Here is a 57,230-nt window from a genome sequence, read left to right on the forward strand (position 1 = left end):
GGGAGATAGGGGGTGGCTGTGCGGACGCCTTCGCGGGCAAGCCCGCTCCCACGTTCGACCGCATTCCAAAGGTGAAACTTGATCAATTGCGGGAGATAGGGGATGGCTGTGCGGACGCCTTCGCGGGCAAGCCCGCTCCCACGTTCGACCGCATTCCAAAGGTAAAACTTGATCAATTGCGGGAGATAGGGGGTGGCTGTGCGGACGCCTTCGCGGGCAAGCCCGCTCCCACGTTCGACCGCATTCCAAAGGTGAAACTCGATCAATTGCGGGAGCGGGCTTGCCCGCGATGAGGCCCTGTCAGGCGCCGACAACCCCACCGTCATCCCGCCGAATCGCCATCACTGACGAGCGCGGTTTACCGTTGGGCAGATGCTGTGGCCAGGTCGAACCACCGGTTTCCCCAGGGTGCTGAATCCCCACGAACAGCGTCTTCTGATCCGGCGAAAAGCTGATCCCCGTGACCTCACACGCCACCGGCCCGACCATGAAACGGCGAATTTCGCCGGTCGTCGGGTCGGCACACAGCATCTGGTTATTGCCCATGCCGGCGAAGTCGCCCGCGTTGCTGTAGTCGCCGTCGGTCAGAATCCACAGGCGCCCGGCCTTGTCGAAACCCAGGCCATCGGGGCTGTTGAACATGTTTTGCGGGTTGATGTTGGCAGAGCCGCCTTTGGGTGTGCCGGCATGCACACCCGGGTTACCGGCCACCACAAACAGGTCCCAGGTAAAGGTCGGGGCGCCGTGGTTATCGGAATCGGCTTTCCAGCGCAGGATCTGGCCGTAGACATTTTTCTCGCGCGGGTTGGGCCCGCCCACGGGCTGGCCGTCTTCGCCGCGCTTGGCGTTGTTGGTGAGCGTGCAGTAGACCTGGCCATCGGTGGGGCTGACCACGATCCATTCCGGGCGGTCCATGCGGGTGGCTTTCACCACACTGGCGGCCAGGCGTGCATGGATCAGCACTTCGGCCTGGCTGGCGAAACCGCTGCTGGCGTCGATGCCGTTTTTGCCGTGGGTCAGCTCGACCCATTCGCCTTTGCCCTTGGGATGATCGGCATTGCCGTCGCCAGCGTCGAAAATGGCCACGTATAACGTGCCGTGGTCGAGCAGGTCCTTGTTGGCTTTCGGGTTGTGATGATTGATCGGATCGCGGCTGACAAATTTGTAGATGAACTCACCGCGTTCGTCGTCGCCCATGTACACCACGGCACGCCCGTCGCGGGTTTCTGCCAGCGCGGCGTTTTCGTGCTTGAAGCGACCAAGGGCGGTGCGCTTGACCGGCGTGGACTTCGGGTCGAACGGGTCAATCTCCACCACCCAACCATGCCGGTTGAGTTCATTGGGGTTCTTGGCCATGTCAAAACGCGGGTCGTGCGGGTGCCAATTGATCTCTTTGCTGGTGGCCACCACGCCGTAGCGCTTTTGCCCCGCGTCAAAGGTTTGTTGAGGGTTGCTGCTGCCGAAGCAGTCGGTGAAGTTCTCTTCACACGTCAGATAAGTGCCCCACGGCGTCTTGCCGTTGGCGCAGTTCTGGAAGGTGCCGAGCACGTTTTTGCCGGTTTTGTCGGCGCTGGTTTTCAGCCATTCATGCCCTGCGGCCGGGCCGCTCAGGCGAATGGGCGAGTTGCCGTGGATGCGTCGGTTGTAGCGCGAGTCCTGGACGAACTGCCAAGTGTCGCCCTTGCGCCGCACCTCGATGACCGACACGCCTTCGCTGGCCTGCGCCTTGCGCACGTCTTCGGCAGACTGCGGCGCACCGCCGTGGGCGTAGAGGTAACGGTAGTTGGTGTATTCGTTGTTGATCGCCATCAGTGCGCGGTTGTCGTCGCCAGGGAAGGCGAACAGGCTCATGCCGTCGTTGTTGTCACCGAATTGCTGCTCCTGGGCCTTGGCGCTGCCGTTGCCGGATGGGTCAAAGGCCGGGCCATTCTTGTGCAGCGGCTGGCCCCAACTGATCAACACCGAGGCGGTGTAGCCGGGCGGCAAGGTGATGGCGTCGCTGGTGGCGGCGGCGATGCTGGTAAAGCCCAACAATGGGCTGGCGGTCGCGGCATTCACGGCCAATGCGCTGCGGGTCAGCAGGTTGCCACCCAGGAACATCGCGGCACCGCACAGGGCGCCGGCGCCGATAAAACGACGGCGGGTGAGGCCGACCATCTGTTCGAGGTCAGTGGCTTGGTTTTCTTCTAATAGGCTCATTTCAGGCTCCCTGCGGTTTTTGCAGACACCTTAAGGAGCCGTCGTGACGAAATTGTTGCAGTTTGAAGGCGAGCGCAGCACGCCCGCCCGTTACACCGGCGTGCCGAGCAACACGTTGCTGGGCGAGAACTGCACCTGGATCGGTTGGCCTTCGGCGGCGCTCAATCCCCTGAGCGCGGCCGGCTGCGCCAGGGCGCACAAAACCTGGCCATTGGGCAGGGCGATACGCACCTCACTGGGGCCGTCATCGGCGTCGAAAACCGTCTCGATGACACCGCTCATGCAATTGTGTCCAGGTGTTGCAGTTTGCTCGGTGGCGAGCAATTCCAGCCAACCGGCCTTGATCAAGGCCACCACTTCTGTGCCGATTTCAAGTTCCAGCCGCTGCGTGCTGTCGTGGGTGATCTGCGCCTTCAGGCTCAGGCCGCCGGACAGTTGCAGGCGGATCACGTCGTTGCGGCCGTGGCTCTCAATGCTGCTGACCTGGCCGTGCAGTTGGTTGCGCGCGCTGGTGCGCAGCATCAAGCGGCCCAGCAGGTTGAAGTCGCTGGCATCTTCGTCCGAACCGAGCACCTGCGCCTGCAGCACTTGCAGGCGCTGATAGAGGCGCAACACGCGCTCACCTTCGGCCGTCAGCTTGGCGCCGCCGCCGCCCTTGCCGCCGACGCTGCGTTCGACCAGTGGTTTTTGCGCCAGGTTATTCAGTTCATCGATGGCGTCCCAGGCGGCCTTGTAGCTCAAACCGGCGCTTTTGGCCGCGCGGGTGATCGAACCCTGCTCGGCGATGTGCGCCAGCAGGGCGATACGCTGGGGACGGCGGATGATGTGTTGGCTGAGGGAGGTCGGCAGAGACATGTGCGCACGCTTGGATAAGGTCAGCGGACGTTGCAGGCGTGGCGCACGGGAGTCAAGTCATGTGCCGGGTTTTGGCGTGCGTGCCAGGCAGTAGATGTCGACCTGGCGCGCACCGGCTTCCATCAACAGCCGGGCCACGCTGTGGGCCGTAGCGCCGGTGGTGAGTACGTCGTCCACCAGCGCCAGGTGGCGGCCTTGCACGTGGGCGCCAGGTGCCAGTGAAAACGCCGTGAGCAGGTTGCGTTTACGGGTCCTGGCGTCCAGGGCTTGTTGCGCGACGGTTTCATGGGGGCGTAACAACACCTGCTCATCGTGGGGGAGGTCGAGGTCTTCGCTGAGCCAGCGGGCCAGCATCAACGCCTGGTTAAAACCCCGTTGGCGCAGGCGTTTGCGCGCCATGGGCACCGCCAGCAGGCAGTCGGGCCGGGCGAGTTCGGCGTTGTCGAAGCGGTGTTGCAGGTGGTGCCCCAATAAACGCGCGAGCAGATGGCCGAGCGGCCAGCGCGACTGGTGTTTGAAGCGGCTGATGAGTGTGTCGACAGGGAAACTGTAGGTCCAGGGCGCAATCACCCGTTTAAAGGCCGGTGGTTGCTTCTGACATTGGCCGCACACCAATCCATCCATCGGCAGCGGCAGCGCACACACTTCGCAGTGCTCCATTAGCCATGGCAGTTCGATTTCGCAGACGTTGCACACGCAATCGCTGGATTCTGTGGCTTCATCGCAGATTAAACAGTGCTGGTTGTTTTTTAACCAGATGTAAACCTTGTGTTTGTGTTCGGGTTGACAGTGCATGAATCTTCCTTAAATATGCCGAGCATCCGTGTCGTGCCTGTGGGTATTGCCCTTCCCACAGCGAAAGCCCAAGCATAATCAAGGAATCGCCCATGAGCGCCAGCACCACTGCCACCCTGCGTCACGATTGGTCCTTAGCCGAAGTCAAAGCGCTGTTTGTACAGCCCTTCAATGACCTGTTGTTCCAGGCGCAGACCGTGCACCGCGCGCATTTCGACGCCAACCGTGTGCAGGTGTCGACCTTGCTGTCGATCAAAACCGGCGCCTGCCCGGAAGATTGCAAATATTGTCCGCAGTCGGGCCACTACAACACCGGCCTGGAAAAAGAAAAGCTGATGGAGGTGCAGAAGGTCCTCGAAGAGGCCGCTCGCGCCAAGGCCATCGGTTCGACCCGCTTCTGCATGGGCGCCGCCTGGAAACACCCGTCGGCCAAAGACATGCCGTACGTGCTTGAAATGGTCAAAGGCGTGAAGGCCATGGGCCTGGAAACCTGCATGACCCTCGGTCGTCTCGACCAGGACCAGACTGAAGCCCTGGCCCAGGCCGGCCTCGACTACTACAACCACAACCTCGATACCTCGCCCGAGTTCTACGGCAGCATCATCACCACCCGCACCTACGGCGAGCGCCTGCAAACCCTGGCTTATGTGCGCGATTCCGGGATGAAAATCTGCTCGGGCGGCATCCTCGGCATGGGCGAGTCCCTCGACGACCGCGCCAACCTGCTGATCCAGTTGGCCAACCTGCCGGAGCATCCGGAGTCGGTGCCGATCAATATGCTGGTGAAGGTGGCCGGTACGCCGCTGGAAAACGCCGAAGATATTGACCCGTTCGACTTCATCCGCATGCTGGCGGTGGCGCGCATCCTGATGCCGCAATCCCATGTACGCCTGTCGGCCGGTCGTGAGGCGATGAACGAGCAGATGCAGGCCCTGGCGTTTTTCGCCGGTGCCAATTCGATCTTCTACGGCGACAAGTTGCTGACCACCGCCAACCCGCAGGCAGACAAGGACATGCAACTGTTCGCGCGCCTGGGCATCCTGCCGGAAGCGCGTGAAGAGCACGCGGATGAAGTGCATCAGGCGGCGATTGAGCAGGCGTTGGTTGAGCAAAAGAGCAGCGAGCAGTTTTATAACGCTGTTGTTTGATTGAAATGCACTCCAAATGTGGGAGCGGGCTTGCTCGCGAAGGCGATCGGTCAGTTGATAGATGCAGTGACTGATACACCGCCTTCGCGAGCAAGCCCGCTCCCACATTTTTGACCGAGTTCCACCTGATCTACCGAGGCCTGCATGTCTTTTGATCTCGCCGCGCGTCTCGCTGCCCGCCGTGCCGAACACCTGTACCGTCAACGTCCCTTGCTGGACAGCCCGCAAGGCCCGCAAGTGGTGGTGGACGGCCAACCGCTGTTGGCGTTCTGCAATAACGATTACCTGGGCCTGGCCAATCACCCGCAAGTGATCGAAGCCTGGCGCGCCGGTGCGTCCCGTTGGGGCGTGGGCGGTGGCGCTTCGCACTTGGTGGTGGGCCATGCCACGCCGCACCATGAACTGGAGGAAGCCTTGGCCGACCTGACCGGTCGCCCGCGTGCACTGCTGTTTACCACTGGCTACATGGCCAACCTCGGTGCGGTCACTGCGTTGGTGGGGCAGGGCGATACGGTGCTGGAGGACCGGCTCAACCACGCGTCGCTGCTGGATGCAGGTTTGTTGTCCGGGGCGCGATTCAACCGCTATCTGCATAACGACGCCGACAGCCTGGCCAAACGGCTGGAGAAGGCGACCGGCAATACGCTGGTGGTCACCGATGGGGTATTCAGCATGGACGGCGACCTGGCTGACCTGCCAGCGTTGGTCCGTGAAACCAAGGCCAAAGGCGCCTGGTTGATGGTGGACGACGCCCATGGTTTTGGCCCGTTGGGCGCAAAGGGTGGCGGGATCGTCGAGCATTTCGGCCTGAGCCAGGAGGACGTGCCGGTACTGGTCGGCACCCTGGGCAAAGCGTTTGGCACCGCCGGGGCGTTTGTGGCGGGCAGCGAAGAACTGATCGAGAGCCTGATCCAGTTCGCCCGGCCTTATATCTACACCACCAGCCAACCGCCGGCATTGGCCTGCGCAACCTTGAAGAGCCTCGAGCTGCTGCGCACCGAACAGTGGCGACGCGAGCACCTCAATAACCTGATCCGCCAGTTCCGCCGGGGCGCCGAGCAGATCGGCCTGGCATTGATGGACAGCTTTACGCCGATCCAGCCGATCATGATCGGCGACAGCGCCAAGGCCATGCGCCTGTCACAGATGTTGCGCGAGCGCGGCCTGATGGTGACTGCTATTCGCCCGCCTACCGTGCCAGCCGGCAGTGCCCGACTGCGCGTGACATTGACGGCGGCCCACAGCGAGGCGCAGGTGCAGCTATTGTTAAGCGGATTGGAAGAGTGTTTCCGTTTGTTAAGCATCACGGAGCCCGACCATGCGTGATCGGCTGATATTGCTGCCTGGCTGGGGCCTCGGCGTTTCACCGCTGGAGCCTTTGGCCGCCGCCTTGCGCGGCCTCGACGAACACCTGCACGTGCACATTGAGCCATTGCCGACGCTGGCTTCGAGTGATCTGGATGAATGGCTCGACGAACTCGACGCCACGCTGCCGGACAACGCCTGGCTGGGCGGCTGGTCCCTGGGCGGCATGCTCGCCTCCGAGTTGGCGGCGCGGCGTGGCGAGCGTTGCTGCGGCCTGCTGACGTTGGCGAGCAACCCGAGTTTTGTCGCTCATGAAAGCTGGCCCAACGCGATGCCCGCCGAAACCTTCGATGCGTTCCTCGCCGGTTGCCACGCCGATTCCCAGGTCACCCTCAAACGCTTCGGCCTGCTGTGCGCCAAGGGTGCCGAAGACCCCCGCGGGCTATCGCGCTTGTTGGTCAGCGGGGCACCGAATACGCCTTCCAATGTGCTGATGCCGGGCCTGGAACTGCTCGCCCAACTGGATACCCGTGCGGCCTTGCAGGCCTATCGCGGCCCGCAACTGCACCTGTTTGGCGGCCTGGATGGCCTGGTGCCCGCCGAAGCCGCCAGCGATCTGCTGGCCCTGCTGCCTGATGTTGAAATCGGCCTGATTGAACAGGCCGGTCACGCTTTTCTTCTGGAGGACCCTCACGGTGTAGCGGGGGCCATTCAGGCTTTTTTGCATGAGTGCGTTGATGACTGATTTATCCCACCCCTCACTGCCGGGTGCCTTGCCGGACAAGCGCCAGGTGGCGGCGTCGTTTTCCCGTGCGGCGGCCAGCTATGACAGCGTGGCCGAGTTGCAGCGCGCGGTGGGGACTGAACTGCTGGCTCGCTTGCCGGCGGGCAGCGCGCCGCAACGCTGGCTGGACCTGGGCTGTGGCACAGGGTTTTTCAGCCGCGTGTTGGGCGAACGATTGCCTGGCAGCCAGGGTGTCGCGCTGGATATTGCCGAGGGCATGCTCAACCACGCGCGGCCATTGGGCGGTGCCGAGCATTTCATCGCCGGGGACGCCGAACGCCTGCCTTTGCAGGCGGACAGTTGCGGGTTGATCTTCTCCAGCCTGGCGGTGCAATGGTGTGCGAATTTCGACGCTGTGCTCAGCGAGGCCCGCCGCGTGCTGCACCCTGGTGGCGTGCTGGCATTCGCGAGCCTGTGCGTGGGCACCCTGGATGAGTTGCGCGAAAGCTGGCGTGCGGCGGATGGGTGGGTGCACGTCAACCGCTTCCGCACCTTCGAGGCTTATCAACAGTTGTGCGCCGCCAGCGGCTTGCGGATGGTGAGCCTGGAGCGCCGGCCCCATGTGTTGCACTACCCGGATGTGCGCAGCCTCACCCACGAACTCAAAGCGTTGGGCGCGCATAACCTCAACCCGGGTCGTCCGGGAGGCTTGACGGGGCGCGCGCGGATTGTTGCACTGGTGGACGCTTACGAGCAGTTCCGTCAGGCCCAGGGCCTGCCCGCCACGTATCAAGTGGTGTATGCCGTACTGGAGAAACCTCTATGAGCGCCGCTTACTTCATCACCGGCACCGACACTGATGTCGGCAAGACCACCATCGCCGCCGGCCTGCTGCATGCCGCACGGCTCGCGGGCAAAAGTACCGCTGCCGGAAAACCGGTGGCCTCTGGCTGTCAGGTGACGCCCAAAGGTCTGCGCAATGCCGACGCTTTGGCGCTGCTGGCTGAGTGTTCGTTGCCGCTGAGCTATGCCGAAGTTAACCCGGTAGCGTTCGAGCCGGCCATCGCGCCTCACCTGGCGGCGCGCGAAGCGGGCGTTGCCTTGACGGTGCAGTCGCTCTTGAAGCCGATGCAGCAAATACTGGCGCGGCAGGCAGATTTCACCCTGATTGAAGGTGCGGGCGGCTGGCGCGTGCCGCTGGCCGATCAGGACAACCTGTCGGACCTGGCCATGGCGCTCAAGTTACCGGTGATCCTGGTGGTGGGCGTGCGCCTGGGCTGTATCAGCCATGCCTTGCTGACCGCTGAAGCCATCGCGCGGGACGGTTTGCCGTTGGCTGGCTGGGTGGCGAATATCATCGACCCCAAGACCTCTCGTCTGGAAGAGAACCTCGCTACCCTGGCTGAACGATTGCCCGCGCCATGCCTGGGCCGCGTGCCGAAACTCAAGCAGGCCAGCGCCGAAGCTGTGGCCGAGTACCTGGAATTGGACCTGCTTGACTGATTTTGGCTATCGCTAAGGCATTATGCCATTAGTGTTTTTGACGGGCGTTTTGCCAGGATGTCTGCTTCAATTCAGGTTCACGATTCTCTAAAGGCAGGCTTACGCCATGGAAATCTCTGGAAGCAGCGCGTTTTATTCGGGGCTGAGCACTATTCAGGCCGGGCAGAACCGCGTCGACCAGGCCGCCGGCAACATTGCCAGCGCCGCGACGACCCAGCCCTCCGACGCCCAAAGCGACCGTTTGCAAGCCAACGATCGCGCCCAGCCGTCCAACTCGGCGAGCAATATGGTCGAAATGGCCCAGGGCAAGTTTCAAGTGGAGCTGGGCGCCAAAGTTGCCAAGGCTTCGAATGAAATGCTCGGCACCTTGATCGACACCTACGCTTAACGCCCTCATACGCGGGCTCTCGCTTTCTGTGGGAGCCGGCTTGCCTGCAATGGCAGCTACTCGGTTTGCCTGATACAGCGCGGCGCCTGTATCGCAGGCAAGCCAGCTCCCACCGTTGTCCTGTTTAGCTCTCTGGAATTTCTACAGTCCTTTTTGATGTGGCGTACCGCCGCAGGCCTTGCTGTGCGCGCCGTTGATCCGGGTCATGACAAATGGCGCCTGGACGATGCTTGACAACCCCAGGTCGTAAACGTATGTTTCAAACACCTGTTTGACCGCCATAACAAATCCACGCGGTTGTTCATCCCAGATACATCAGCAGAGGTTTATCGCTATGCCTGACTACAAGGCCCCCTTGCGTGATATTCGCTTCGTTCGTGACGAACTGCTCGGCTATGAAGCGCACTATCAGAGCCTGCCGGCTTGCCAGGACGCTACCCCGGACATGGTTGACGCCATTCTCGAGGAAGGCGCCAAGTTTTGTGAGCAAGTGCTGGCACCGTTGAACCGCGTGGGTGACATCGAAGGGTGCACCTGGAGCGAGTCAGGCGTTAAGACCCCTGCTGGTTTCAAAGAAGCCTACAAACAATTCGTCGAAGGCGGCTGGCCAAGCCTGGCCCACGACGTGGAGCACGGCGGCCAAGGCTTGCCGGAGTCCCTGGGCCTGGCCGTCAGCGAAATGGTCGGTGAAGCCAACTGGTCGTGGGGCATGTACCCTGGCCTGTCCCACGGTGCAATGAACACCATCTCCGAGCACGGCACCCCGGAACAGCAGGACGCTTACCTGACCAAACTGGTCTCGGGTGAGTGGACCGGCACCATGTGCCTGACCGAACCCCACTGCGGTACCGACCTGGGCATGCTGCGCACCAAGGCCGAGCCTCAGGCGGACGGTTCCTACAAAGTCTCCGGCACCAAGATCTTCATCTCGGCCGGTGAGCACGACATGGCCGACAACATCGTCCACATCGTGCTGGCTCGCCTGCCGGACGCACCGGCCGGCACCAAAGGCATCTCGCTGTTTATCGTGCCTAAATTCCTGCCGAACGCAGATGGCTCGATCGGTGCGCGCAACGCGGTGACCTGTGGCTCCCTGGAGCACAAAATGGGCATCCACGGTAACGCCACGTGCGTGATGAACTTTGACGCGGCCACCGGTTTCCTGATCGGCCCGGCGAACAAAGGCCTGAACTGCATGTTCACCTTTATGAACACCGCTCGCCTGGGCACTGCACTGCAAGGCCTGGCCCACGCTGAAATCGGCTTCCAGGGCGGCCTGAAATACGCTCGCGATCGTCTGCAAATGCGCTCCCTGACTGGCCCGAAAGCGCCGGACAAAGCGGCTGACCCGATCATCGTGCACCCTGACGTGCGCCGTATGCTGCTGACCATGAAAGCCTTCGCCGAAGGCAACCGTGCGATGGTGTACTTCACCGCCAAGCAAGTGGACATCGTCAAGTACGGCACCGACGACGAAGCCAAGAAACAGGCCGACGGCCTGCTGGCATTCATGACGCCGATCGCCAAGGCATTCATGACCGAAGTCGGTTTTGAATCCGCCAACCACGGCGTTCAGATCTACGGCGGCCACGGCTTTATCGCCGAGTGGGGCATGGAGCAGAACGTTCGCGACAGCCGCATTTCGATGCTGTACGAAGGCACCACCGGCATTCAGGCGCTGGACCTGCTCGGCCGTAAAGTGCTGATGACTCAAGGCGAAGCGCTCAAGGGCTTCACCAAGATCGTGCACAAGTTCTGCCAGGCCAACGAAGGCGTTGAAGCCGTCAAAGAGTTCGTTACACCGCTGGCTGCACTGAACAAGGAGTGGGGCGAGTTGACCATGAAGGTCGGCATGGCCGCGATGAAAGACCGTGAAGAAGTCGGCGCCGCTTCGGTGGATTACCTGATGTACTCCGGCTACGCGTGCCTGGCTTACTTCTGGGCCGACATGGCGCGCCTGGCTGCCGAGAAACTGGCTGCCGGCACCACTGAAGAGGCGTTCTACACCGCCAAGCTGCAGACGGCGCGCTTCTACTTCCAGCGCATTCTGCCGCGTACCCGCACCCACGTTGCAACCATGCTGTCGGGCGCCAGCAACCTGATGGACATGAAAGAAGAAGACTTCGGCCTGGCTTACTAAGCCTTTCCGGATCTTTTGAAAGCCGCCGCTCCCTTGGGAGCGGCGGTTTTTTATTGGCTGATAAAAAACACAGCGCCGCACTCAGGGATTGCAGTTGGCTGCCGTTACAGTGATGGCAATGTGATACAGGTCACAGTGAATGTGCTTAACTGTGTGCAGTGAAGGCACTGTGCCATCTTTTTTTGAGCGGGTCGGAGCTTTACCCTTGTTGCGCGTGTCCGCTGTACGTTTCAGTCATTTCCTTCCTTCATTACTGCTGTTACTGGCCGGGCTCTCGGCTGCGTACGTCAAAGATCTCAACGTCTTCTTCACCTCGCTGTTCAACGTGTTGCCTACCCTTGTGCTGTTGCTCGGCGGTTCGTACTGCGCGGTGTATCGGCGCCAGCGTGAGCTGTTCCTGATGATCACGGTGTATGTGGTTTACTTCCTGTTGGACGCCCAGACCGATTACTACCGCGACAACGGCCGTGTCCGTGAAGACGCGGCGGTGGTCTTTCATCTGTGTTGCCTGTTGCTGCCGCTGCTGTTCAGCATCTACGCGGTGTGGCAGGAGAAAACCCACCTGTTCCGCGACTTCGTTGCCCGCTGCGCTGTGCTGCTTGCCATCGGCAGCGTGGCACTGGCGCTTGAGCAAAGTTTCCCCCAGCCCCTGCTGAACTGGCTGGCGGAGATTCGTTGGCCGGCGTTGCACGGCAGTTGGATGAGCCTGATCCAATTGTCGTACCCCATGTTCCTGATTGGTTTTGTCACCCTGGCGGCGCAGTACTGGTACCAGCCGCGGCCTCTGCACGCCGCGCAGCTGGTCGGTTTGCTGGGGTTGTTCTGGATGTTGCCGCAAACCTTCATCCTGCCGTTTACCCTGAACATCATGTGCAGCCAGGTGATGCTGATGATCGCGGCCGGTGTGGCGCATGAGGCCTATCAAATGGCCTTTCGTGATGAGCTGACCGGCTTGCCGGGCCGCCGGGCGCTCAACGAGCGTATGCAGCGGCTGGGGCGCAATTATGTGTTGGCGATGAGTGACGTCGATCACTTCAAACGGTTCAACGACACTCACGGTCATGACGTCGGCGACCAGGTATTGCGCCTGGTGGCCAGCAAGCTGTCCAAGGTCAATGGTGGTGGGCGGGCCTATCGGTATGGCGGTGAAGAGTTTGCCGTGGTCTTTGCAGGCAAGACCCTGGATGAATGCATGCCGCACCTGGAGGAGATCCGCGAGATCATCGCCAACTACGACATCAAGCTGCGCAACCCGGACCGTCCCCATGACGACCTGCAGGGCCGCCAGCGCCGTGCAGGCAGCGGCGCGTCGAGTGTGTCGGTGACGGTCAGCATCGGTGTGGCCGAACGCCAGGCTGAACAGCGCAGCCCTGAGGAAGTGCTCAAGTCCGCCGACCAGGCGCTGTACGCCGCCAAGGGCGCCGGGCGCAACTGTGTGGTCGCGGCCGGGCAAACCCGTCGTGGCGCGGTGCGCATGGAAAACGCTGCCGGTTGAGTGATGGTGGTGTATTCAGCGGTTCTACAGTGATTGTTTGCGGTCGTGGCCGGCAGTAGGTTGAAACCATCTGCTGCCGGAGACATCGCCATGCCTGAGTACAAAGCTCCCCTGCGCGACATGCGCTTTCTGATCGACAACGTGTTTGATTTCCACGGCCATTACGCTGCCTTGGGCGCTACCGACGCCAGCCCGGACATGGTCAGTGCGATCCTCGAGGAAGGCGCCAAGTTCTGCGAGAACGTGCTCGCCCCGCTCAATCGCAGTGGTGATGAAGAGGGCTGCCATTTCGATAATGGCGTGGTCACCACGCCCAAGGGCTTCAAGCAAGCCTTCGCCCAGTACGTGGAAGGCGGCTGGCACGGCGTGGCGGCGGACCCGGCCTACGGCGGCCAGGGCTTGCCGCATTCGTTGGGCCTGGTGCTGAGCGAAATGATCGGCTCCAGCAACACCTCCTGGGGCATGTACCCGGGGCTCACGCACGGTGCGATGTCGGCGATCCACGCCCACGGCACCGAGGAACAGAAAGCCACCTTCCTGAACAAACTCACCGCCGGCGAATGGACCGGCACCATGTGCCTGACCGAAGCCCACTGCGGCACTGACCTGGGGCTGATCAAGACCCGCGCCGTGCCCCAGGCGGATGGCAGTTACGCCGTCACCGGCAGCAAGATCTTCATCTCGGCCGGCGAGCATGACCTGAGCGCCAACATCATCCACCTGGTACTGGCCAAGTTGCCGGATGCGCCGGCAGGCACCAAGGGCATCTCCTTGTTTATCGTGCCCAAGTTCCACGCGGATTCGGGGGAGCGCAACGCGGTGCACTGCGGCTCAATCGAGCACAAGATGGGCATCAAGGCCTCGGCGACGTGTGTGCTGAACTTCGACGGTGCCAAAGGCTTCCTGATCGGCGAGGCGAACAAAGGCCTCAACTGCATGTTCACCATGATGAACCACGCACGCCTGGGCACTGGCATGCAGGGCCTGTGTAATGGCGAGACAAGCTTCCAGGGCGCGATCAAGTACGCCAACGATCGCCTGCAAATGCGTTCACTGACCGGCGCCAAAGCCCCGGACAAAGCCGCCGACCCGATCATCGTGCACGCCGATGTGCGCCGCATGTTGCTGACCATGAAAGCCTTCAATGAGGGCAACCGCGCGCTGACGTATTTCACCGCGCAACTTCTCGACACCGCGCACCTGAGCAGTGACGCCACGCAACGTCAGGAAGCTGAAGACCTGCTGGCGTTCCTCACGCCGATCTGCAAAGCCTTTATGACCGAAACCGGGCTGGAAGTGACCAACCACGGCATGCAGGTATTCGGCGGCCATGGCTACATTCGCGAATGGGGCATGGAGCAGTTGGTGCGCGATTGCCGGATTGCGTCGATCTATGAAGGCACCAACGGCATCCAGGCCCTCGACCTGCTGGGGCGCAAGGTGCTGGGTAGCCAGGGCAAGTTGTTGCGCGGGTTTACCAAGATCGTGCATAAGTTCTGTGCGGCGAATGCCGAGCATCCGCAGCTCAAGGCCCATGTGGAGCAGCTCAATCAACTGAATCAGCAGTGGGGTGAGTTGACCGTCAAGGTGGGGATGGCGGCGATGAAAAATCCGGATGAAGTGGGCGCGGCGGCGATGGATTACTTGATGTACAGCGGTTACATCATCCTCGGTTACCTGTGGTTGCGTATGGCGATCACCGCCCAGGCACTCGACGACACCGAGTTTGCCAAAGCCAAGCTGGCGACGTGCGACTTCTACTTCAAGCGCTTGCTGCCGCGCACGGCAACACACCGAGCTGCTGTGGAGGCGGGCAGTGAGTGCTTGATGAGTCTGCCGGCGGAGGCGTTTGGCTTGTCGTGACCAAAAAATACCAATCAGTCACAAGTGGACCCTATGTGTCTGAAAAGTTGTTCGGGTACACTCGGAGTCTGTAAAACCGATCCTATCGAATCACTTTTCATGTTCTCACGAGGTTTGCCATGGCTGATTACAAAGCGCCGTTGCGTGATATGCGCTTCGTCCTCAACGAAGTGTTTGAGGTCGCTAATACTTGGGCCCAATTGCCAGCATTGGCAGACACCGTGGATGCCGAAACCGTTGAGGCGATCCTTGAGGAAGCTGGCAAGGTCACCGCTAAATCCATCGCACCGCTAAGCCGCAACGGCGATGAGCAAGGCTGCCGCTGGGCCGACACCGTGGTCAGCACGCCGGAGGGTTTCCCTGCGGCTTACAAAACCTACGCAGAAGGCGGCTGGGTGGGTGTAGGCGGTGATCCGGTATTTGGCGGTATGGGCATGCCCAAAGCCGTCTCGGCCCAGGTTGAAGAGATGATCAACTCGTCGAGCCTGGCGTTTGGCCTGTACCCGATGCTGACGTCCGGTGCCTGCGTGTCGATCAACACTCACGCCAGCGAAGCGCTCAAGGCGACCTACCTGCCGAAGATGTACTCGGGTGAGTGGGCCGGTTCCATGTGCCTGACGGAAGCGCATGCCGGGACTGACCTGGGGATGATCCGCACCAAAGCTGAGCCTCAGACGGACGGTTCCTACAAGATCAGCGGCACCAAGATCTTTATCACCGGCGGCGAACACGACCTTACCGAAAATATTATCCACCTGGTGTTGGCCAAGCTGCCGGATGCGCCGGCGGGCCCCAAGGGTATCTCGCTGTTCCTGGTGCCGAAGTTCATGGTCAGTGCCGACGGCAGCCTGGGCGCGCGGAACCCGGTAACCTGCGGCTCCATCGAACACAAAATGGGTATTCAGGCGTCCGCCACCTGCGTGATGAACTTCGACGAAGCGGTGGGTTACCTGGTGGGTGAGCCCAACCGTGGGTTGGCGGCGATGTTCACCATGATGAACTACGAGCGTTTGGGGGTGGGTATCCAAGGCTTGGCGTCCGGCGAACGTTCCTACCAGAACGCGATTGAATATGCGCGCGACCGCCTGCAAAGCCGTTCGCCGACCGGCGCCAAGGCCAAGGATAAGGTGGCTGATCCGATCATCGTGCACCCGGACGTGCGCCGTATGCTGCTGACCATGAAGGCTTCGAACGAAGGCGGTCGTGCGTTCTCCACCTATGTGGCCACACAGTTGGACATCGCCAAGTTCAGCGAAGATGCCGCCGCCCGCGAGCGCGCCGACAACCTGGTGGCGTTGCTGACGCCAGTCGCCAAGGCCTTCCTCAGCGACTTGGGCCTGGAAACGACCGTGCTCGGCCAGCAAGTGTTTGGTGGCCACGGCTACATTCGCGAGTGGGGCCAGGAGCAACTGGTGCGGGACGTACGCATCACCCAGATCTACGAAGGCACCAACGGCATCCAGGCGCTGGACTTGATGGGCCGCAAGATTGTCGGCAGTGGCGGTGCGTTTTATACCCTGTTCGCCGACGAAATCCGTCAGTTCATCACCACGGCTGGCCCCGAGTTGGGCGAATTCACCCGTCCGCTCAGCGCGGCAGTGGATAACCTGGATGAATTGACTGCCTGGGTGCTGGACCGCGCCAAGGCCAACCCGAATGAAATCGGCGCGGCTTCGGTGGAGTACTTGCACGCCTTTGGCTACATGGCTTACGCCTACATGTGGGCGCGCATGGCCAAGGCGGCGTGGGGCAAGGAGTCTGAAGAAGACTTCTACGCCAGCAAGCTGGGCACCGCACGCTTCTACTTCGCCCGCCTGCTGCCACGTATTCATTCGCTGAGTGCGTCGGTAAAAGCCGGCAGTGAATCACTGTTTTTGCTGGATGAAGCACTGTTTTAAGGGCTTGGAGGGCGTGTAAGCATTCTCTTACATGACGTGCTGCTATTCGTCCTCTATCGCCAAATTGGATCCACGGATAATCTACTTCACATGGACGTCGCGCAGGAAGCGCAAAGCAACAACACGGACACGTAGGATTCTGCCAGGACGGCGGAGTGAAATGGATGTCAGGGAAACAGTCTGCAAAGCCCCGCTTCGGCGGGGTTTTCTTTTGCCCGCGAAAAAGTCAGGCCGACGCCTGAGGGGCATTCATCACGTCCTCCAGCAACGTGCGCAACAACGCCACGGTCGCTTGCTGGCGCTGTACGTCGCGGCACACCAACCCCACTTTGAGCGGCACCCTCGGTTCACTCAAGGGTTTCCACAGCAGTGCTTTGCTGTTGTGTTCATCCTGGGAGCGCCCCGGCAATACGGTGGCAAGTTTGGTATGGGGCAGGCTGTCGAGAATCCCCACCATGGTATTCAATTCCGCTTGCACCTGCGGTCGCCGCCCGAGGTTGGACAGCTGGCCTTGCCAGATCTGCCGCACCTGAAACTCTTCCCCCAGCAGCAACATCGGCAACTCGGCCGCCTGTTTCAGCGAGACTTTTTTGAATGCCCGCAGAGGATGGTCTTCGGGGATGACCACCTTCAACTCATCTTCATACAACAGCACGCCATGCAGCCCTGGCTGGCGCGGCGGCAAGTAGCTGATGCCGATGTCCAGCGAGCCGTTAAGCAACCGGCGTTCGATCTCCAGCCCGGTCAATTCGTAAATCTGTACCACCAAATGCGGCTGGGCCTTGCGCACGCGCTCCAGCATTTGCGGGACCAGGCTGGTGTGCACGGTTTGCAGTACGCCAATGGCCAAGGTGCGCATCGCCTGGCCCTTGAAGTTGCGCAGGGCTTCGACGGCCTGCTGCATGCCATCAATCAAAGGCAACGCGTGGTTGTACAACGTATGCGCAGCCAGCGTGGGTAACAGGCGCTTGCTGCTGCGCTCGAACAGGCTCACATCCAGGTTCTGCTCCAGTTGGCGAATCTGTTGCGACAGCGCCGGCTGAGAGATCGAAAGTCGCTCCGCGGCACGGCCCACGTGGCCTTCCTCATACACCGCGACGAAATAACGCAGTTGCTTGAAATCCATAAGACTTACTTATCGAAAAAGCTGGAAAATCGAAATGGCCGCTGGCCCCTGAGACGCCTAGTCTAGCGCCTATTCGCAGGGCTTACAGGGCCGGATCGGGCAATGAATAACGTTTATCTTGATAGCGTTTACATAGGCAAGGCAAAAAACCTTCAGGCAGTGTCTGCACGGGACGCCGACCAAGGTCGGGTTGCCATGGAGGGTGAGCTATGAATCTGTTTCGTCGCCCTGCGCCGAGCCTGGACGATTTGATCCTGGACGCGCCGCATGAATTGCCCAGTGAATCCCTGATGCCGACGGTGGCCAGGCCTGCGCAGGTCTTCGTGCGCGGCCAGGGCTCCTGGCTCTGGGACAGCGAAGACCGAGCCTATCTGGATTTCAGCCAGGGCAGCGCCGCCAACAGCCTCGGCCACAGCCCACAGGTATTGATCAACGCCCTGGCCGGTCAGTCTCAAGCGCTGATCAACCCAGGTAGCGGCCTGCACAACCGCGCCCAATTGAACCTCGTCGACCGGCTGTGCCAGCACACCGGCAGCGATCAGGGTTACCTGCTCAACAGTGGTGCGGAAGCCTGCGAAGCCGCGATCAAGCTGGCGCGCAAATGGGGGCAACTGCATCGCGGCGGCGCTTATCGCATCATCAGCGCCAGCACGGGTTGCCATGGCCGCAGTTTTGCGGCGATGGCGGCCTCGGCCGGCGCTGGCGCAAGCCGTTTTGAACCGCTGTTGCCGGGCTTCAGCCATGTGCCCTTTAACGACTTGCCTGCCCTGCATGCGGCGGTGGATGCGCAGACTGTCGCCATCATGCTGGAGCCGATCCAGAGCGAAGCCGGTGTAATCCCTGCCACCGAACACTACCTCAAGGGTGTTGAACGCCTGTGCCGCGAGTTGGGAATCCTGCTGGTCCTCGACGAGGTGCAAACCGGTATTGGGCGTTGCGGCACCTTGCTTGCCGAACAACAGTACGGCGTGCGCGCCGACATCGTGACCTTGGGCAAAGGCCTGGGCGGCGGCGTGCCGTTGGCAGCACTGCTGGCACGTGGCAAGGCGTGTTGCTTCGAAGCGGGCGAGTTGGCAGGCACCCATCACGGCAATGCGTTGATGGCCGTGGCCGGGGTGGCGGTACTCGATACGGTATTGGCGAACGGCTTTCTCCAACACGTCCGAGAGTCCGGCCTTTACCTCGGCGAAGGCCTCGCCCGGTTGGCCTATCGATACGACCACGGCCAATTACGCGGCCATGGCCTGATGTGGGGCCTGACGTTATCGGATGATTGCGCTGATGCCGTGGTAAAAGCCGCTTTGCACGAAGGCCTGATCCTTAATGCCCCGCAACCTGACTGCCTGCGCTTTACTCCGGCCCTCACGGTCAGCAAAAGCAACATCGACGAAATGCTCGTACGCCTGGCCCGCGCCTTCGCGCGCGTGCGCACCGCGCAACTGCAATGCCGCAAGGGCATCGCCGTTTAACCCCCTATTCCAGAACCGTCTCGCGGCATACGCGGCGCCTCCAGCCTGATTCTTTTGGCTGGGGGCGTTTTTTTGCCTGCTCACTTCAGGATGGCCCAGTGCCAGATTCCACTGAACCCTCACGAACGGCCAAGGTCGATTAGCTACACGGCTCACACGAGCCGACTTTTTGGAGCTGACCCATGGACATCATTCGTATCATCATCGCCATTCTGCTGCCGCCACTGGGTGTGTTCCTGCAAGTGGGTTTCGCCGGCGCGTTCTGGCTGAACATCCTGCTGACCCTGTGCGGTTATTTCCCGGGCATCATTCACGCCGTGTACATCATCGCCAAACGCTAAAGCCGTCAGCCTTTTGCGATGAGCCGTGAGTTGCGCTCATTGCGAAAGGCCAGTTGCTCAATGGTCTGGGTGGCATGTTCGGCCTCTTCCCGCGCTTGCAGGATGATGCCGTGCTGCTCGGACTTGCTGCACACCGGGTCGGCATTGCTCGCGTCGCCCGTGAGCATGAACGCCTGGCAACGGCAGCCGCCAAAGTCCTTTTCTTTTTCATCGCATGAACGGCAAGGCTCGGGCATCCAGTCGTAGCCGCGAAAGCGGTTGAAGCCAAACGAGTCGTACCAGATGTGCTGCATGCTGTGGTCACGCACATTGGGAAATTGCACCGGCATCTGTCGGGCACCGTGGCAGGGCAGGGCAGTGCCGTCCGGCGTTACCGTCAGAAAAATGCTGCCCCAGCCATTCATGCAGGCTTTCGGGCGTTCCTCGTAATAATCCGGTGTGACGAAAATCAGCTTGCACGGGTGGCCTTCGGCCTCCAGCTTGGCGCGGTACTCGTTGGTGATACGTTCGGCGCGCACCAGCTGTTCTTTAGTCGGCAGCAACCCCACACGATTGAGCTGCGCCCAGCCATAGAACTGGCAGGTGGCGAGCTCGACGAAGTCTGCTTCCAGTGCGATGCACAGCTCGATGATGCGGTCGATTTTATCGATATTGTGCCGATGGGTGACGAAGTTCAGCACCATCGGATAGCCATGCGCTTTCACTGCGCGGGCCATTTCGAGTTTTTGCGCGAAGGCTTTTTTCGAGCCTGCCAGCAAGTTGTTCACCTGCTCATCGCTGGCCTGGAAGCTGATCTGGATATGGTCCAGGCCGGCTTTCTTGAAGTCACTGATCTTCTGCTCAGTGAGGCCAATGCCGGAGGTAATCAGGTTGGTGTAGAAGCCCAGCTTACGCGCTTCGGCGATCAGCTCGGCAAGGTCCTGGCGCACCAGCGGTTCACCGCCGGAGAAGCCCAATTGCGCAGCGCCCATCTCCCGGGCTTCGCGAAATACCTTGATCCATTGCTCAGTGCTCAGCTCCTTGCCTTGCTCGGCAAAATCCAGTGGATTGGAGCAATACGGGCACTGCAGCGGGCAGCGGTAGGTCAGCTCTGCGAGCAGCCACAGCGGCAGGCCAATCGGTGGCTTTTCAGGCAAGGGTGATCCAGTGCTCAGCACGGGCGACCTCCATGAAATCCTCGATGTCTTTACCAAGCTCAGGCACGCCAGGGAATTGTTTATCCAGCTCGGCGATGATCGCCGCTACGTCGCGCTCGCCGTCGATCAAACCACCGATCAACGCGGCGCTATCGTTGAGCTTGATCATGCCTTCGGGGTAGAGCAACACGTGGCCTTTTTGCGCTGGCTCGTACTGGTAGCGATAGCCCTGGCGCCAGGTCGGTGTTTTGCTGCGATCAAAGCTCATAGGGTGATCCCTTTATGCCAGACCCGCTGCTCGGTCACGCTGTGATAGGGCGGGCGGTTCAGTTCATAGGCCATGCTCATGGCATCCAGCATGCTCCACAGAATGTCCAATTTGAACTGGAGAATTTCCAGCATGCGCTCCTGGCCTTCGCGGGTGGTGTAGTGCTGCAGCGTGATCGCCAAACCGTGTTCCACGTCGCGCCGGGCCTGGCCCAGGCGGGTGCGGAAATACTCATAACCGGCAGGGTCGATCCACGGGTAGTGCTGCGGCCAGCTGTCGAGGCGCGACTGGTGGATCTGCGGCGCGAACAGTTCGGTCAGTGAGCTGCTGGCGGCTTCTTGCCAGCTGGCGCGGCGGGCGAAGTTAACGTAAGCGTCCACGGCAAACCGCACGCCGGGCAGTACCAGCTCCTGGGAGCGCAGCTGGTCCGGGTCGAGGCCGACCGCCTGACCCAAACGCAGCCAGGCTTCGATGCCGCCATCTTCACCAGGGGCGCCGTCGTGGTCGAGCAGGCGCTGGATCCACTCGCGGCGGATTTCGCGGTCCGGGCAGTTGGCCAGGATGGCGGCATCCTTCAAGGGGATGTTCACCTGATAGTAAAAACGGTTGGCGACCCAGCCCTGGATCTGCTCGCGGGTGGCGCGGCCTTCATACATCGCCACGTGGTACGGGTGATGGATATGGTAGAAGGCGCCCTTGGCCCGTAAGGCGTGCTCGAACTCGGCGGGCGTCAGTGGTGTGTCAGTCATTTCGGTTGCTCCTACAATTCGAGGCTCATGCCGTCGTAAGCCACTTCAACATTACGCCGTACCAGCTCGGCCCTTTCGGGGGAGTCCTCATCGAGGATCGGGTTAGTGTTGTTGATGTGAATCAGCACTTTGCGTTGCTTGGGCAACTGCTCCAGCACTTCCAGCATGCCGCCGGGGCCGTTTTGCGCCAGGTGGCCCATCTCGCGACCGGTGCGGGTGCCAACGCCACGGCGCTGCATTTCATCGTCATCCCACATCGTGCCGTCCACCAGCAGGCAATCGCTGCCCGCCATGATCTCCAGCAATGGCGCGTCGACCTTGCCCAGGCCCGGGGCGTAGAACAGTTTGCCGCCGGTGCGCAGGTCTTCAACGATCAGGCCGATGTTATCGCCGGGGTGCGGGTCGAAGCGGTGCGGCGAGTAGGGTGGTGCGGCGCTGCGCAGTGGCAGCGGGGTGAAACGCAGGTTAGGGCACGCCGGGATGGTGAAGCTGGCGTCCAGTTCGATGCGGTTCCAGGCCAGGCCGCCGTTCCAGTGCGTGAGCATGGTGAACAGCGGGAAGCCGGTGCTCAGGTCTTCATGGACCATGTCGGTGCACCACACCTGGTGCGGGCAGCCTTCGCGCAGGCTCAACAGGCCGGTGGTGTGGTCGATCTGGCTGTCCATCAAGATGATCGCGCTGATGCCGGTATCGCGCAGGGCGCGGCCGGGTTGCATCGGTGCAAAGCCTTGCAGTTGCGCGCGGATATCCGGCGAAGCATTACACAGCACCCAGTTAACGCCATCGTCAGAGATCGCGATGGACGACTGAGTACGCGCCTGGGCCCGCAGGCTGCCATCGCGAAAGCCTGCGCAGTTCACGCAGTTGCAGTTCCACTGCGGGAAGCCACCGCCGGCGGCGGAACCTAGAATCTGGACAAACATGGTCGCTCCATCAAGCAAAACTCAAAACAAAAACGCCCCGGGCGAGCCGAGGCGTTGTCTTACCCAGCCAATCAGCGGCTGGCGAAGTACATGGTGACTTCAAAACCGATACGCAGATCAGTGTAAGCAGGTTTGGACCAAGTCATATTCATACTCCTACCAAGGGATGGGACGTTCACTACTGAGTAATACATATAGTCCACCTCCAATCGGAGATGTTCAGATATTGCCTATTAATGTTACGCAATTCTTTTCAAGTTAGCGCTGTCTTGGCGGAAAAAGCCTGTTGCAGGGTTGGCAATGATCAGCCTGCCGGTTGCCAGGCGTCCGTGACACGCGGCCCGTTGGCCACACAGCGCCAGCCTCCTGTAGCGTCGTTGAGTTGCTGGACGGCGTGCTGCAAATCCTCGCGCGTCAGGGTTTGGATCAGGTGTTGAAGTTGCCCCAGATAATCCGACGTGTGGCCCGCCAGGTGGGCATGCCAAAGCAGCTCGGCGGCTTGGGCGACAGGCAGCTCATCGGCAGTGAATTGCTGCGCCAAGCGTTGGTTGTCAAAGTCGCCGCGGCTGTCGACCAATGCCGACACCTGTTCCAGGAAGGTTTTCAGGTGATCAACGATCCCGCTCAGGGAAACGCCGGGGGATTGCACGCCAAACAGCAGCCCGGTTTGCCCGTTGACCTGTCGGATACCGCTGAATACCGCGTAGCCGATTTGCAGTTCGACGCGCAGGCGCTGGTAAAACGGAGCCTGCAGCAGATGCCCAAGCAGTCGCCATGCCGCTTCGTCTGCCAGGGCGCGCGTCGGCGTTGGGCAAAACAGCAACAACGCGGCCTCGCTGGCGTCGGTGTTTACCTCGTGCCATCGCTTCTGGCCGTCGAGGGTGGGTGACGTGTACTCAAGGCTTGCAGGCTGCCCGGGCAACCGCGCTGCCGCGATTTTGATCGCAGCTTCACACGCGGCGGGTAAACCGAAACCCAGCCCTTGCCACCGGGCGTTCGTCCATGGGGCGGGCGTCTCGCATGCTCGCGAATGATCACCGGTGCAGCAAGCAGGCAACGCCTTGAGCAATGCGCGAATAGCGATCAGCGGCGCTGGGGCGGGTGGCGGCTGGTGTTCATCCGCTGAGCCAAGGCGACGTGCCAGTTCTTCAACCACTGCGGGCATGGGCTCGTGAAGTCCGACCATTTTCACCTGCCAGTCATTGCCAGTGGTTTCGAAAGACAACTCGATTCCGGCCTGATGGGCATGCTCACGCAACGACTGCAATGCGCTTTCCAGCCCGGCGGGTACGGCGCAATCAAACCGCCAGTGCAGGTAGAGCGCGCCTTCATCGGTGTCATCTGCCAATGCCTGGCTGAATGCCAGCGCCGACACTTCTCGGCGGCCTCGGGAGCGGTCCTGGGCAAAGGTGCGCAAACCACGGTGTGCGCTGGTCTGGCCGCGAATCAGCCCGGCGCGTTCTTCTTTGACGGGCGGGCGCAGGAAGGGGTTGTGGGGTGGCAATTGCCAGGTGTGTTCAGAGGGCGGCAGGTGCAGAGCATCAAGCATCGCCTTCAGGGCTACGCAGTCCTCGTCCGACAGGCCTGCGCTGTCGTGCCGAGCCAATGCCAGGGCGCCCTGGACCTGTTGTTGGCGAGCCGCACGCAGGGCGAATTCTTCGCGTAACGAAGACCAGTCGCTGTGTATGAAAAAGCTCAGCCAGTCGTGCAGCAGCGCTTCGATTCGGGTAGCCGAACTGTCTTGATTGCCGAGGGTAAAGTCGATATCCAGCACTGCCTGGCCGGCGAAGTGATAGAGCACGGAAGCCTGCACAGCGCTGGCCAGTTTTTGTGCTTTCAGTTTCGCCAGCAGCCCACCCGGTGCCGAGGCGTTGAGCCACGTGCAGAGAAAATCCAGTGCTTCACGGGGGGCGTCACAGGTAATGACGTGGTGCAGGTGGTGGTTGGCGGTGTGTTGAAAACGCCGTGCCTGGCCTCGCATCAGCGCTGGCGGCGGTGCCTGTGGGCGCGCAGGCCCTGAAACCAATGTTTCGCTGAACTGTTGAGCCAACGCGTGCAGTTCCTCCAGCGGTTGCGGGCCAGCGAGGCTCAAGGTCATCTGCCCGGTCTGATAGAACCCGGAGTGGAATTCCCGCAGTGCCTGTTGAAATGCCTCACGCTCCACCGGCAGGCTATCGCGATTGCCCGCATGAAAGCCTCGCAGAGGATGATCGGCTGCCAAACCTTCCAGCAGCGCGACTTGCTGTTGCGCCTGGGCGTCCTGAGACCAGGCAACAAACTCCGCTTGCAGCACTTCGCGTTCACGCAGTTGGTCTTCAAGCGCCAGGCGCGGATGGGCCAGCATCTCGGCCAGCCGCTCCAAGCCATCCGCAAAGGGCGCCACCGGCAACTCAAAGAAGAAGTCCGTGGTGCGCTCGCGGGTGCTGGCGTTGACCTGCCCGCCATGACGCTGCACGTAGGCCATCAACCCGTCGTTTGTCGGAAACCGTTGGGTGCCAAGAAACAACAAATGCTCAAGAAAATGCGCCAGCCCCGGCCAGGCCAATGGCACGTCATGGCTGCCAGCGGCCACGCGTAACACCGCGGCGCAACGCTTCAAACGCGGCGCATTGTGCAAGGAAACGTGCAGGCCGTTGGCCAGGGTCAGGTGCAGGTGATGAGGGTGGGCCGGCGCAGGCATGGGCACTTCCGAAACGTAGGATGTGCCCATGTTAACAAACCGCCAACAAACCGGCTGGGTCAGGGCTTGTGCAGCGCGCCGTATAGCTCGGGGCGTCGATCCTGGAGGTAGTGGTTGGCAGTACGTGCGTCAGTGATCGCTTGGCGATCCAACTGCCCGACGATCAAGGCTTCATCCAGGCCAGCCTGGGCGATTCGCTGACCATTCGGCGCGGCAATGCTGCTTTGCCCGCAGTATTGAATCTCGTCCTCGTGCCCGCAATAGTTGGCATAGGCCACATAACACTGGTTTTCAAAGGCCCGCGCCCGCACGGTTACGTCGGCGACGAAGTCGAACGGCACCATGTTGGCGGTGGGCACCAGGATCAGTTCGGCCCCGGCCAGGGCCAGGCGACGGGTGTTTTCCGGGAATTCCAGGTCATAGCAGATCAGAAAACCGAGCGTCCAACCGTTCAATTCCACCAGCGGGAAATCATCCTCCCCTGCGCTGAACATCGAGTGATCCAGGTCGCCAAACAGGTGGGTCTTGCGGTAGTTGCAGAGGCGCTGGCCGTGGGCGTCGATCAACTGCACGGCGTTGTAGATCTGCCCGTCCTCGGCCCGCTCCGGGTAGCCATAGAGGATCGCCAGCCCGGCGCTTTTCGCCAGGTCGGCAATCGTCTGTGCTGACGGCCCGTCCTGGGCTTCGGCCAGCGCGCCAACCGCTTCGGCACCGATGTTGTAGCCGCTGAGGAACATCTCCGGCAGCACCAGCACATCGGCACCCGACGCTTCATGCGCGAGTTGGTGCAGGCGCTCGAGGTTACCGGCGACATCCAACGGCAGCGGTGGGCATTGGTACAGGGCGACGCGCATGTTCAACTCCTTAATCGGCCAGGGCGATCGGTCCGATTTCATCAAATACATCACCCGGCCCCGGGTTCTCCGAGTGAGTGCTGCCACCGAAGTGAGTCATGATGCCCCACACCGCGTTCAGCGAAGTCTGCACCGCGCCTTCCACCCAGGCGGGCGTCCAGGACACGTCGTCACCGGCGATGAAAATCCCGCGTTGTTCGGCGGGCATGTCCTTTTGCATGAAGTGCGCATACATCCGCTGGTTGTAGCGATAGTGGCCGGGCAATGCACCTTTGAACGCCCCGAGGAAATGCGGGTCGGCTTCCCACGATACGGTGATCGGGTCGCCGATGATGCGCGCCTTGATGTCGACTTTCGGGTAAATCTTCTTCAGCGCGTCGAGGGCCAACTTCACGCGCTTGTCGATGGGCTGCGGCAGCATTTTCAGCGCGTCGCTCATCCACGAGTACGACAGGCAGATAACCCCAGGCTTGTCGTCGCCGTTGTCGAACAGGTAAGTGCCACGGGTCAGGCGATCGGTGAGGGTCATGCTCATCAGGTCGCGGCCGGTTTCCGGGTCTTTGTCTTTCCAGAACGGGCGGTCGACCATCACGAAGGTTTTCGACGACTGCATGTAGCGCGTGCGGTCCAGGGCCATCCACATTTTTTGCGAGAACAGGGTTTCGTCGCATTCGATCTGGGTGGTCAGCAGCCAGCTTTGGCAGGTGGTCAGTACGGCGGCGTATTCGCGGGTGTCGCCGTAGTTGTCGGTGACTGCGAAACGGCCATCGGCGGCGTGGGCAATGCGTTTCACACCCGCCCGTGGCGCGCCGCGATGCAACGAACTGAGGCTGGTGCCAGCCGGCCAGTGCGCACAACGCTCCGGCACATGGCGCCAGATGCCCATGGGCACTTGCGCCACACCGCCGACCACCAGGTGTTGATGGTCGTCGCAATTGGTCATCACCACGCGGAAGATCTCGAGCATCGAGTTGGGGAAGTCCGAGTCCCAGCCGCCGGTGCCGAAACCGACCTGGCCGAACACTTCGCGGTGATGGAACGACAGCTTGGCGAAGGCCTTGGAGGTGGCGACGAAGTCATAGAAGGTGCGGTCGTCCCACAGCGGCACCAGCTTATTCCACAGCGCTTTGAGGCGTGGCACGTCGCGGTCGCGGATGGCCTGCTGGATATCACCGAACTGCGAACCGGCTTCCAGCGCATCCGCCCAGGCATCCGCAACTTCCTGGAACAGTATCGGCAAGTCGGAGATTTTTTGCGCGTAGTGAGTCTGGCCTTCGAGGTCGATCACGGTACTGCCGGAGGCCGGCGTCAGGGGGTTGGGGAAGGGTTTGGTTTCCAGGCCCAGCTTGTCTACATAGTGGTAAAACGCGGTGGACGACACCGGAAAACGCATGCCACCCAACTCGGCGATGATGCCTTCGGCCCCTTCAAACGCCTGGGAGCGCAGGCGACCGCCCATTTTCGAGGCTTCATACACCACGGGCTTGAGGCCCAGCTTCATCAGCTCGTAGGCGGCCACCAGACCCGCGATCCCGGCACCGACAATCGCCACTTCGGCGCCATGGTTGGCCGCCGGGATGCTGCCCAGACCGGCCGGGTGCTCAATCCAGTCATCAAAGGCAAACGGAAAGTCCGGGCCAAAAATGGTGATGGGTTTTTTACCGTCGGCGGGGTGGCGATTGGTTTTGCTGATGGTGCTGGACGGAATGCTCATGGCTGACCTTACTGGCGACTCGGCGGGATTCGGCCCGTTGAGTATAGGAAAAGATGGCAGCCAGTTTAGGGAGCGTTGCGTTCGTTAATAAGACGCAAAGTGTCGTCGGATTGAATTGTTTTTAGTCAAAGTGACGAAGTTGTAAGTCAGATTGGCTGGCCACGGTCCAATTTGTTACTGAGGATGATCGAGGTGGTGGTTTTCTCCACGCCATCGACGCTGCCAATCTGGTCCAGCAACTGATCCAGCTGCTCCGGCGAGTCGGTGCGCAGCCAGGCCACGTAATCGAATTCGCCACTCACCGCACACAGCTGCTGCACCTGCGCCATGGCGCTGAGCCGGCGCAACACTTCCTTGCCCGAACGCGCTTGTACGGTGATCCCGACATAAGCCTGCAAACCGCCATCGATCACACGCTGCCCGAGGCGCACGCCATACCCGGTAATCACCTGGGTTTTCTCCAGGCGTGCGAGGCGTGACGTCACCGTGGTGCGCGCAATACCCAACTGCCGGGCAAGCATGGCCACGCTTTCGCGGGCGTTGATCTGCAAGGCGGCGATCAGTTGGCGATCGATTTCATCCAGGGCGGGCAAGGGGAGCTCCAGTGCGGGCGGCAATGGGGCGCCATGTTACAGGTTTGCGTGGGTGTGGAGGTGGTAGGCGAACAGCTGACAAAAACCTCTACGCCAGATACACGAAAGCCGCGCAATGCGCGGCTTTCTTGTTTGGTGGGCCCAGTAGGACTCGAACCTACGACCAAGGGATTATGAGTCCCCTGCTCTAACCAACTGAGCTATAGGCCCTCAGTAGGTCGCGGATTATAACGACGGTTTCCCCGCTGTGCCATCCGAAAAGTCTGAAACCCTCATATGAAGAAAAGCTTCGGCAAAAAGCTCGGGCGGCAGCGGTAGGCTGACGATGTAGCCTTGCATCTGTTCACAGCCTTCGGCCGCGAGGAAGGCCTGTTGCGCGGGGTTTTCCACGCCTTCGGCGATGATGGTGAATTGCATGCTGTGGCCCAGGGCGATGATGGCGCGCACGATGGCGGCGTCGTGGGGGTCGTCGGGCAGGCCGCGTACGAAAGACTGGTCGATCTTGAGGAAGTCCAGCGGCAGGCGCTTGAGGTAGCTGAGGGATGAATAGCCGGTGCCGAAGTCATCGATTGCCAGTTGCACGCCAAGTTGTTTGAGCAGGTGCAGCACCTCCAACGCTTCTTCGGCCTGGCTCATGATGAAGTTTTCGGTGATTTCCAGTTGCAGGCAGCCGGGCTCCAGGCGGTAGTCGCGCAAGAGTTGTTCGATGCGCGCTAACAGGCCGGGATGACGCAGTTGCGCGCCAGCAAGGTTGACCGACAGTGGGCCGAAACCCTCATAGGCGGTTTGCCAGGCGTGCAGTTGCCGGCAGGCTTGTTCCAGTACCCAATCGCCAATCTGCAGGATCGTGCCGTTCTCTTCGGCGAGGGCGATGAAGTGTTCGGGTGGCACGTCGCCGAAGGTCGGATGGTGCCAGCGGATCAGTGCTTCGGCGCCGATCAGTTCCTGAGTGTCCAGGCTCAGCTTCGGTTGGTAGTACAAAAACAGCTCTTCACGCTCGATGGCGCGGCGCAGTTCATGCTCCAGTGCCACGCGCTCTTTGGCTTGAGCGGTGAGGTCGCGGGTGTAGCTTTCGACACGGTTGCGGCCCTTGGCCTTGGAGCGGTACATCGCGGCGTCGGCGTTTTTGACCAGGGTGGCGACGTCAGTGCCGTCCTGCGGGTACAGGCTGGTGCCGATGCTGGCGCTGATAAAGAACTCGTGCTCGCCGGCCTGGAACGGTGGGGTGAAGCAGGCGAGCAGCTTGTTGGCCAGGTGCTCGGCATCGCTGGCTTGCTGCAGGCCGGGCAGCAGGATGATGAATTCGTCGCCGCCCAGGCGCGCCACGGTATCGACGTCGCGCAGTTGCTCTTTGAGGCGCACCGCGATGTCTTTGAGCAACAGGTCGCCAACGGGGTGGCCGAGGCTGTCGTTGATGTGTTTGAAGCGGTCCAGGTCGAGGAACAGCACGGCGCCCTGGTTACCGCTTTCCTGCTGGCCGTTAAGTGCCGCCTGCAAACGGCTTTCAAACAGGGTGCGATTGGGCAGTCCGGTCAGCGGATCATGATGGGCCTGGTAGTCGAGGCGGGCCTGGGCATGCTTGAGGCTGGAGATGTCGGCAAACACAGCGACGAAGTGTGTGACCACTTGCTCGCGGTTTCGCACGGCACTGATGGTCAGCCAACTGGGGTACAGCTCGCCGTTCTTGCGGCGGTTGGAAATCTCGCCCTGCCAGTGCCCCAAAGCGGTCAACTGGTGCCACATCGCCGCATAGAACGCGCTGTCATGCAGGCCGGAGGCGAGCAGGCGCGGCGTACTGCCGAGGGCTTCGGCTTCGCTGTAGCCTGTGATTTCGCTGAAGGCGCGGTTGACGGCGCTGATGTTCTGCCGGGTGTCGGTGATCAATACACCTTCGGCCGTGCTTTCGAACACGGTGGCGGCCTGTTGCAGTTTTTCCTGCATGAATTGGCGTTCGGTGATGTCCCGCGCGATGGTCAGCATGCAATCTTCATCAGCAATGGGCAGCGGGCGGCTGGACACTTCGCAAAGGCGAATTTGCCCATCACTGCGCCGTATATGGCAGACGAAATCGCGGACGAAACCGTCGCGCTGCATCAGTTCCAGCAGTTGTTTGCGTTCGTTGAGGTCGACCCAAATGCCCAGGTCCAGGGTTGACTGGTCAAGTGAGGTTGCGCTGGTAAACCCGGTCAGTCGGCTGAAACCCTCGTTCACTTCAATCAGTAACCCATCGCTTTGGCGGCTCAGCAGCAAGCCATCCGGTGAGGCGTGGAAGGCTTTGGCGAATTTCTCTTCGGAGGTTTGCAGCTGTTGTTGGGTTTCCTTGAGCTGGGTGATATCACGCACCACCACGACCAGGGCCTCGGTGGTGTCGAGCTGGAACGGCTCCGCGGAGATCAGCCCGGTAAACGCTTGGCCATTGCTGCGCAGAAAAGGCATTTCCAGGTTGCGCACGCTGCTGCTTTGGACCCGTTGCAGCAGGTCGGGGCCGACGCCCTGGATGCCCCAGATATTCAGTTCGGTGGCGGTTTTACCGACCACTTCTTCGGCGCTAAGGCCAATCTGATCCTCGAACGCTTTGTTCACTTCAAGCAGGCAGCCATCGGACATCCGCGCAATCACCAGGATGTCCGGGCATTGCTGGAACACCGAGGCAAATTTTTGCTCGGACAGCTGCAAGGCTTCTTCGGTGCGCTTGGCTTCGCTGATATCGATCATCAAGCCGCGTAGCACCGGCTCGTGCCCGTGCTCGATGAGGCTGACAATGTCGCGCACCCACAAGCAGCGGCCGTCGGCGGTAATCACCCGATAATCGATGCTGTGGTCGCGGTTGGCGCGCGTTTCCCGGTAGCAATAGGCTTCAGCGCGCGTCAGGTCGGCGGGGTGGATGATGTTGCGCCAAAAGCCTGGAATCAGCCAATGGGCGCGGGGGTAGCCCAGCAGTTCTTCGGCATGGGGTGATACGTAGCTGTAGGTGAAATCGCTGATGCTGGCTTCCCAGGCGATGGCGGACAGGCTCTCTACCAGGCCGCGATAGTGATACTCGCTGCTGCGCAGTTCCTGCTCAAGGGCGACCCGCCGGGCAATCTCCGAGCTGAGTCGACGATTGATCCGAATCACGATGGCCAGCACGGTACTCAACAACAGCACCGCCGGTAGGCCATATTTCAGCAAGTCGACCCAAAAGGTGCGGTGATCGGTAACGCTGCCGACCCAGTGCTGCTGGATCGCGTCGGTTTCGTCTGAGCTGAGGTCGGCGAGGACTTTGTCCAGAATGCCTACCAGCATTTTCTGATCGCGCGGCACCCCCATCGCCAACTGATAGCGGTAGGGCGTTTCGCCGCTGACGTACAAACCATCCAGTTTGAGCTGGCGCAGGCTCCAGACGCTGGATGCCAGGTCGCCAATCACGGCATCCACTTCGTCAGTGGCCAGCGCTTGCAGGGCCGAGCTGACATTGGGCATCGCCACCAGGTTGAGGTCGGGATGGTGGGTGCGCAGCAATTCGTGAGGCGCGTAGTTCTCCACGACCGCGATCTTCAGGCCATACAGGTCCTTGAGGTTGCGCGGTTGCGCGCCGCCCTCATGGGCGAGGATGACGATGGGAAAATCCAGATAGGGGCGTGTGAAGGCCAGGTAGTTCTGGCGCTCCGGCGTGGACATGATGCCGGGCAGCAGGTCGAGCTGGTTATTTTTTGCCTGCTCAAGCACGGCGGTCCAGTTTACGGGCTCGACCAGTTTGATCCGCACGCCCAGGCGGTCCTGGATCAAGCGAACATAGTCAGCAGCCAGGCCTTGGTAACGGCCATTTTCGTCACGGTATTCGAAGGGTGGCCAGGAAGCATCCACCCCCAGGCGCAGCTCCTGATGGTCCGACAGCCAGCCACGCTCTTCATCAGTAAGAGTCAACGCGCCAGCCGTTGCGGTCCAGGTCAGCAGCGACAGCAGTATCACGGTCGGCAGTCTGGGCATAACGGTCTCGTTATGGCACGGGGAATGGTTCGAGTGTAGACGGGCATTGCGGGAGAGGGGTATTGCGGGGCAGTAAATCTATAGAAAGTAGTCTGTAGAAAGCAAAACCCCCGGCCTGGGCCGGGGGTTCTGGTATCACTCGTCGAGGAAGGAGCGTAGATGCTCGCTTCGCGTCGGGTGGCGCAACTTGCGCAGTGCCTTGGCTTCGATCTGACGGATCCGCTCACGGGTCACGTCAAACTGCTTGCCGACTTCCTCAAGGGTGTGGTCGGTATTCATGTCGATGCCGAAACGCATGCGCAGTACCTTGGCTTCACGGGCAGTGAGGCCGGACAGTACGTCGCGAGTCGCTTCTTTAAGGCTCTCAACGGTAGCCACATCGATTGGCGACTGCATGGTCGAGTCTTCGATGAAGTCACCCAGGTGGGAGTCTTCGTCATCACCAATCGGCGTTTCCATGGAGATCGGCTCTTTAGCGATCTTCAATACCTTACGGATTTTATCCTCAGGCATTTCCATGCGTTCGCCCAGCTCTTCCGGCGTCGGTTCGCGACCCATTTCCTGCAACATCTGCCGGGAAATACGGTTGAGCTTGTTGATGGTCTCGATCATGTGCACCGGAATACGGATGGTGCGGGCCTGGTCGGCGATCGAGCGAGTGATCGCCTGACGGATCCACCAGGTGGCATAAGTCGAGAACTTGTAGCCGCGACGGTATTCGAACTTGTCCACAGCCTTCATCAAGCCGATGTTGCCTTCCTGGATCAGATCGAGGAATTGCAGGCCACGGTTGGTGTACTTCTTGGCGATGGAGATCACCAGACGCAAGTTCGCTTCAACCATCTCTTTCTTCGCGCGGCGGGCCTTGGCCTCGCCGATCGACATGCGACGGTTGATGTCCTTGATCTCAGCAATCGTCAAACCGGTTTCGGTTTGAAGCGCGGTCAATTTCTGCTGGCAACGGATGATGTCCGGCTGCAGGCGACCAATGGCTTCAGCGTATTTCGCCTTGCCTTTGGCCAGTGCATCGGTCCAGCTTTCATCAACTTCGTTGCCCGGGAACTGGCGCAGGAAGTCGGCACGCGGCATGCGTGCATCACGTACACAGAGCTGCATGATTGCGCGCTCTTGGGCACGCAGACGCTCAAGGGCACTGCGAACACGCTCAACCAGGCCTTCGAATTGCTTCGGCACCAGCTTGATTGGCATGAACAGCTCAGCCAGGGCCACCAGCTCGGCAATTGCCAGCTTGTTGCCACGACCGTGCTTTTTCAGAGCCTTGCGGGTGATTTCCATTTGATCGGAAACCGCACCGAAACGCTGGGCAGCGATGATCGGGTCCGGGCCGCTTTCGACTTCATCTTCGTCGTCGCTGCTGGCTTCAGCATCGTCTTCTTCGGTGTCGTCGTCGGCTTTAGGGGCCTTCGGGTCGACGGGCGGCGGTACTTCGGCGGCAGGCGGCGCAATACCGTCGTCCGGGTCGATATAACCGCTCAGAACGTCGGACAGGCGACCACCTTCGGTGGTGACGCGGGTGTACTCGGAGAGAATGTGGTCAACCGTGCCTGGGAAGTGCGCAATTGCGCCCATCACTTCACGGATACCCTCTTCGATACGCTTGGCGATTTCAATTTCGCCTTCACGTGTCAACAGCTCGACGGTACCCATTTCACGCATATACATGCGCACAGGGTCGGTGGTACGACCGATATCGGTCTCCACAGCGGCCAGCGCGGCAGCCGCTTCTTCAGCGGCAGCCTCGTCGGTATCGGCGTCCGCCAGCATAAGGGAATCCTTATCTGGCGCAGCTTCGAATACGTTGATCCCCATGTCGTTAATCATGCGGATGATGTCTTCCACCTGCTCTGGATCTGAAATATCCTCAGGCAGGTGGTCGTTGACCTCCGCGTAAGTCAGGTAACCCTGCTCACGACCGAGAACGATCAACTCTTTGATACGAGACTGCTGTTGCGCTTTTCCGGACATAACACCCTATCCACTGAAGGTCTTGGCGGGCAAAAAACAAGCCGAGGATTATACCCGAGCTATGACCTCACACGCCAGCTGAGGTCGGGTTTGATGCGGAAACATTCTGTTTTAAGAGGTCACGCATCTGTTTTGCTATCTGAATTTGCTCTTCAGCCGACAATCCCGGCTGCCTCGCTCTTTTGATGAGTTCATCGAGGGTCTGCGTATGCTGACCCGCGGATAACCTAGTAATGGTGTCTAAAAACTGTTGTTCAAGGTTATCGCCGTCAATTAGCCACTCCTTTTCTGCAAGTGCTTTAAGGAGGCGGCCTTGTTCGGTGCCATGCCAACGAGCCATCAACTGAATTGAGTTTAGCTTAGGATTTTTCTGTACCGCCTCGATCAAGGCGATCAGTACCTGAGCATAGGTGTTGCTCTCGTTGGCAAAATGGTCGGCGCTTTCCACCTTTCCCGCCAATTGCGGGTGGTGAATAAGCGTTCGCAACGCAATAAGTGTCGGGGCTTCGACCGCCAGGGGCGTGCGTGGAGCGTAGGACTCATCACGATCACCGCGCTTGCCGTTCTTGCTCCAGGGCTTCTTGTCCCATTTTTTACCGCCGGCGCCGGGCTTTTTCGGTGTCCACTCCTGCTGTGGCGCGTAGGCGTCCTGCGGTTGGTGGAAGTCGGAATAGTCCGGCATGGCGTCGTAATCCATGCCTGGGTCGTACGCGGGTGGCGCGTCTTGCGGTGCGTTGTGTACCAGCTGGCTGACGGCCTCGCCGCTCAAGCCGGTTATTTCCAGCAGGCGCATGCGCATCAGTGACTTCAGGTTGGCGCCCGGCACTTTGTCGATCAGCGGTGCTGCGAGGGTGGCCATGTGGGCCTTGCCTTCGAGGGAGCGCGGGTCGGCTTCTTCGGTCAGTTGCTGGAAGAAATAGTCCGCCAGGGGCTGCGCATGCTGATTAATCCGCGCGCGGAAGGCGTCGGTGCCTTCGGAGCGCACCAGGGTGTCAGGGTCTTCGCCTTCAGGCAGGAACAGGAAGCGTGCGCGGCGCCCATCCTGCAGGCTCGACAGTGTGGCTTCGAGTGCGCGCCAGGCGGCGTTACGGCCGGCCTGGTCGCCGTCGAAGCAGAACAGTACGTTGGGCACCACGCGAAACAGGCGTTTCATGTGTTCTTCGCTGGTGGCGGTCCCCAGGGTGGCGACGGCATTGCGCAGGCCCTGCTGGGCGAGGGCAATCACGTCCATGTAGCCTTCCACCACGATGATTTCATCGAGGTTGCGATTGTTTTTGCGCGCCTCGAACAGGCCGTAGAGTTCCTGGCCTTTATGAAACACAGGGGTTTCCGGGGAGTTCAGGTACTTGGGTTTATCGTCCCCCAGTACTCGGCCGCCGAAAGCGATGATCCGGCCACGGCTGTCGCGGATCGGGAACATCACGCGGTCGCGGAACCGGTCGTAGCGCTTACCCGTCTCGGCATTTTCCACCAGCAGGCCGGCGTCGATCATAGCCTTCTGTTGCAAGGTATCGCTGCTCAGGTGCTTGTACAGGTTATCCCAGCCGGGCGGGGCGAAGCCGAGGCCGAAGTCCCTTGCGATCTCGCCCGTGAGGCCGCGGCCCTTGAGGTAATCGACGGCGGCCTTGCGCTGCGGATGGCTTTTAAGCGCCTGACGATAGAAGTCGGCAGCGGCCGTCAGCAGCGGGTACAGCGGCGAGTCGGTGGGTTGTCGCGGTTTGTGCGGGCGGCCACTTTCTTCGCGAGGGATTTCCATGCCGGCGGCTTTCGCCAGTTCCTCGACGGCCTGGGGGAAGTCCAGGTTGTCGTGGTCCATGATGAAGCCGAGGGCGTTGCCGCCCGCGCCGCAGCCGAAACAGTAGTAGAACTGTTTGTCGGGGCTGACGCTGAACGACGGGGTTTTTTCTTTGTGAAACGGGCAGCAGGCGGTGTAGTTCTTGCCAGCCTTCTTCATTTGCACGCGCGAGCTGACTACATCGACGATGTCGGTGCGGTTCAGAAGGTCGTCAATAAAGCTCTGGGGAATTAGCCCGGCCATGGCGTTCTCGTCATCACTGCGTGTCAATGAGGCCCGTGAAGTGCTCGGGCGCGCAAATTGTGCGGCTCGATCAACTGTCGTCTGCTTGGGCTGTCAGGAAGTGTATCTGCCGAACATTCACTGACGTTAATTTCAATCAGATTTCGGCATGGACATGTTGCCCGGGAGTCCGGTCTTGGCCGTGTGCGGGCCTCGGAAGCTCATCGGTGGGCGCAGTCGATCTGTTGATCGCCTGTTAAAAAATAAGTGTGCTCGTCAGTAGCCTTGTTAGGCTCGTCAGAAGAGACGCGCACCGCTGGCAGAAAAGCCAGTCCTGACGTTTGAAGCAGTGTCTCGGTCGCGTGTGCGGCGTCGACGGTGAAGCATCAAGCGATATCCGCAAATGCCAATAGCCCGGCTGAGGGCCGGGCTTGGCAGAAGCTTGCTACGAACGTCTGTGTATTAGTACAGACGAACGGCGCGGCGCTGCTCGCGCTGAACTTTCTTAGCGTGACGCTTAACAGCGGCTGCTGCTTTACGCTTACGCTCAGAAGTTGGCTTCTCATAAAATTCGCGGCTACGAACTTCAGCCAGAACACCGGCTTTTTCGCAGGAGCGCTTGAAACGACGCAGAGCTACGTCGAAGGGTTCGTTCTCTTTTACTTTGACGGCTGGCATCCAGAGCTACCTTCTTTCATTACCGGGAATCAACGTTCTCGTCGCAAAAAAATCGCGGCTGAGGTCGTCGGTTTTTAAGGGTTGCGGATGTTAACCCCTCATTGCCCGGAATGCAAAGCCTCTGATCGAAAACCGCTAGTCGGGAGGGGGAGTGGCGACTATTATGCGCGCCTTCGAATTCAGCCTCTACAAGGCGCAAACCCATGCTAGTACTGGGACTTGAAACCTCCTGCGACGAAACCGGTGTCGCACTTTACGACAGTGAACGCGGGCTTTTGGCCGATGCACTGTTCAGTCAGATCGACCTGCATCGCGCCTATGGCGGCGTGGTGCCGGAGCTGGCCAGCCGTGATCACGTCAAACGTATGTTGCCGTTGATTCGCCAGGTGTTGGACGAGGCTGGCTGCGTGCCGACCGAGATCGATGCCATCGCTTACACCGCTGGCCCTGGATTGGTCGGAGCCCTGCTGGTTGGGGCTTCTTGCGCCCAGGCACTGGCGTTTGCCTGGGGCATTCCTGCCCTGGGTGTGCACCACATGGAGGGCCATTTGCTGGCTCCGATGTTGGAAAAAACACCTCCAGAGTTCCCGTTCGTCGCTTTGTTGGTTTCCGGCGGCCATACGCAGCTGGTTCAGGTCGATGGGATAGGCCAATACACGCTTTTAGGCGAGTCTCTGGATGACGCTGCCGGCGAGGCTTTCGACAAAACCGCGAAGATGATGGGCCTCAATTACCCCGGCGGGCCGGAAATTGCCCGTCTTGCCGAAAAAGGCATCCCGGGCCGCTACACGTTCCCGCGTCCGATGTGTGATCGCCCTGGCCTGATGTTCAGTTTCAGCGGCTTGAAAACCTCCGCGCTCAACACCTGGCAACAGAGCGTCAGCGCCGGGGACGACGGTGAGCAAGCCCGTTGCGACATCGCGCTGGCGTTCCAGCAGGCCGTGGTGGAGACTTTGACCATCAAGTGCAAGCGCGCCCTCAAGCAGGCCGGTATGAAGCGCCTGGTGATTGCGGGCGGCGTCAGTGCCAACAAGGCCCTGCGCACTTCGCTGGAAAAAATGCTCGGCGACATGAAGGGCGATGTTTTTTACGCGCGCCCTGAGTTCTGCACCGACAACGGCGCAATGATTGCGTATGCCGGTTGCCAGCGCCTGCAGGCCGGCCAGCATGAGAGCCTGGCGATCAGCGTGCAGGCCCGCTGGCCGATGGAGCAGCTGACACCGTTGTAAGGGCTCACTGTGAGCCGGGTTCATCGAACGTATTTAAAAATGCCGTTCGCGCCCGGCAAACAGGTCGCGTAAATTGCCGCGGTGGCGCCAGACGATCAGCAGTGTCAGCACGCTCATCGGCAACAGCGCCGCAGGTTCTTGCCAGGCCAGCAGTGGCAGGGTGAGTGGTGTGGCGATCAGTGCGGCCAAGGAACTCGTGCGGGTCAGGTAGAACGTCAGTAACCAGGCGAGCACGGCCAGCAACGCTGCCGGAGGGTAAATCCCCAGCAACATGCCGGCCGCCGTGGCGACGCCCTTGCCACCGCGAAAGCGGAAGTACAGCGGAAACAGATGGCCCAGGACGGCAGACACGCCCACCCAGGCTTGCTGTTGCAGGGAGAGGCCGACGCCGTTGGCGATCAGCACGGGCAGCAGGCCCTTGCACACGTCGCCCAGCAGCGTCAGGACGGCGAGTTTCTTGCCGGCCAGGCGCAACATATTGGTGGCGCCGGCATTGCCTGAGCCACTCATTCGCGGGTCGGGATTTCCCGTCAGGCGGCTGAGCAAAATGGCGAAGGACAGCGAGCCGAGCAGGTAGGCGAGAGTCGCCAGTAACCAAAACATGCTAACTATTCCGGGCGAGGACGCCCTGATTCTAACGGGGCAACGCGCCCTTGTCGTGCTGCGGAGAAGAGCTTGGACAGAGTGTTTATCGAAGGCCTGGAAGTCGACACCGTGATCGGGGCCTACGACTGGGAGCGCGGCATCAAGCAATGTCTGCGTCTGGACCTGAGCTTTGCCTGGGACAACCGCCCGGCTGCTGCGGGTGACGATCTGACCCTGGCGCTCGATTACGCCAGCGTATCTGCGCGTATCCAGGCCTTTGCCGAACAATCCCAGTACCAGTTGGTGGAAACCTTTGCCGAGCGCCTGGCCGAAGTGCTGATGCGTGAATTTCAGATTCCCTGGCTGCACCTCAAGTTGACCAAGCCCGGCGCCGTACCGGCAGCCAAAGGCGTGGGCGTGGAGATCGAGCGCGGATGTCGCTAACTCAGATTTACCTGGGCCTTGGCAGCAATATCGAGCGCGAGCGCCATTTGGTCGCCGGCCTGGATGCGCTGGCGAGCTTCTTGACCGATGTGCGCTGTTCTCCAGTGTTCGAAAGCCAGCCAGTGGGGATCAAAAGCGGGCCATTCTTCAATCTGGTGGTCTCGGCCTACACCGACCTGCCGCTGATGGAGCTGGATCGCCGGTTGAAATTCATCGAGGCCGACAATGGTCGTTATGCCCCGGACCGCAAAGGGCTGCCGCTGGATATCGATGTGTTGCTGTACGGCGAGCTGGTGGGAAATTTTGATGGCTTGATCCTGCCGCGGGCAGAGATCCTGAAGAACGCCTTTGTGCTGTGGCCGCTGTCGTTGATGGCGCCCGATCGTGTGCACCCTGAGGCGGGCAAGACATTGGCGCAGCTATGGCGCGATGCACAGATCGATCAAGTGCTGGCGCCTGTCGGTTTTGAGTGGCAGGGCCAGCAGCTGACGCCGGACGCGCCCCTATAGGGCGTGTTGTTCTTTGTAGGCTTTCAACACCTTGAGCCGCTCACGCTTGAGCGCCTCACCCAGCTCGGGGCCTTTGAAGCCTTTCTCCAGCAAAGGCGCCACAGGCACCTCGCGGGCCGCTTTCGCCGCGCCGCGTAAATAATCCGCTTGTGGATAACTTCTTTGCTCCAGGCCTTTGCGGCCCCGTGCGTCCATTTCACAGCTCACCACGAACTCTTCAAAACGCTGTGGCCTGCGATAAACGTCAAAACTCTGCAGCAATTCCAGCAATGTCGACGCTTTCAGCTCCAGCGCGCGATGGCCGTGGGTGTGATATTGGCCGACAAGCAGGGCCAATTCCTGACAATCCTTCGGCACCTTGAAACGCTCGTTCACCGCCTTGATCAGCTTCAGGCCGGTCTGTTCGTGGGCAATATGCTGCGGCAACTTATCCACAGGTGTCAGGCCTTTGCCCACGTCATGCAGCAGGCAGGCCCAGCGCACGGTGAGCGGTTGTTTGTACAGGGCCGCCTGTTCCAGCACGCTCAAGGTATGTAGGCCGGTGTCGATTTCAGGGTGATGGGCTGCTGGTTGCGGTACACCGAACAGGGCATCCACTTCCGGCATCAGGGTTTTCAGCGCGTTGCAGTCGCGCAGTACCTGAATAAAGACTTGAGGCTGATCCTCCATCAGCGCCCGAGAGATTTCTTTCCAACTGCGCTCTGGCGTCAGGGCTTCCAGTTCTCCGGATTCGCTGAGCTGACGCATCAGCTCCAACGTTGCCGGCGCGACGGTAAAGCCGAGGTGAGCGTAACGTGCTGCAAAGCGTGCAACGCGCAGTACACGGAGGGGATCTTCGGCAAAAGAGGGGGAAACGTGACGCAAAACGCGCGCCGTCAAATCATGCTGGCCGTGATAGGGATCGGTCAGGTTGCCGTCATCATCCTCCGCCATGGCGTTGATGGTCAGGTCGCGACGAATCAGGTCTTCTTCCAGCGTCACCTCGGGGCTGGCATGGAATACAAAACCACCATAACCCCGGCCGCTCTTGCGTTCGGTACGGGCGAGGGCGTATTCGTCGCCGTTTTTGGGGTCCAGGAATACCGGAAAGTCAGCGCCCACCGGTTTGTAGCCCTTTGCGAGCATTTCTTCAGTGGTTGCGCCGACGACAACACGGTCGATGTCGGTGACCTTGATGCCCAGCAAGCGGTCACGCACCGCACCGCCGACTTTGTAGATTTTCATGAAAAAGCCTCCATTAGCGGCACAGGATAACGCCTGTGCCTGACCAATGGAGGCTTTGCTGTTTCAGAGGTGAACGACGGCCAGGTCCAGGCGGCCGTAGTCGTTGTCGTTGTGATCGCTGCGTGGCGGCACGTGGTGGGTCTTCATCACTTGATCGCCCTGCAGGGTTTCCAGGTGAATGTCGAAGCCCCATAACCGATGCAGGTGCTTGAGCACCTCCTCGGTGGATTCGCCCAAGGGTTTGCGGTCGTGCTGCTGATGACGCAGGGTCAGCGAGCGGTCGCCGCGTACATCGATGCTGTAGATCTGCACGTTAGGCTCACGATTGCCCAGGTTGTACTGCGCCGCCAGGGTTTCACGGATGGTGCGGTAGCCGGGTTCGTCATGAATCGCAGGCACCACCAAGTCATCCTTGAGGTCGTCATCCATGATGCTGAACAGCTTGAGGTCGCGAATCACCTGGGGTGACAGGTACTGCAGGATGAAGCTCTCATCCTTGAAGCTGCTCATGGCGAACTTGATGGTCGACAGCCAATCGCTGCCGGCGATTTCCGGGAACCAGCGGCGGTCCTCTTCGGTGGGGTGTTCGCACATGCGCCTGATGTCGCGATACATCGCAAAGCCCAGTGCGTAGGGGTTGATGCCGCTGTAATACGGGCTATCAAAGCCTGGCTGGAACACTACGCTGGTGTGGGACGTGAGGAACTCCATCATGAAACCGTCGGTGACCAGGCCCTCGTCGTACAGGTCATTCATCAAGGTGTAGTGCCAGAACGTGGCCCAACCTTCGTTCATCACCTGGGTCTGGCGCTGTGGATAAAAGTACTGGGCGATCTTGCGCACGATGCGCACGATTTCCCGCTGCCACGGCTCCAGCAGTGGCGCGTGTTTTTCCAGGAAATAGAGGATGTTTTCCTGAGGTTCGGCGGGGAAGCGCGCATTGTCCTTGTCGCTGTTTTTGCCCGCACGTTTTGGAATGGTGCGCCACAGGTCGTTGATCTGTTTCTGCAAGTGTTCCTCACGCTCCTTCTGGCGCAGGCGTTCTTCCTCGGCAGAAATCGGGTACGGACGTTTGTAGCGATCAACCCCATAGTTCATCAGGGCGTGGCAGGAATCGAGCAAGTCCTCCACCGCGTCGATGCCATGGCGCTCCTCGCACTGCATGATGTACTGCTTGGCGAACACCAGATAATCGATGATCGAGCTGGCATCGGTCCAGGTGCGGAACAGGTAATTGCCTTTGAAGAAACTGTTGTGCCCGTAGCATGCATGGGCCACCACCAACGCCTGCATGCAGATGGTGTTTTCCTCCATCAGATAGGCGATGCATGGGTCGGAGTTGATGACGATCTCGTAGGCCAGGCCCATCTGGCCGCGGGTGTAGGACTTTTCGGTGCTGAGGAAGTGCTTGCCATAGGACCAGTGGTGATAGCCCAAGGGCATGCCGACTGACGCATACGCATCCATCATCTGTTCGGCGGTGATGACTTCGATCTGGTTAGGGTAAGTGTCCAGGGCATAACCCGCCGCGATACGGCTGATTTCCCGGTCATAGGCCTGGATCAGTTCAAAGGTCCACTCGGACCCGGTGGAAATGGGTTGGCGCTTATGCGCTTTGGCCGTCATGTCACTAACCTGCGCTGGAAGAGTTCACGGAAGACCGGGTAGATATCGCCGGCCGAGACCAGTTGCTGCTGGGCGAAGGTATCGGCAAAGGCTTCGCCGATGCGCTCGTATTCGAACCACAGGGCCTGGTGCTCACGGGGGGTAATTTCGACGTACGTGTAGTACTGCACAAACGGCATGATCTGGTTGATCAGGATGTCGCGGCAGATGGGCGAATCATCATTCCAGTTGTCGCCGTCGGAAGCCTGGGCGGCGTAGATATTCCACTCGTTGGCCGGGTAGCGCTCGGCCATGATCTCCTGCATCAGCTTCAAAGCGCTGGACACGATGGTGCCGCCGGTTTCCCGCGAGTAAAAGAACTCTTCTTCGTCCACTTCCCGGGCGCTGGTGTGATGGCGGATGAACACCACGTCGATCTTGTCGTAGTTCCGCTTCAGAAACAGGTACAGCAGGATGAAGAAGCGCTTGGCGATGTCCTTGGTGGCCTGGGTCATGGAGCCGGACACGTCCATCAGGCAGAACATGACCGCCTTGGAGCTGGGGTTGGGTTGCTTCACCAGCAGGTTGTACTTCAGGTCAAAGGTATCGAGAAACGGCACGCGGTGAATGCGCGCGCTGAGTTTTTCGATTTCGGCCTCGATTTCCTGGATATCGCCGAAGTTGTCCGGCTCTTCGCGCTTCAAGCGCGCCAACTCTTCCTTGGCCTGTTTTAGTTTGGCGCGGCTGCTGCCCGACAGTGCGATACGGCGAGCATGGGCCGAGCGCAGGGTGCGGATGATGTTGATCCGGGACGGATTGCCCTCGTTGCTGATCCCGGCGCGCACGGTCTTGAACGTATCGGTGCCGGTCAGGTTGCGTTTGACCAGGTTAGGCAGCTCCAGGTCCTCGAACATGAATTCGAGGAATTCTTCCTGGGTAATCTGGAATACGAACTCATCCATGCCTTCGCCGGAGTTGCCGGCCTTGCCCGGGCCTTTACCCCCGCCGCCACCTTGGGGGCGTTGGATGTGTTCGCCGGTGGTGAACTCCTTGTTGCCGGGGTGCACGACGGTCTGCTTGCCGCCCCGGCCATGGTGCAGCACCGGTTCGTCGATGTCCCGTCCAGGAATGCTGATTTGTTCACCATGCTCCATGTCGGTGATGGAGCGGCGGCTGACAGCCTCTTCAACGGCCTTTTTGATGTGGTCACGATACCGCCGCAGGAAACGCTGGCGGTTTACCGTGCTCTTGTTCTTGCCATTAAGGCGTCGGTCGATCACATAGCTCATAGGCCCCTCCGGGGAGCTTCAAGTCGTAAGCTACAAGCTGCAAGAGGAGTGTGCGCCCAATATGACGGCTCACTCGCCTTTATCTTGCAGCTTGTCGCTAGAAGCTTGTCGCTATTTCACTGCGATTTGCGAACCCGCAGATACCACTCGGAGAGCAGCCGTACCTGTTTGTCGGTGTAGCCACGCTCGACCATTCGTGTAACGAAGTCGTTGTGTTTTTGCTGGTCCTCCTTGCTGGCCTTGGCGTTGAAGCTGATGACCGGCAGCAGATCCTCGGTGTTGGAGAACATTTTCTTCTCGATAACCACCCGCAGCTTCTCGTAGCTGAGCCAGGTAGGGTTCTTGCCGTTGTTGTTGGCCCGGGCGCGCAGCACGAAGTTGACGATTTCGTTGCGGAAATCCTTCGGATTGCTGATGCCGGCTGGTTTCTCGATCTTTTCCAGCTCCTCGTTGAGGGCTACGCGGTTGAGGATTTCGCCGGTTTCCGGGTCGCGGTATTCCTGGTCCTGAATCCAGAAGTCTGCGTACAGCACGTAGCGGTCGAAGATGTTCTGGCCGTACTCGCTGTAGGACTCCAGGTACGCGGTCTGGATTTCCTTGCCGATAAACTCGATGTAGCGCGGCGCCAGGTATTCCTTGAGGAAGCGCAGGTAGCGTTCGCGGGTTTCCGCCTGGAATTGCTCCTGTTCGATCTGCTGTTCCAGCACATAGAGCAGGTGCACCGGGTTGGCGGCGATCTCGTGCGGGTCGAAGTTGAACACCTTGGAGAGGATCTTGAACGCGAAACGTGTGGAAAGGCCGTTCATGCCCTCATCCACGCCCGCCGTGTCGCGATATTCCTGGATCGACTTGGCCTTGGGATCGGTGTCCTTGAGGTTTTCGCCGTCGTACACGCGCATCTTCGAGTAGATGTTCGAATTCTCCGGCTCCTTGAGGCGCGACAGTACGGTGAATTGCGCAAGCATTTTCAGGGTGTCGGGCGCGCAGTGAGCCTTGGCCAGAGAACTGTTGAACAGCAGCTTGTCGTAAATCTTGATCTCGTCGCTGACCCGTAGGCAGTACGGCACCTTGACGATGTAGATCCGGTCGATGAAGGCTTCGTTGTTCTTGTTGTTGCGGAAGGTATGCCATTCCGATTCGTTGGAGTGGGCCAGCAGGATCCCGGTGAACGGAATCGCGCCCAGACCTTCGGTACTGTTGTAGTTGCCTTCCTGGGTCGCGGTCAGGAGTGGGTGCAGCACCTTGATCGGTGCCTTGAACATTTCCACGAATTCCATCAGGCCCTGGTTGGCCCGGCACAGTGCGCCCGAATAGCTGTAGGCGTCGGCGTCGTTCTGCGGGAATTCTTCGAGTTTGCGGATATCGACTTTACCCACCAAGGCCGAAATGTCCTGGTTGTTCTCATCGCCTGGCTCGGTCTTGGCGACGCCGATCTGGTTGAGGATCGACGGGTAGAGTTTCACCACGCGGAACTGGCTGATATCACCGCCAAATTCGGCCAGGCGCTTGGTGGCCCAGGGCGACATGATGGTATTGAGGTAGCGGCGCGGAATGCCGAAGTCCTCTTCGAGGATCGCGCCATCTTCCGTGGCGTTGAACAGGCCCAGTGGCGACTCGAATACCGGCGAGCCCTTGATCGCGTAGAAGGGCACCTTCTCGATCAGTTGTTTGAGTTTTTCAGCCAGGGACGACTTGCCGCCGCCGACGGGGCCGAGCAGGTAAAGGATCTGTTTCTTCTCTTCCAGGCCTTGGGCGGCATGGCGGAAGTAGGAGACGATCTGGTCGATGCATTCTTCCATACCATGGAAGTCTTCAAAGGCCGGATAGCGGCGGATCACCTTGTTGGAAAATATTCGCGACAGGCGCGAATTGTTGGCGGTTTCCACCAGTTCCGGCTCACCAATTGCCAATAGCAGACGTTCGGCGGCAGACGCGTAGGTGCTGCGGTCCTGCTTGCACAGCTCGAGATACTCTTGCAGCGTGAGCTCTTCCTGCTGTGTGGACGCGAAGCGTTGTTGGAAGTGGCTAAAGATACTCATGACGTCGTCACCTCGCTCGATACGTGGAGCCGACGCCGGATCAATCAGTCGATGCTGGCAGTCATTGGTGATCACCAATGGCTGTTTCCCCCCAGAACACCCTCAAACGCTACCGATGACCCGCACGCCGGTGTACCGGCTCTCCCCTGATTCGGATGGCCTGCGCTTAAGGATAGTTCGGAATCCGGGAGTTCAAGGCGCGATGCGCAATTAGTTGGCTGCGCCGTTCGTCAGAAACGGCGCGAGCCCATGCGTCACGCGGGGTAGCGGGGTGTGAAAAAAATTATTGCGAATCGCCGGAGGCAATTTCTGCAGGATAGGTCGTACGCCACAGCTCAAAGCCACCGTCCAGGCTATAGACATCGGAGAAGCCCTGGCTGATCAGGTAGGCGGCCGCGCTCTGGCTGGAGTTGCCGTGATAGCAGGCCACGATCACCGGTGCGTCGAGGTCCGCGGCACGGATGAAGTCGGCGATGTTGTGGTTGTCCAGATGCTGCGCGCCGGTGATATGGCCAGCGGCGTGAGCCTGAGGGTCGCGGATGTCGACCACCACGGCACCTTGCTCGCGCAGGGCCTGGGCTTGTTCGGGAGGGATACGTTTGAATTCGCTCATGGCGGGCTCCTATGGCTTGGCGGCCGGCAGTTTCACGGAAAGGGGGGATTCACACTGGCAGCTCAAGCGCTCGCCGGTGTCGATGTTCATCAGGGTCATGGCGCCGCCCCACACGCAGCCGGTATCGAGGGCAAAGACACCCGGCTCGTCGCACTTGCCTTCAAGGGCAGCCCAGTGGCCGAAGATGATTTGCGTGTCGCGGGTCTTGCGCTCCTTGTGGGCAAACCAGGGCTTGTAGCCGGGCAGCGCGGTGTCGGCGCCTTCCTTGCTTTTGAGGTCCAGTTTGCCCTCTGCGGTGCAGAAGCGCATGCGTGTGAAGTAGTTGGTGATGACGCGCAGGCGGGTCACGCCGGTGAGGTCGTTGTCCCACTTGACGGGCTCATTGCCGTACATGCCGTCGAGGTAAGCGGTGTAGAGGCTGTCATCGGCCAGTGCGCTTTCCACTTCAGCGGCACACTTGAGGGCTTTCTTCAGTGTCCATTGAGGCGGGATGCCAGCATGGACCAAGGCCATGTTGCGGCCTTCGTCGTAATGCATGAGCTTTTGTCGACGCAGCCAATCCAGCAGTTGCGCGCGATCGGGTGCTTCAAGGATTTCGCGCAGGGTGTCGCTCTTTTTCAGGCGTTCGATGTTATTGCCGGCCGCCAGCAAGTGCAGATCATGGTTGCCCAGTACACACACCAGGGAGTCGCGCAGGCCATACAGGAAACGCAGGGTTTCCAGGGACTCGGGGCCGCGATTGACCAGGTCACCCACCAGCCACAGGCGATCGCTTGCCGGGTTGAAGGCAACCCGCTCCAGCAGGCACTTGAGGGGTTCCAGGCAGCCTTGCAGGTCGCCGACCGCGTACGTCGCCATCAGTGCAGGGCTCCAGGCACGGCGAGGCGGAAGGGCGCGATGATGGCGTCGAACAGTTTGCCGTCGGTGGCTTTCATCTGATACGAGCCCTGCATGGTGCCGACTTTGGAGGTCATCACCGTGCCGCTGCTGTAGGTATGGCTGGCGCCAACGTCGATCAACGGTTGCTGGCCAACCACACCGGCGCCGCGCACTTCTTCAACCTGACCGTCACCGTCGGTGATCACCCAGTGGCGCGACAGCAGCTTGGCCGGCACCTGCCCGTTGTTCTTCACCGTGATGGTGTAGGCAAAGGCGAAACGGTTATGTTCGGGTTGAGATTGGTCCGCGAGGAAGCGGGTGACGACGCTGACGTCGATCTGGTAGCGAGGATCGGACATGCAAGAGGCCTTAAAAGCAAAAGCGGAGGACAGCAGATGCGGATCAGTCTAGGCCATCAGCAGGGCACTAGGCCAGACATGCTGTCTGGCCCATGCATGGCAGGCTTCAGTCCACGGTTGGCGCAGGCTGGATGGCAAGCTGGTCGGCCAGGCGCACGAACGCGGCCAGGTCCAGTTGCTCGGGGCGCAGGCTGCCATCGACGCCGGCGGCTTCGATCTCAGCGTTGCTCAGCAGCGCCTTGAGCGTGTTGCGCAGGGTCTTGCGGCGCTGGTTGAACGCTTCGCGCACCACCCGCTCCAGTAGCTTGTGGTCCTTGGCCGGGTGCGGCAGTACGGCGTGAGGCACCAGGCGCACGATGGCCGAGTCGACCTTCGGCGGCGGATTAAACGCGCCGGGGCCAACATTGAACAGGTGTTCCACACGGCAATGGTATTGAACCATGATCGACAGACGGCCCCAATCACCACCACCAGGCCCCGCCGCCAAGCGCTCAACCACTTCTTTTTGCAGCATGAAGTGCATGTCGCGAATGATCCCGGCGTTGTTCAGCAGGTGGAAAATCAGCGGTGTGGAGATGTTGTAAGGTAGGTTGCCGACCACCCGCAGGCTGTTGGGCGCGGCATTGAGGCTGTTGAAGTCGAACTTCAGCGCGTCGCCCTGGTGCAGGTTGAAGTTGGACTTGCCTGCGAACTGCTGGTTGAGGATCGGGATCAGGTCCTTGTCCAGTTCAACCACGTCCAGTTGACCGCCACTGGCCAGCAGGCCTTGGGTCAGTGCGCCCTGGCCCGGACCGATTTCCAGCAGGCGGTCTTCAGGTTTGGCATGGATGGAGCGCAGGATGCGGTCGATCACGCCGGCGTCGTGCAGGAAGTTCTGCCCGAAGCGCTTGCGCGCCCGGTGTTGGTAATGCTCGGTCATATACGGGTCTCGGCCATCTGATAGGCGGTTTCCAGGGCCACGTGCAGGCTGCCGGTATCGATCTTGCCGCTGCCCGCCAGGTCCAGGGCAGTGCCATGGTCGACGGAGGTGCGGATGATCGGCAGGCCCAGTGTCACGTTGACTGCGGCGCCGAAGCCTTTGTATTTCAGCACGGGCAGCCCCTGGTCATGGTACATCGCCAGCACTGCGTCGCAGTGCTCCAGATATTTGGGGGTAAACAGAGTGTCCGCAGGCAGTGGGCCACGCAGGTCCATGCCTTCTTGGCGCAGACGCTCTAATGTCGGTTCAATGATGTCGATTTCTTCATGGCCCAAATGGCCGCCTTCACCGGCGTGCGGGTTAAGCCCGCAGACCAGGATTCGGGGTTGGGCAATGCCGAATTTTTGTTGCAAGTCGGTGTACAGGATGCGCGTGACGCGCTCCACGCGCTCGGCGGTGATGGCGTCGGCGATATCGCGCAACGGCAGGTGCGTGGTCACCAGGGCCACGCGCAGGCCGCGTGTGGCAAGCATCATCACAACTTGAGCGGTGTGGGTCAGTTCGGCGAGGAATTCGGTATGGCCGGAAAAGGCGATGCCGGAGTCGTTGATGACGCCCTTGTGCACAGGGGCGGTGATCATGCCCGCGAAGTCACCGTCGATACAGCCTTGGCCGGCACGGGTCAGGGTTTGCAGCACAAACGCCGCATTGGCCTTGTTCAGTTGCCCGGCAACGACCTTGGCCGCAAGCGGGGTGTCCCACACATACAGGCTGCCTGCGGGGGCCGGCAGGTCAGGCCAATTGCCCGGCGCCACGTCCAGCAACGTGACGGCCACACCCAGTTGCGCGGCCCGCTCAAGGAGCAGGTCGCGGCTGGTTATGGCAATCAGGGGGTGTGGCTGGGGTTGCGAGGCGAGGAGCAGGCACAGGTCTGGACCAATGCCGGCCGGCTCGCCGGGTGTGACCGCGAAACGCTGTGGTTTCACTTCGTTGCCTGGTCGGTGCCTGTTTGCTCGGCGCCTGGCAGCTTGTTTTCCACGTAGGCTTCGTCACGGATCTGACGCAACCAGGTTTGCAGCTCTTCGTCGTACTTGCGGTTACGCAATACGCTCAGGGCTTGTTGCTCGCGGGCCTGGGTGGTGTTGTCGGTCGCGCGGCGGCCAAGAACTTCCAGTACATGCCAGCCATATTGAGTCTTGAACGGCTTGGACAGAACGCCTTGCGGGGTCTTGGCCATAACGTCCTGGAACTCCGGCACCAGCGCTTTCGGGTCGATCCAGTTCAGGTCGCCACCGTTGAGGGCCGAACCCGGGTCTTCCGAGAAGCTCTTGGCCAAGGTGGCGAAGTCTTCACCGCCTTCGATACGGTCATAGATCTTCTGGGCCAGTTCCTTGGTTTGCGCCTCGGTACGGATTTCGCTTGGTTTGACCAGGATGTGACGAACATGCACTTCGTCTTTCAGCGAGGTCTCGCCGCCGCGTTTTTCCAGCAACTTGAGGATGATGAAGCCGCCCGGTGTGCGTGCTGGCTGGGTAATTTCACCCGGCTGCATGGCGCTCAGTTCACGGTCAAACGGAGGTGGCAACTGAGCGGCTTTACGCCAGCCCATATCACCGCCGTCCAGGGCGTTGTCGCTGCCGGAGACGGCAATTGCCGTCTGGGCGAAGTCAGCGCCGGCTTTCAAACGGTCATAAACGGCCTGAGTCTTTGCGGCAGCTGCATTGAGCTGCTCGGCGTTGGCGCTGTCCGGTGTCGGGATCAGGATATTGGCCAGGTGCAGCTCTTCGGAGAGCTGCATCTTGCCCAGGTCCGACGCCAGGAAGTTTTTCACTTCCTGCTCGGACACTTGAACCCGCTCGGCCACACGGCGCTGACGCACACGGCTGATGATCATTTCACGCTTGATCTGGTCACGGGCGTCCTCATAGGACAGGCCGTCGTGGGCCAGAGCAGCTTTGAACTGGTCAATGCTCATGTTGTTGCGCTGAGCGATGGTGCCTACTGCCTGGTTCAGTTCTTCATCCGAAATACGGATGCCGGAACGATCGCCGATCTGCAGTTGCAGGTTTTCGACGATCAGGCGTTCCAGCACCTGTGGATCGAGCACGCTGGTAGGCGGCACGCCGCCACCACGCTTGGCGATAGTTTGCTGAACTTCCTTGACCCGTTGGTCGAGTTGGCTCTGCATGATCACGTCGTTATCGACAATGGCCACAACTTTGTCCAGCTGTTGAACCGCAGCGTGTGCCGATGCGGCCCCCAGGAACAGCGCGCCCAGCACCAGCGGGCGCACGCAATCAGAAAGCTTGGTCTTCACGTTCACGATAACCTTCAATGCCTTTGTCGAGGAAGCTCTCTACCTTGGCGCCGGTCAGGCCGCCGAGTCCTTTAAGGACGATCTGGAAGAAGAGCCCGTGGTCACCCTTTTCGTTCAGCGGGGCGATCTGAGTGTATTCGTCGTTGGAAACCCAGTAACGGTTGATCACACGCAGTTTCCAGCAGCAGTTGTCGTACTCGAAACCACCGAAGGCTTCCAGGGTGCGGTTGCGGGCATAGTCATACTGCCAGCGGGTGATCAGGTTCCACTGGGGAATGATCGGCCACATCATCGAGAAGTCGTGTTGCTGGATTTTGTAGTAATCCTTCACGTAGTTAGGGTCGCCAGGTGTACTGAAGTCACCGCCAAACTGGTATTTACCGGTCAACTGGTTATAAACCACTTGGTCGTTGCGATAGCGATAACCGAGGTTAACAACCTTGTTCGGGTTGTCTTCCGGCTGGTAGTGGAACATTGCGCTGCCGGAACGTGGGGAACGGCTCTCCGGGTCCCAGTTGTAGTCGGCAGTAGCGCGCCAGTCATGGTTGAAGCGGAATTCGTATTCCAAGGCGATTGGCGAAACGTTCGAGTGAGCGTCATCGCGTGTCTTGGCATCGATACCAGGCAGTTGCACTTCACGATCTTTGAAATATACCGCCTGGCCGATGGATGCCCGTTGGCGTTCAAAGCCGTTCTCTTGAATCCAGCGGCTGGTCAAGCCAAACGACAGCTTGTTCTCGTCGCCGATACGGTCCGAGCCGGAGAAACGGTTATCCCGAAACAGCGAGGAGTAGCTGAACGTGTTTTCGCTGGTGTCGAACACCGGAATGTCTTTCTGGTCCGTCTCTGGGACGTAGAGATAGAACATGCGCGGTTCAAGGGTCTGGCGATAGTTTTCGCCGAACCATTGGGTATTGCGGTCGAAATACAGGCCGCTGTCGATACTGGCGATAGGGACTGCGCGATCCTGTGAACTGTTGAAGCTCTCACCCAACTGCGAGGCGCCGCCTCTATTGGTTACCAAGTCAGCCTTGCCAGTGCTGTCCAGGTCAAGATCGTACTTGGTGTAGACGTACTTGAGCTTCGGCGTGATGTACCCGTAGGTTGCAGTCATCGGCAGGGACATGCTTGGTGCCAGGTTCAGACGCGTGCCGTTGGCGCGGTTCAAGCCAAATACGTAAGTGTCCAGGCGAGGGGTGCCATTCGCCAACGGTGGCGTATTGAACGGGCCTCCGTCTTTTTCCGTGTAATTGCCGGTCTCAAGATCCCGGTCAAAGCGCACTGCCTCGGTCTCGTAAGCAAAGTCCAAGCCGCCCGGGTGGTAAGGCAGCGTACCGTTGAAGGTCAGCTGCGGCAGTCGGTCATACGGGGTGATCTGCGAAACGGTCGCCAGTTGATAAGACTGGACGTTCAAGCGCGCCTGATAGGAGTCGCCGCGATAGGTCAAGGCGCCCTGTTGGTTCACGAAGTCCTGAGCTTGAACGCCTTCCTGGTTGGTTTTCAGATCCTGGTAGAAGTACGGATCGCTGATCTTGGTGTAGTCGACCAGGGTCGTCAGTCGCGAATCCAGCCCACCTTTATGCTGCCAGTTGAGCATGTAGCGAGTTTTTTCGTAGTCGCTCTGCTTTTTCCGTTCGTCGCTGTCGTCGTTCAGGTACGCGCCGCCAAACTGACCTTCGCTGGTCTTGGTGAGGTAGCGGAATTCGCCTTCCATCATCAAACCGCGTTTGGTCATGTATTGCGGGTACAACGTGGCGTCGTAGTTTGGCGCCAGGTTGAAGTAATACGGCGTAATCAGGGTAAAGCCAGTTTCCCCACCGGTGCTGAAGCTCGGCGGCAGGAAGCCGGATTGACGACGGTCGTCGATCGGGAAATAGATGTATGGGGTGTACAGGATCGGGATGTTCTTGATCCGCAACGTCGCGTTGGTCGCCGTACCGAAACCGGTGGCCGGGTTCAACGTGATGTTGTTGCCCTTGATCTGCCAGGCGTTGCTGTCCGGCTCGCAGGTGGTGTACGTACCGTCCTTGAGACGGATAATCGCGTTCTCGGCACGCTTGGCGTACAGCGCGCTACCGCGTATGCGCGACTTGTGCAGTACGTATTCGGCGTTGTCGATCTGGGCGGCGCCCGTGTCGAGCTGGACCTCTGCGTGGTCGCCCACGATCAGGGCACCGTTGTCGCGCAGACGAACGTTGCCGTTCAGCTCGCCACGGTTCTCGGCCTGATACAGGCTGGCTTCCTGAGCCTCCAGCTGCATGCTGCCCTGGCGCATGACGACGTCACCGGCCAGGGTCGCGACTTGCTGTTCCTGCTCGTAACGAGAGGCCTTGGCACCGATGAAGGTCGGCGTATCGCTTTTGTCCGTCTTGTCGTTCATGCCAGGACGGGTCGGCTCGATGTACGCGCCGGAGCAATAAGGACCGGTTTCGGCCAGTTGGGCCGCGGTCAGCTTCTCGCGAGGCACCCAGTCCAGGTGGCTGTAGTCGGCGCTGCGCGAACGCAGGCCACGGCCCTTGGCTTCGGTGACCAGCGCGGTCTTCGGTTCAGCGTCGCCGCTGCCGCCAGCGTCGGCTTGCGCCGTACTGCCGGCCGAGCTGACGGCTGCACCGTCATGCACCGGGCGCGGTGGCAACGGGGCTGCGGCGGTTTTCGGCGCGCAATCCCAGGCACCCGAAGCAGAGACTGAGCAGTCATACTGTTCCGCGGCGACCACGAATGAGGTGGCGAAAGGTTGCATGGCCAGCAGACTGCCGGTTACCAGCAACGGAAATTTTCTACGAAACGCGGGGGATTTCAATGCCATCTTATTAGTCCGGGCTTCCTGCGTGCCATCTGCCCGCGGTTTGGGCCGCACGCCTCTCGATGGTCTGAAAAAGATGCGTGATAATAAAGCATGACCCGCTTGACGGCTAGCGCCGTCGGAGACCCTTGTAATGCCCGAGCAAGATCTACGTTTACAACAGCTGAAAGTATGGCTGGATGAGCAGTTGCCGATCCTTTTCAACGCTCAGGATTGGGGTGTCGTACCACCGGCCACATTGACCGCGGCCAGCAGCGACGCGAGTTTCAGGCGTTACTTCCGTTGGGAGGGTGGCGGTCGAACGTTCGTCGTCATGGACGCGCCGCCCCCCCAGGAAAACTGCAAACCTTTCGTCGATATCGCTGATTTGCTCGCGAAATCGGGAATTAATGTGCCAAAAATTTATGCAGAAGATTTGCCTCGCGGCTTTCTTTTGCTCAATGACCTGGGCAGAAAAACCTATCTGGACGTGATTGACGAGCAAAACGCCGATCAATTGTTTGCCGATGCCATCGATGCGCTGCTGGCTTTTCAGCAGTTGCCGATGGACACGCCGCTGCCCAGCTATGACGTCGCCTTGTTGCGCCGTGAGCTGGAATTGTTTCCGGAGTGGTACGTTCGCCGGCATTTGGGTATCGATTTCGACGCCCGGCAACAAGCCTTGTGGCAGCGCGTCAGTGATCACTTGATCGACAGCGCCCTGGCCCAGCCCAAAGTGCTGGTGCATCGCGACTATATGCCACGCAACCTGATGATCAGCGTGCCGAACCCTGGCGTGCTGGATTTCCAGGACGCGGTCTACGGCCCGGTGACCTACGACATCACCTGCCTGTTCAAGGATGCGTTCCTCAGCTGGCCCAAGGCGCGCGTGCGCGAATGGCAGCGTGGTTACTGGGAGCGTGCCGGGCAATTGGGCATCCCGGTGCAGGACGATTTTCAAGCGTTCCTGCGCGCCAGTGACCTGATGGGTGTGCAGCGCCACCTCAAGGTGATCGGCATCTTTGCGCGCATTTGCCATCGCGACGGTAAGCCACGCTACCTGGCGGACGTGCCGCGCTTCTTTGCTTATATAGAAGCGGTACTGGCCGACCGGCCTGAACTGGATGAGCTGGGTGAATTGCTCGCTAGCCTGCGCGAACCGGCCGAGGCGGGCGTATGAAGGCGATGATCCTGGCGGCAGGCAAAGGCGAGCGCATGCGTCCGCTCACGCTGCACACGCCCAAGCCCTTGGTGCAGGCGGGCGGCAAGCGGTTGATCGAGTATCACCTTGAAGCGCTGGCCAAGGCCGGCTTCACCGATATCGTCATTAACCATGCCTGGCTCGGGCAGCAGATCGAAAGCTACCTGGGCGACGGCGCGCAGTTTGGCCTGCGCATCCAGTACTCGGCCGAAGGCGAGCCGCTGGAAACCGGCGGGGGTATTTTCAAGGCACTGCCACTGCTGGGCGACGAACCCTTCCTGCTGGTCAACGGCGACATCTGGACCGACTTCGACTTCGCCAGCCTGCGCAACAAGCCGCTGCAAGGGCTTGCCCACCTGGTGATGGTCGACATGCCTGACCATGCCCCTATGGGCGGCGACTTCTATTTGAGCGACGGCGTGCTTCATGATGCCGCGCCCGGTGCCGATAACCTGACCTTCAGTGGCATCTCAGTGCTCGACCCCCAGTTGTTCGCGGGTTGCAGCGCCGGAGTCTTCAAGTTGGCGCCGCTGTTGCGGGAGGCCATGGCCAAAGGACGGGTAACGGGGGAACACATGACGGGACGCTGGATTGATGTCGGCACGCTGGAACGTCTGGCGCGGGTCGAAACCTTGCTGACTGCGGGGCGATAGGATGTTGTGGCCAGGGACACTGATCGGTGCCGGGGCTGGCTTTGCCATTGCCAGTATTCCGGGGGCCTTGTTGGGCGCATTGTTGGGGCAGGCACTGGATCGCCGCCTGCAATTGCACAGTTGGGCGCAATTGCGCGAACGCCTGGGCGGGCGCACGGCGTTGCGTAACGACGAACTGCTGTTTGTGCTGCTGGGGCGCCTGGCCAAAAGTAATGGCCGGGTCGTGGATGGGCATATCCAGCAGGCGCGCCAGGAGATGCGCTCGCTGGACATGAGCGAGCCGGCACGGCGCCGGGCAATTACCGCGTTCAATCGCGGCAAGTCCGGGTCCGACCGTGTGCGCACTTATCTGCGCGTGCTCAAGGCTCAGCCGCATGCGGCGGAAGGCGTGTTGCGTGCGTGCTGGCGAATGGCCTGGGCGGATGGCAGGGCAGATGAGGCCGAGCGCGACCTGATCGATCAATGGGGCAAGTGGCTGGGTTGGACGCCGCAACAGTTGCAGGCGCTGGCTTCCGATTACGCGCCGGAACGCAAGCCAATGGTCAGCCGCAGCGGCGCCTATCAGGAGGCGTTGCGGACGCTTGGCGTAACCGCCACCAGCGAACCGTCGGTAATCAAGCGTGCCTATCGTCGCCTGCTCAGTCGCCACCACCCGGACAAGATTGCCGGCACTGGCGCCAGCCCCGCGCAAGTGCGCGAGGCGACCGAGCGAACCCGCGAACTGCATAACGCCTATGCATTGATTCGCGAGCGGCGGGATTTCAGATAGCTACCACCCTTTGGAGCGGCCAACCCAATAGGTGTGGGAGCTGGCTTGCCTGCGATAGCGGTGTGTCAGCTAAGCAATCGTCACTGACAGCCCGCTATCGCAGGCAAGCCAGCTCCCACATTTGATTGGGTTGTCAGGCCAGGATCAATTGTTGGCGGCCTGCGGGCTCAGCCACCCGCGAACCCGCCGATACAACTGCTCCTGCTCGGCCGAGCTATTGCCGGGCAGGGTTTTGAGTGACACCTGTTTGTAGCCGTCATTCTTCGCACGCTTGGCGGCTTGCGCACGCTCCAGTGCGTTTTTGCGCTCCTGGGCGCCGTCCTGGTAGAAGACGTCCGCCGTAGGCACTTTCAGCGTTGGGGCCAGTTGTTGCAGATTCGGCTGCCGACCCGCAGGCGTCTTGCCGGCCACCATCACCAACTTCTGCACTTGGGACGGCTGCTTCTCGCTCAGGTAACGCGCGGCCCACCACGCGCCGGTGCCATGGCCGAGCAACACCACGCTGCGCGCGCTCTGGGTTTGGGCGAAGGCGACGGCGGCGTCGATACGATCAAAGATGCGCTTGGCGTCAGTCTTGTCCTGTTGCTCCGCACCCGGCACCACCGCCGGGTCCGTCCCTTCAGCTTCGGCGCTGGCGGCTTGTTCGATGGGTTTGGCGGCGGTGCTGCCTTCTTTGCTGCTGGTGTCGACCGCTGCCTTGGGTGCTTCCATGACCCGTGGCGGCAAGGTGTCCATGTTCAGGTCCGGTAACGAAAGGCTGAGGGTGCCCCAATCGGCGTCCGGCAATTTACTGCGCAAAGGCGCAATTGCTTGCGGCCAGTCAGCACTTTCCCCGGCGCCGGGCACGATAATCACCACACCTTGGGGCTCGGCGCTGTTGGCCGGCTTCCACAGGGCCAGGAATGAGTCGGTGCCGGCCTGCAACTGTTGCTGTTCCTGTTGCGGAAGTTGCCGCTCGAGGGCGTTGGCTTCTTCCTGGCTGCGCTCGGGCAGGGGTT

At 60.4% G+C, this 57,230-nt stretch carries 50 protein-coding genes and 1 tRNA gene (1 of these 51 cut by a window edge); 19 read left to right on the top strand and 32 right to left on the bottom strand.

The window, feature by feature from the left end; genetic code table 11:
* The coding region (locus ACDZ94_RS11190; RefSeq protein WP_432751462.1) for a hypothetical protein at positions 1-293 on the top strand (293 nt) is incomplete at its 5' end.
* 7 nt (positions 294-300) lie between these two features.
* Here the strand turns inward: ACDZ94_RS11190 and ACDZ94_RS11195 are convergent.
* From ACDZ94_RS11195 to ACDZ94_RS11205, 3 genes are all read right to left on the bottom strand, one after another.
* Positions 301-2,199 (bottom strand): PhoX family protein, encoded by a 1,899-nt coding sequence (locus ACDZ94_RS11195; protein ID WP_432751463.1) that lies wholly within the window; start codon positions 2,197-2,199, stop codon positions 301-303.
* A gap of 90 nt (positions 2,200-2,289) precedes the next feature.
* Positions 2,290-3,054 (bottom strand): TOBE domain-containing protein, encoded by a 765-nt coding sequence (locus ACDZ94_RS11200; protein ID WP_432751464.1) that lies wholly within the window; start codon positions 3,052-3,054, stop codon positions 2,290-2,292.
* Between the two features lie 57 nt (positions 3,055-3,111).
* Positions 3,112-3,849 (bottom strand): ComF family protein, encoded by a 738-nt coding sequence (locus ACDZ94_RS11205; RefSeq protein WP_262666409.1) that lies wholly within the window; start codon positions 3,847-3,849, stop codon positions 3,112-3,114.
* Positions 3,850-3,941: 92 nt separating this feature from the next.
* Here ACDZ94_RS11205 and bioB point away from each other — a divergent pair, with 92 nt between their 5' ends.
* The 6 genes from bioB (at position 3,942) to ACDZ94_RS11235 (ending at position 8,917) form a co-directional block, all read left to right on the top strand.
* Positions 3,942-4,997, top strand: coding sequence for a biotin synthase BioB (gene bioB / locus ACDZ94_RS11210; RefSeq protein ID WP_064454421.1), 1,056 nt, complete (start codon positions 3,942-3,944; stop codon positions 4,995-4,997).
* Positions 4,998-5,141: 144 nt separating this feature from the next.
* A complete protein-coding gene (gene bioF / locus ACDZ94_RS11215; RefSeq protein WP_432751465.1) occupies positions 5,142-6,323 on the top strand; it encodes an 8-amino-7-oxononanoate synthase in 1,182 nt (393 codons plus the stop codon).
* Positions 6,316-7,047, top strand: coding sequence for an alpha/beta fold hydrolase (locus tag ACDZ94_RS11220; RefSeq protein ID WP_262666407.1), 732 nt, complete (start codon positions 6,316-6,318; stop codon positions 7,045-7,047). The genes bioF and ACDZ94_RS11220 overlap by 8 nt, the downstream gene beginning before the upstream one ends.
* Positions 7,040-7,852: a malonyl-ACP O-methyltransferase BioC gene (gene bioC, locus ACDZ94_RS11225; protein WP_064454418.1), complete on the top strand. Its 813-nt coding sequence runs from the start codon at positions 7,040-7,042 to the stop codon at positions 7,850-7,852. Before ACDZ94_RS11220 ends, bioC begins: the two co-directional genes overlap by 8 nt.
* Positions 7,849-8,529, top strand: a complete 681-nt coding sequence (gene bioD / locus ACDZ94_RS11230) for a dethiobiotin synthase (protein ID WP_064454417.1) — start codon at positions 7,849-7,851, stop codon at positions 8,527-8,529. The genes bioC and bioD overlap by 4 nt, the downstream gene beginning before the upstream one ends.
* 106 nt (positions 8,530-8,635) lie before the next feature.
* Positions 8,636-8,917: a hypothetical protein gene (locus tag ACDZ94_RS11235; protein WP_053258342.1), complete on the top strand. Its 282-nt coding sequence runs from the start codon at positions 8,636-8,638 to the stop codon at positions 8,915-8,917.
* 141 nt (positions 8,918-9,058) lie between these two features.
* Here ACDZ94_RS11235 and ACDZ94_RS11240 read toward each other — a convergent pair whose 3' ends face one another.
* On the bottom strand, positions 9,059-9,199 hold the full coding sequence (locus ACDZ94_RS11240; RefSeq protein ID WP_156526311.1) for a hypothetical protein: 141 nt from the start codon (positions 9,197-9,199) through the stop codon (positions 9,059-9,061).
* A 52-nt stretch (positions 9,200-9,251) separates the two neighbouring features.
* Between ACDZ94_RS11240 and ACDZ94_RS11245 the strand changes: the two genes are divergently transcribed.
* The 4 genes from ACDZ94_RS11245 (at position 9,252) to ACDZ94_RS11260 (ending at position 16,313) form a co-directional block, all read left to right on the top strand.
* Positions 9,252-11,057 (top strand): phenylacyl-CoA dehydrogenase, encoded by a 1,806-nt coding sequence (locus tag ACDZ94_RS11245; RefSeq protein WP_221295775.1) that lies wholly within the window; start codon positions 9,252-9,254, stop codon positions 11,055-11,057.
* 205 nt (positions 11,058-11,262) lie between these two features.
* Positions 11,263-12,552: a GGDEF domain-containing protein gene (locus tag ACDZ94_RS11250; RefSeq protein WP_064454415.1), complete on the top strand. Its 1,290-nt coding sequence runs from the start codon at positions 11,263-11,265 to the stop codon at positions 12,550-12,552.
* Between the two features lie 90 nt (positions 12,553-12,642).
* Entirely contained in the window at positions 12,643-14,415 is a 1,773-nt protein-coding gene (locus ACDZ94_RS11255) for an acyl-CoA dehydrogenase C-terminal domain-containing protein (RefSeq protein WP_432751466.1), read from the top strand.
* Between the two features lie 119 nt (positions 14,416-14,534).
* A complete protein-coding gene (locus ACDZ94_RS11260; protein WP_432751467.1) occupies positions 14,535-16,313 on the top strand; it encodes an acyl-CoA dehydrogenase C-terminal domain-containing protein in 1,779 nt (592 codons plus the stop codon).
* A gap of 226 nt (positions 16,314-16,539) precedes the next feature.
* Here the strand turns inward: ACDZ94_RS11260 and ACDZ94_RS11265 are convergent, their stop codons facing one another.
* Positions 16,540-17,439, bottom strand: coding sequence for a LysR family transcriptional regulator (locus ACDZ94_RS11265; protein WP_064454412.1), 900 nt, complete (start codon positions 17,437-17,439; stop codon positions 16,540-16,542).
* A gap of 209 nt (positions 17,440-17,648) precedes the next feature.
* Between ACDZ94_RS11265 and ACDZ94_RS11270 the strand changes: the two genes are divergently transcribed.
* Positions 17,649-18,908 (top strand): aspartate aminotransferase family protein, encoded by a 1,260-nt coding sequence (locus tag ACDZ94_RS11270; RefSeq protein ID WP_432751468.1) that lies wholly within the window; start codon positions 17,649-17,651, stop codon positions 18,906-18,908.
* A 182-nt stretch (positions 18,909-19,090) separates the two neighbouring features.
* Positions 19,091-19,249: a YqaE/Pmp3 family membrane protein gene (locus ACDZ94_RS11275; protein WP_010207008.1), complete on the top strand. Its 159-nt coding sequence runs from the start codon at positions 19,091-19,093 to the stop codon at positions 19,247-19,249.
* A 5-nt stretch (positions 19,250-19,254) separates the two neighbouring features.
* Here ACDZ94_RS11275 and pqqE read toward each other — a convergent pair whose 3' ends face one another.
* The 14 genes from pqqE to rpsU form a co-directional block, all read right to left on the bottom strand.
* Positions 19,255-20,385: a pyrroloquinoline quinone biosynthesis protein PqqE gene (gene pqqE, locus ACDZ94_RS11280; protein WP_064454410.1), complete on the bottom strand. Its 1,131-nt coding sequence runs from the start codon at positions 20,383-20,385 to the stop codon at positions 19,255-19,257.
* Positions 20,378-20,653, bottom strand: coding sequence for a pyrroloquinoline quinone biosynthesis peptide chaperone PqqD (pqqD, locus tag ACDZ94_RS11285; protein WP_038843051.1), 276 nt, complete (start codon positions 20,651-20,653; stop codon positions 20,378-20,380). The genes pqqE and pqqD overlap by 8 nt, the downstream gene beginning before the upstream one ends.
* Positions 20,650-21,402 (bottom strand): pyrroloquinoline-quinone synthase PqqC, encoded by a 753-nt coding sequence (pqqC, locus tag ACDZ94_RS11290; RefSeq protein WP_053258334.1) that lies wholly within the window; start codon positions 21,400-21,402, stop codon positions 20,650-20,652. Before pqqC ends, pqqD begins: the two co-directional genes overlap by 4 nt.
* An 11-nt stretch (positions 21,403-21,413) precedes the next feature.
* Positions 21,414-22,325: a pyrroloquinoline quinone biosynthesis protein PqqB gene (gene pqqB, locus ACDZ94_RS11295; protein WP_064454408.1), complete on the bottom strand. Its 912-nt coding sequence runs from the start codon at positions 22,323-22,325 to the stop codon at positions 21,414-21,416.
* A 71-nt stretch (positions 22,326-22,396) separates the two neighbouring features.
* On the bottom strand, positions 22,397-22,471 hold the full coding sequence (gene pqqA / locus ACDZ94_RS11300; RefSeq protein WP_003194766.1) for a pyrroloquinoline quinone precursor peptide PqqA: 75 nt from the start codon (positions 22,469-22,471) through the stop codon (positions 22,397-22,399).
* A 158-nt stretch (positions 22,472-22,629) separates the two neighbouring features.
* The gene (pqqF, locus tag ACDZ94_RS11305) at positions 22,630-25,005 is read right to left on the bottom strand and encodes a pyrroloquinoline quinone biosynthesis protein PqqF (protein ID WP_432751496.1); all 2,376 of its coding nucleotides are present in this window, start codon (positions 25,003-25,005) and stop codon (positions 22,630-22,632) included.
* A gap of 59 nt (positions 25,006-25,064) precedes the next feature.
* The gene (locus ACDZ94_RS11310) at positions 25,065-25,859 is read right to left on the bottom strand and encodes a carbon-nitrogen hydrolase family protein (RefSeq protein WP_221295772.1); all 795 of its coding nucleotides are present in this window, start codon (positions 25,857-25,859) and stop codon (positions 25,065-25,067) included.
* 10 nt (positions 25,860-25,869) lie between these two features.
* Positions 25,870-27,552, bottom strand: coding sequence for a flavin monoamine oxidase family protein (locus ACDZ94_RS11315; protein ID WP_432751497.1), 1,683 nt, complete (start codon positions 27,550-27,552; stop codon positions 25,870-25,872).
* Positions 27,553-27,719: 167 nt separating this feature from the next.
* On the bottom strand, positions 27,720-28,166 hold the full coding sequence (locus tag ACDZ94_RS11320; RefSeq protein ID WP_064454405.1) for an Lrp/AsnC family transcriptional regulator: 447 nt from the start codon (positions 28,164-28,166) through the stop codon (positions 27,720-27,722).
* A gap of 133 nt (positions 28,167-28,299) precedes the next feature.
* Positions 28,300-28,376 (bottom strand) — tRNA-Ile (locus tag ACDZ94_RS11325).
* 15 nt (positions 28,377-28,391) lie between these two features.
* Entirely contained in the window at positions 28,392-32,135 is a 3,744-nt protein-coding gene (locus tag ACDZ94_RS11330; RefSeq protein WP_432751469.1) for an EAL domain-containing protein, read from the bottom strand.
* Between the two features lie 135 nt (positions 32,136-32,270).
* Positions 32,271-34,121, bottom strand: a complete 1,851-nt coding sequence (rpoD, locus tag ACDZ94_RS11335; RefSeq protein ID WP_064454398.1) for an RNA polymerase sigma factor RpoD — start codon at positions 34,119-34,121, stop codon at positions 32,271-32,273.
* Between the two features lie 67 nt (positions 34,122-34,188).
* Positions 34,189-36,159 (bottom strand): DNA primase, encoded by a 1,971-nt coding sequence (gene dnaG / locus ACDZ94_RS11340; RefSeq protein WP_262666384.1) that lies wholly within the window; start codon positions 36,157-36,159, stop codon positions 34,189-34,191.
* Positions 36,160-36,600: 441 nt separating this feature from the next.
* Positions 36,601-36,816 carry a 30S ribosomal protein S21 gene (gene rpsU, locus ACDZ94_RS11345; protein ID WP_002551877.1) on the bottom strand — a complete coding sequence of 72 codons (216 nt, stop codon included), beginning with the start codon at positions 36,814-36,816 and terminating at the stop codon, positions 36,601-36,603.
* 203 nt (positions 36,817-37,019) lie between these two features.
* Here rpsU and tsaD point away from each other — a divergent pair, with 203 nt between their 5' ends.
* Positions 37,020-38,045, top strand: a complete 1,026-nt coding sequence (gene tsaD / locus ACDZ94_RS11350) for a tRNA (adenosine(37)-N6)-threonylcarbamoyltransferase complex transferase subunit TsaD (RefSeq protein ID WP_432751470.1) — start codon at positions 37,020-37,022, stop codon at positions 38,043-38,045.
* A gap of 33 nt (positions 38,046-38,078) precedes the next feature.
* Here tsaD and plsY read toward each other — a convergent pair whose 3' ends face one another.
* On the bottom strand, positions 38,079-38,648 hold the full coding sequence (gene plsY / locus ACDZ94_RS11355; protein WP_064454395.1) for a glycerol-3-phosphate 1-O-acyltransferase PlsY: 570 nt from the start codon (positions 38,646-38,648) through the stop codon (positions 38,079-38,081).
* 72 nt (positions 38,649-38,720) lie between these two features.
* Between plsY and folB the strand changes: the two genes are divergently transcribed.
* A complete protein-coding gene (gene folB / locus ACDZ94_RS11360) occupies positions 38,721-39,074 on the top strand; it encodes a dihydroneopterin aldolase (protein ID WP_053258324.1) in 354 nt (117 codons plus the stop codon).
* Positions 39,065-39,583 carry a 2-amino-4-hydroxy-6-hydroxymethyldihydropteridine diphosphokinase gene (gene folK, locus ACDZ94_RS11365; RefSeq protein ID WP_064454394.1) on the top strand — a complete coding sequence of 173 codons (519 nt, stop codon included), beginning with the start codon at positions 39,065-39,067 and terminating at the stop codon, positions 39,581-39,583. The genes folB and folK overlap by 10 nt, the downstream gene beginning before the upstream one ends.
* On the opposite strand, the gene ACDZ94_RS11370 is transcribed toward folK, so the two are convergent.
* The 11 genes from ACDZ94_RS11370 to ACDZ94_RS11420 form a co-directional block, all read right to left on the bottom strand.
* Entirely contained in the window at positions 39,578-40,807 is a 1,230-nt protein-coding gene (locus ACDZ94_RS11370) for a multifunctional CCA addition/repair protein (RefSeq protein ID WP_432751471.1), read from the bottom strand. The genes folK and ACDZ94_RS11370 overlap by 6 nt on opposite strands.
* 63 nt (positions 40,808-40,870) lie before the next feature.
* Positions 40,871-42,433: a SpoVR family protein gene (locus ACDZ94_RS11375; protein WP_053258321.1), complete on the bottom strand. Its 1,563-nt coding sequence runs from the start codon at positions 42,431-42,433 to the stop codon at positions 40,871-40,873.
* Positions 42,430-43,701: a YeaH/YhbH family protein gene (locus ACDZ94_RS11380; RefSeq protein ID WP_003194735.1), complete on the bottom strand. Its 1,272-nt coding sequence runs from the start codon at positions 43,699-43,701 to the stop codon at positions 42,430-42,432. Before ACDZ94_RS11380 ends, ACDZ94_RS11375 begins: the two co-directional genes overlap by 4 nt.
* A gap of 116 nt (positions 43,702-43,817) precedes the next feature.
* Positions 43,818-45,740 carry a PrkA family serine protein kinase gene (locus ACDZ94_RS11385; RefSeq protein ID WP_003194732.1) on the bottom strand — a complete coding sequence of 641 codons (1,923 nt, stop codon included), beginning with the start codon at positions 45,738-45,740 and terminating at the stop codon, positions 43,818-43,820.
* A gap of 283 nt (positions 45,741-46,023) precedes the next feature.
* Positions 46,024-46,353, bottom strand: coding sequence for a thiosulfate sulfurtransferase GlpE (glpE, locus tag ACDZ94_RS11390; protein WP_221295762.1), 330 nt, complete (start codon positions 46,351-46,353; stop codon positions 46,024-46,026).
* 9 nt (positions 46,354-46,362) lie between these two features.
* Positions 46,363-47,211 carry a symmetrical bis(5'-nucleosyl)-tetraphosphatase gene (locus ACDZ94_RS11395; RefSeq protein ID WP_432751472.1) on the bottom strand — a complete coding sequence of 283 codons (849 nt, stop codon included), beginning with the start codon at positions 47,209-47,211 and terminating at the stop codon, positions 46,363-46,365.
* On the bottom strand, positions 47,211-47,591 hold the full coding sequence (apaG, locus tag ACDZ94_RS11400) for a Co2+/Mg2+ efflux protein ApaG (RefSeq protein WP_064454390.1): 381 nt from the start codon (positions 47,589-47,591) through the stop codon (positions 47,211-47,213). The genes ACDZ94_RS11395 and apaG overlap by 1 nt, the downstream gene beginning before the upstream one ends.
* 106 nt (positions 47,592-47,697) lie before the next feature.
* Complete coding sequence (gene rsmA / locus ACDZ94_RS11405) at positions 47,698-48,510, bottom strand: 16S rRNA (adenine(1518)-N(6)/adenine(1519)-N(6))-dimethyltransferase RsmA (RefSeq protein WP_064454389.1); 813 nt, start codon at positions 48,508-48,510, stop codon at positions 47,698-47,700.
* The gene (pdxA, locus tag ACDZ94_RS11410; protein ID WP_432751473.1) at positions 48,507-49,496 is read right to left on the bottom strand and encodes a 4-hydroxythreonine-4-phosphate dehydrogenase PdxA; all 990 of its coding nucleotides are present in this window, start codon (positions 49,494-49,496) and stop codon (positions 48,507-48,509) included. The genes rsmA and pdxA overlap by 4 nt, the downstream gene beginning before the upstream one ends.
* Positions 49,493-50,827: a peptidylprolyl isomerase gene (locus ACDZ94_RS11415; protein ID WP_064455018.1), complete on the bottom strand. Its 1,335-nt coding sequence runs from the start codon at positions 50,825-50,827 to the stop codon at positions 49,493-49,495. The genes pdxA and ACDZ94_RS11415 overlap by 4 nt, the downstream gene beginning before the upstream one ends.
* Positions 50,808-53,633 (bottom strand): LPS-assembly protein LptD, encoded by a 2,826-nt coding sequence (locus ACDZ94_RS11420; protein ID WP_432750182.1) that lies wholly within the window; start codon positions 53,631-53,633, stop codon positions 50,808-50,810. The genes ACDZ94_RS11415 and ACDZ94_RS11420 overlap by 20 nt, the downstream gene beginning before the upstream one ends.
* A 130-nt stretch (positions 53,634-53,763) precedes the next feature.
* On the opposite strand from ACDZ94_RS11420, the gene ACDZ94_RS11425 reads away from it, so the two are divergent.
* The 3 genes from ACDZ94_RS11425 to ACDZ94_RS11435 are packed head-to-tail and all read left to right on the top strand — an operon-like array spanning position 53,764 to position 56,232.
* On the top strand, positions 53,764-54,789 hold the full coding sequence (locus ACDZ94_RS11425; RefSeq protein ID WP_064454386.1) for an aminoglycoside phosphotransferase family protein: 1,026 nt from the start codon (positions 53,764-53,766) through the stop codon (positions 54,787-54,789).
* Entirely contained in the window at positions 54,786-55,463 is a 678-nt protein-coding gene (gene murU, locus ACDZ94_RS11430) for an N-acetylmuramate alpha-1-phosphate uridylyltransferase MurU (RefSeq protein ID WP_432750183.1), read from the top strand. The genes ACDZ94_RS11425 and murU overlap by 4 nt, the downstream gene beginning before the upstream one ends.
* Before the next feature lies 1 nt (position 55,464).
* Positions 55,465-56,232, top strand: coding sequence for a TerB family tellurite resistance protein (locus tag ACDZ94_RS11435; protein ID WP_064454384.1), 768 nt, complete (start codon positions 55,465-55,467; stop codon positions 56,230-56,232).
* 144 nt (positions 56,233-56,376) lie between these two features.
* Here the strand turns inward: ACDZ94_RS11435 and ACDZ94_RS11440 are convergent, their stop codons facing one another.
* Positions 56,377-57,230 carry the 3' portion of an alpha/beta hydrolase family protein gene (locus ACDZ94_RS11440; protein WP_432750184.1) on the bottom strand. The gene runs 121 nt beyond the window's last position, so the window shows 854 of its 975 coding nt (coding positions 122-975); the start codon falls outside the window, past its right edge; its stop codon occupies positions 56,377-56,379.

The sequence above is a fragment of the Pseudomonas sp. UBT genome, from assembly GCF_050915955.1.
Lineage (GTDB): Bacteria > Pseudomonadota > Gammaproteobacteria > Pseudomonadales > Pseudomonadaceae > Aquipseudomonas > Aquipseudomonas antarctica_A.

Coding starts and splice junctions, on each gene's coding strand:
- ACDZ94_RS11375 (WP_053258321.1), bottom strand. CDS start 42,433: ATGACGGCCAAAGCGCATAAGCGCCAACCCATTTCCACCGGGTCCGAG.
- bioB (WP_064454421.1), top strand. CDS start 3,942: ATGAGCGCCAGCACCACTGCCACCCTGCGTCACGATTGGTCCTTAGCC.
- apaG (WP_064454390.1), bottom strand. CDS start 47,591: ATGTCCGATCCTCGCTACCAGATCGACGTCAGCGTCGTCACCCGCTTC.
- ACDZ94_RS11380 (WP_003194735.1), bottom strand. CDS start 43,701: ATGAGCTATGTGATCGACCGACGCCTTAATGGCAAGAACAAGAGCACG.
- ACDZ94_RS11370 (WP_432751471.1), bottom strand. CDS start 40,807: ATGAAAATCTACAAAGTCGGCGGTGCGGTGCGTGACCGCTTGCTGGGC.
- tsaD (WP_432751470.1), top strand. CDS start 37,020: ATGCTAGTACTGGGACTTGAAACCTCCTGCGACGAAACCGGTGTCGCA.
- bioF (WP_432751465.1), top strand. CDS start 5,142: ATGTCTTTTGATCTCGCCGCGCGTCTCGCTGCCCGCCGTGCCGAACAC.
- plsY (WP_064454395.1), bottom strand. CDS start 38,648: ATGTTTTGGTTACTGGCGACTCTCGCCTACCTGCTCGGCTCGCTGTCC.
- rpoD (WP_064454398.1), bottom strand. CDS start 34,121: ATGTCCGGAAAAGCGCAACAGCAGTCTCGTATCAAAGAGTTGATCGTT.
- dnaG (WP_262666384.1), bottom strand. CDS start 36,159: ATGGCCGGGCTAATTCCCCAGAGCTTTATTGACGACCTTCTGAACCGC.
- rsmA (WP_064454389.1), bottom strand. CDS start 48,510: ATGACCGAGCATTACCAACACCGGGCGCGCAAGCGCTTCGGGCAGAAC.
- pqqC (WP_053258334.1), bottom strand. CDS start 21,402: ATGACTGACACACCACTGACGCCCGCCGAGTTCGAGCACGCCTTACGG.
- ACDZ94_RS11205 (WP_262666409.1), bottom strand. CDS start 3,849: ATGCACTGTCAACCCGAACACAAACACAAGGTTTACATCTGGTTAAAA.
- glpE (WP_221295762.1), bottom strand. CDS start 46,353: ATGAGCGAATTCAAACGTATCCCTCCCGAACAAGCCCAGGCCCTGCGC.
- ACDZ94_RS11425 (WP_064454386.1), top strand. CDS start 53,764: ATGCCCGAGCAAGATCTACGTTTACAACAGCTGAAAGTATGGCTGGAT.
- pqqB (WP_064454408.1), bottom strand. CDS start 22,325: ATGTTTGTCCAGATTCTAGGTTCCGCCGCCGGCGGTGGCTTCCCGCAG.
- ACDZ94_RS11255 (WP_432751466.1), top strand. CDS start 12,643: ATGCCTGAGTACAAAGCTCCCCTGCGCGACATGCGCTTTCTGATCGAC.
- ACDZ94_RS11240 (WP_156526311.1), bottom strand. CDS start 9,199: ATGGCGGTCAAACAGGTGTTTGAAACATACGTTTACGACCTGGGGTTG.
- ACDZ94_RS11385 (WP_003194732.1), bottom strand. CDS start 45,740: ATGAGTATCTTTAGCCACTTCCAACAACGCTTCGCGTCCACACAGCAG.
- ACDZ94_RS11275 (WP_010207008.1), top strand. CDS start 19,091: ATGGACATCATTCGTATCATCATCGCCATTCTGCTGCCGCCACTGGGT.
- bioC (WP_064454418.1), top strand. CDS start 7,040: ATGACTGATTTATCCCACCCCTCACTGCCGGGTGCCTTGCCGGACAAG.
- ACDZ94_RS11195 (WP_432751463.1), bottom strand. CDS start 2,199: ATGAGCCTATTAGAAGAAAACCAAGCCACTGACCTCGAACAGATGGTC.
- ACDZ94_RS11245 (WP_221295775.1), top strand. CDS start 9,252: ATGCCTGACTACAAGGCCCCCTTGCGTGATATTCGCTTCGTTCGTGAC.
- ACDZ94_RS11420 (WP_432750182.1), bottom strand. CDS start 53,633: ATGGCATTGAAATCCCCCGCGTTTCGTAGAAAATTTCCGTTGCTGGTA.
- ACDZ94_RS11235 (WP_053258342.1), top strand. CDS start 8,636: ATGGAAATCTCTGGAAGCAGCGCGTTTTATTCGGGGCTGAGCACTATT.
- ACDZ94_RS11265 (WP_064454412.1), bottom strand. CDS start 17,439: ATGGATTTCAAGCAACTGCGTTATTTCGTCGCGGTGTATGAGGAAGGC.
- ACDZ94_RS11310 (WP_221295772.1), bottom strand. CDS start 25,859: ATGCGCGTCGCCCTGTACCAATGCCCACCGCTGCCGTTGGATGTCGCC.
- bioD (WP_064454417.1), top strand. CDS start 7,849: ATGAGCGCCGCTTACTTCATCACCGGCACCGACACTGATGTCGGCAAG.
- ACDZ94_RS11200 (WP_432751464.1), bottom strand. CDS start 3,054: ATGTCTCTGCCGACCTCCCTCAGCCAACACATCATCCGCCGTCCCCAG.
- ACDZ94_RS11435 (WP_064454384.1), top strand. CDS start 55,465: ATGTTGTGGCCAGGGACACTGATCGGTGCCGGGGCTGGCTTTGCCATT.
- murU (WP_432750183.1), top strand. CDS start 54,786: ATGAAGGCGATGATCCTGGCGGCAGGCAAAGGCGAGCGCATGCGTCCG.
- ACDZ94_RS11270 (WP_432751468.1), top strand. CDS start 17,649: ATGAATCTGTTTCGTCGCCCTGCGCCGAGCCTGGACGATTTGATCCTG.
- pqqD (WP_038843051.1), bottom strand. CDS start 20,653: ATGAGCTTTGATCGCAGCAAAACACCGACCTGGCGCCAGGGCTATCGC.
- rpsU (WP_002551877.1), bottom strand. CDS start 36,816: ATGCCAGCCGTCAAAGTAAAAGAGAACGAACCCTTCGACGTAGCTCTG.
- folK (WP_064454394.1), top strand. CDS start 39,065: ATGTCGCTAACTCAGATTTACCTGGGCCTTGGCAGCAATATCGAGCGC.
- ACDZ94_RS11260 (WP_432751467.1), top strand. CDS start 14,535: ATGGCTGATTACAAAGCGCCGTTGCGTGATATGCGCTTCGTCCTCAAC.
- ACDZ94_RS11330 (WP_432751469.1), bottom strand. CDS start 32,135: ATGCCCAGACTGCCGACCGTGATACTGCTGTCGCTGCTGACCTGGACC.
- ACDZ94_RS11220 (WP_262666407.1), top strand. CDS start 6,316: ATGCGTGATCGGCTGATATTGCTGCCTGGCTGGGGCCTCGGCGTTTCA.
- ACDZ94_RS11395 (WP_432751472.1), bottom strand. CDS start 47,211: ATGGCGACGTACGCGGTCGGCGACCTGCAAGGCTGCCTGGAACCCCTC.
- pqqF (WP_432751496.1), bottom strand. CDS start 25,005: ATGCCTGCGCCGGCCCACCCTCATCACCTGCACCTGACCCTGGCCAAC.